General features: G+C 68.4%; 49 protein-coding genes, 2 tRNA genes and 1 pseudogene (1 of these 52 only partly in view). 21 read left to right on the top strand and 31 right to left on the bottom strand.

The features are described 5' to 3' along the window. From treZ to KY572_RS40690, 5 genes are all read left to right on the top strand, one after another. A protein-coding gene (gene treZ / locus KY572_RS40710; RefSeq protein ID WP_224249139.1) for a malto-oligosyltrehalose trehalohydrolase crosses the window boundary here: on the top strand, positions 1-245 show its 3' end. It extends 1,654 nt beyond the left edge of the window; 245 of the gene's 1,899 nt are visible here — the last part of the coding sequence; the start codon falls outside the window, past its left edge; it ends in the stop codon at positions 243-245. Further along, positions 232-2,271 carry an amylo-alpha-1,6-glucosidase gene (locus tag KY572_RS40705; protein WP_224249138.1) on the top strand — a complete coding sequence of 680 codons (2,040 nt, stop codon included), beginning with the start codon at positions 232-234 and terminating at the stop codon, positions 2,269-2,271. Before treZ ends, KY572_RS40705 begins: the two co-directional genes overlap by 14 nt. Positions 2,272-2,372: 101 nt before the next feature. Next, positions 2,373-3,071 carry a hypothetical protein gene (locus KY572_RS40700; RefSeq protein ID WP_224249137.1) on the top strand — a complete coding sequence of 233 codons (699 nt, stop codon included), beginning with the start codon at positions 2,373-2,375 and terminating at the stop codon, positions 3,069-3,071. Positions 3,072-3,350: 279 nt separating this feature from the next. After that, positions 3,351-3,779 carry an EVE domain-containing protein gene (locus tag KY572_RS40695; RefSeq protein ID WP_224249136.1) on the top strand — a complete coding sequence of 143 codons (429 nt, stop codon included), beginning with the start codon at positions 3,351-3,353 and terminating at the stop codon, positions 3,777-3,779. 58 nt (positions 3,780-3,837) lie between these two features. Continuing rightward, complete coding sequence (locus tag KY572_RS40690; protein ID WP_224249135.1) at positions 3,838-5,433, top strand: amino acid permease; 1,596 nt, start codon at positions 3,838-3,840, stop codon at positions 5,431-5,433. 7 nt (positions 5,434-5,440) lie between these two features. On the opposite strand, the gene KY572_RS40685 is transcribed toward KY572_RS40690, so the two are convergent. Continuing rightward, a complete protein-coding gene (locus KY572_RS40685; RefSeq protein WP_224249134.1) occupies positions 5,441-5,695 on the bottom strand; it encodes a hypothetical protein in 255 nt (84 codons plus the stop codon). Between the two features lie 128 nt (positions 5,696-5,823). Here KY572_RS40685 and KY572_RS40680 point away from each other — a divergent pair, with 128 nt between their 5' ends. Both KY572_RS40680 and pheA read left to right on the top strand, forming a co-directional pair. Then, positions 5,824-6,963 (top strand): bifunctional chorismate mutase/prephenate dehydratase, encoded by a 1,140-nt coding sequence (locus tag KY572_RS40680; protein WP_224249133.1) that lies wholly within the window; start codon positions 5,824-5,826, stop codon positions 6,961-6,963. Beyond that, positions 6,956-7,774 (top strand): prephenate dehydratase, encoded by an 819-nt coding sequence (pheA, locus tag KY572_RS40675; protein ID WP_224249132.1) that lies wholly within the window; start codon positions 6,956-6,958, stop codon positions 7,772-7,774. The genes KY572_RS40680 and pheA overlap by 8 nt, the downstream gene beginning before the upstream one ends. On the opposite strand, the gene KY572_RS40670 is transcribed toward pheA, so the two are convergent. The 6 genes from KY572_RS40670 to KY572_RS40645 form a co-directional block, all read right to left on the bottom strand. After that, complete coding sequence (locus KY572_RS40670; protein WP_224249131.1) at positions 7,756-8,880, bottom strand: 3-deoxy-7-phosphoheptulonate synthase; 1,125 nt, start codon at positions 8,878-8,880, stop codon at positions 7,756-7,758. The two genes, pheA and KY572_RS40670, sit on opposite strands and share 19 nt — an antisense overlap. Positions 8,881-8,943: 63 nt before the next feature. After that, positions 8,944-9,504 (bottom strand): tetratricopeptide repeat protein, encoded by a 561-nt coding sequence (locus tag KY572_RS40665; RefSeq protein WP_224249130.1) that lies wholly within the window; start codon positions 9,502-9,504, stop codon positions 8,944-8,946. A gap of 132 nt (positions 9,505-9,636) precedes the next feature. Beyond that, a complete protein-coding gene (locus KY572_RS40660) occupies positions 9,637-10,452 on the bottom strand; it encodes an NAD-dependent epimerase/dehydratase family protein (RefSeq protein WP_224249129.1) in 816 nt (271 codons plus the stop codon). 13 nt (positions 10,453-10,465) lie between these two features. Beyond that, positions 10,466-12,097 (bottom strand): sigma-54-dependent transcriptional regulator, encoded by a 1,632-nt coding sequence (locus KY572_RS40655; RefSeq protein WP_224249128.1) that lies wholly within the window; start codon positions 12,095-12,097, stop codon positions 10,466-10,468. 20 nt (positions 12,098-12,117) lie between these two features. Continuing rightward, positions 12,118-13,119, bottom strand: coding sequence for a GGDEF domain-containing protein (locus KY572_RS40650; RefSeq protein ID WP_224249127.1), 1,002 nt, complete (start codon positions 13,117-13,119; stop codon positions 12,118-12,120). 131 nt (positions 13,120-13,250) lie between these two features. Beyond that, the gene (locus KY572_RS40645) at positions 13,251-13,529 is read right to left on the bottom strand and encodes a glutaredoxin family protein (protein ID WP_224249126.1); all 279 of its coding nucleotides are present in this window, start codon (positions 13,527-13,529) and stop codon (positions 13,251-13,253) included. A gap of 21 nt (positions 13,530-13,550) precedes the next feature. Between KY572_RS40645 and KY572_RS40640 the strand changes: the two genes are divergently transcribed. The 4 genes and pseudogenes from KY572_RS40640 to KY572_RS48280 all read left to right on the top strand — a co-directional run bounded on the left by KY572_RS40640 (position 13,551) and on the right by KY572_RS48280 (position 16,693). Continuing rightward, positions 13,551-14,696 carry a DUF4388 domain-containing protein gene (locus KY572_RS40640; protein WP_224249125.1) on the top strand — a complete coding sequence of 382 codons (1,146 nt, stop codon included), beginning with the start codon at positions 13,551-13,553 and terminating at the stop codon, positions 14,694-14,696. Positions 14,697-14,705: 9 nt separating this feature from the next. Next, a complete protein-coding gene (locus KY572_RS40635) occupies positions 14,706-15,641 on the top strand; it encodes a trypsin-like serine protease (RefSeq protein WP_317987969.1) in 936 nt (311 codons plus the stop codon). After that, positions 15,638-16,000, top strand: a pseudogene (locus KY572_RS48285) (trypsin-like serine protease); the annotation flags it as partial. The gene KY572_RS40635 and the pseudogene KY572_RS48285, both read left to right, overlap by 4 nt. A 63-nt stretch (positions 16,001-16,063) precedes the next feature. Further along, a complete protein-coding gene (locus KY572_RS48280; protein WP_407660100.1) occupies positions 16,064-16,693 on the top strand; it encodes a trypsin-like serine protease in 630 nt (209 codons plus the stop codon). Here KY572_RS48280 and KY572_RS40625 read toward each other — a convergent pair. Next, a complete protein-coding gene (locus KY572_RS40625) occupies positions 16,690-18,363 on the bottom strand; it encodes a penicillin-binding transpeptidase domain-containing protein (RefSeq protein WP_224249122.1) in 1,674 nt (557 codons plus the stop codon). The genes KY572_RS48280 and KY572_RS40625 overlap by 4 nt on opposite strands. A gap of 117 nt (positions 18,364-18,480) precedes the next feature. Between KY572_RS40625 and KY572_RS40620 the strand changes: the two genes are divergently transcribed. Both KY572_RS40620 and KY572_RS40615 read left to right on the top strand, forming a co-directional pair. Beyond that, on the top strand, positions 18,481-19,266 hold the full coding sequence (locus KY572_RS40620) for an ABC transporter permease (RefSeq protein WP_407660099.1): 786 nt from the start codon (positions 18,481-18,483) through the stop codon (positions 19,264-19,266). Beyond that, complete coding sequence (locus KY572_RS40615; RefSeq protein ID WP_224249120.1) at positions 19,263-20,174, top strand: ABC transporter ATP-binding protein; 912 nt, start codon at positions 19,263-19,265, stop codon at positions 20,172-20,174. Before KY572_RS40620 ends, KY572_RS40615 begins: the two co-directional genes overlap by 4 nt. A gap of 22 nt (positions 20,175-20,196) precedes the next feature. Here KY572_RS40615 and KY572_RS40610 read toward each other — a convergent pair whose 3' ends face one another. Further along, entirely contained in the window at positions 20,197-20,451 is a 255-nt protein-coding gene (locus tag KY572_RS40610) for a sulfurtransferase TusA family protein (protein WP_224249119.1), read from the bottom strand. Positions 20,452-20,672: 221 nt separating this feature from the next. On the opposite strand from KY572_RS40610, the gene KY572_RS40605 reads away from it, so the two are divergent. Beyond that, on the top strand, positions 20,673-22,652 hold the full coding sequence (locus KY572_RS40605; RefSeq protein WP_224249118.1) for a DsbA family protein: 1,980 nt from the start codon (positions 20,673-20,675) through the stop codon (positions 22,650-22,652). Between the two features lie 77 nt (positions 22,653-22,729). On the opposite strand, the gene KY572_RS40600 is transcribed toward KY572_RS40605, so the two are convergent. Together KY572_RS40600 and KY572_RS40595 are read right to left on the bottom strand one after the other, a co-directional pair. Next, entirely contained in the window at positions 22,730-23,116 is a 387-nt protein-coding gene (locus KY572_RS40600; protein ID WP_224249117.1) for a RidA family protein, read from the bottom strand. Positions 23,117-23,197: 81 nt separating this feature from the next. After that, positions 23,198-25,408 carry a RelA/SpoT family protein gene (locus tag KY572_RS40595; RefSeq protein ID WP_224249116.1) on the bottom strand — a complete coding sequence of 737 codons (2,211 nt, stop codon included), beginning with the start codon at positions 25,406-25,408 and terminating at the stop codon, positions 23,198-23,200. 614 nt (positions 25,409-26,022) lie between these two features. On the opposite strand from KY572_RS40595, the gene KY572_RS47540 reads away from it, so the two are divergent. Further along, positions 26,023-26,796, top strand: a complete 774-nt coding sequence (locus tag KY572_RS47540; protein WP_263452385.1) for an FHA domain-containing protein — start codon at positions 26,023-26,025, stop codon at positions 26,794-26,796. Positions 26,797-26,811: 15 nt separating this feature from the next. On the opposite strand, the gene KY572_RS40585 is transcribed toward KY572_RS47540, so the two are convergent. Beyond that, positions 26,812-28,470, bottom strand: a complete 1,659-nt coding sequence (locus KY572_RS40585; protein ID WP_224249114.1) for a serine/threonine-protein kinase — start codon at positions 28,468-28,470, stop codon at positions 26,812-26,814. Between the two features lie 200 nt (positions 28,471-28,670). Between KY572_RS40585 and KY572_RS40580 the strand changes: the two genes are divergently transcribed. Beyond that, positions 28,671-29,426, top strand: a complete 756-nt coding sequence (locus tag KY572_RS40580) for an FHA domain-containing protein (RefSeq protein WP_224249113.1) — start codon at positions 28,671-28,673, stop codon at positions 29,424-29,426. A 54-nt stretch (positions 29,427-29,480) separates the two neighbouring features. Here KY572_RS40580 and KY572_RS40575 read toward each other — a convergent pair whose 3' ends face one another. Further along, a complete protein-coding gene (locus KY572_RS40575) occupies positions 29,481-29,843 on the bottom strand; it encodes a TraR/DksA family transcriptional regulator (protein ID WP_044191746.1) in 363 nt (120 codons plus the stop codon). Positions 29,844-29,972: 129 nt separating this feature from the next. Here KY572_RS40575 and KY572_RS40570 point away from each other — a divergent pair, with 129 nt between their 5' ends. Next, positions 29,973-30,854 (top strand): DNA integrity scanning protein DisA nucleotide-binding domain protein, encoded by an 882-nt coding sequence (locus tag KY572_RS40570; protein WP_224249112.1) that lies wholly within the window; start codon positions 29,973-29,975, stop codon positions 30,852-30,854. Between the two features lie 21 nt (positions 30,855-30,875). Here KY572_RS40570 and KY572_RS40565 read toward each other — a convergent pair whose 3' ends face one another. The 5 genes from KY572_RS40565 to dnaK all read right to left on the bottom strand — a co-directional run bounded on the left by KY572_RS40565 (position 30,876) and on the right by dnaK (position 38,889). After that, a complete protein-coding gene (locus KY572_RS40565; RefSeq protein WP_224249111.1) occupies positions 30,876-31,439 on the bottom strand; it encodes a PspA/IM30 family protein in 564 nt (187 codons plus the stop codon). Between the two features lie 15 nt (positions 31,440-31,454). After that, positions 31,455-33,755 carry a vWA domain-containing protein gene (locus KY572_RS40560; protein WP_224249110.1) on the bottom strand — a complete coding sequence of 767 codons (2,301 nt, stop codon included), beginning with the start codon at positions 33,753-33,755 and terminating at the stop codon, positions 31,455-31,457. Between the two features lie 58 nt (positions 33,756-33,813). Further along, positions 33,814-36,381: an AAA family ATPase gene (locus KY572_RS40555; RefSeq protein WP_224249109.1), complete on the bottom strand. Its 2,568-nt coding sequence runs from the start codon at positions 36,379-36,381 to the stop codon at positions 33,814-33,816. 51 nt (positions 36,382-36,432) lie between these two features. Further along, positions 36,433-36,840 (bottom strand): thiol-disulfide oxidoreductase DCC family protein, encoded by a 408-nt coding sequence (locus KY572_RS40550; protein ID WP_224249108.1) that lies wholly within the window; start codon positions 36,838-36,840, stop codon positions 36,433-36,435. Positions 36,841-36,981: 141 nt separating this feature from the next. Next, a complete protein-coding gene (gene dnaK / locus KY572_RS40545) occupies positions 36,982-38,889 on the bottom strand; it encodes a molecular chaperone DnaK (RefSeq protein WP_224249107.1) in 1,908 nt (635 codons plus the stop codon). Positions 38,890-39,320: 431 nt separating this feature from the next. On the opposite strand from dnaK, the gene KY572_RS40540 reads away from it, so the two are divergent. Then, positions 39,321-40,412 (top strand): diacylglycerol/lipid kinase family protein, encoded by a 1,092-nt coding sequence (locus tag KY572_RS40540; protein WP_224249106.1) that lies wholly within the window; start codon positions 39,321-39,323, stop codon positions 40,410-40,412. Positions 40,413-40,540: 128 nt separating this feature from the next. Here the strand turns inward: KY572_RS40540 and KY572_RS40535 are convergent, their stop codons facing one another. The 5 genes from KY572_RS40535 to greB all read right to left on the bottom strand — a co-directional run bounded on the left by KY572_RS40535 (position 40,541) and on the right by greB (position 44,838). Further along, the gene (locus tag KY572_RS40535) at positions 40,541-41,299 is read right to left on the bottom strand and encodes an SAM-dependent methyltransferase (protein ID WP_224249105.1); all 759 of its coding nucleotides are present in this window, start codon (positions 41,297-41,299) and stop codon (positions 40,541-40,543) included. 88 nt (positions 41,300-41,387) lie between these two features. Beyond that, positions 41,388-41,693, bottom strand: coding sequence for an HP0495 family protein (locus KY572_RS40530; RefSeq protein ID WP_224249104.1), 306 nt, complete (start codon positions 41,691-41,693; stop codon positions 41,388-41,390). Positions 41,694-41,722: 29 nt separating this feature from the next. Further along, entirely contained in the window at positions 41,723-43,042 is a 1,320-nt protein-coding gene (locus tag KY572_RS40525) for a PhoH family protein (RefSeq protein ID WP_224249103.1), read from the bottom strand. A gap of 305 nt (positions 43,043-43,347) precedes the next feature. After that, positions 43,348-44,289, bottom strand: coding sequence for a deacetylase (locus tag KY572_RS40520; RefSeq protein ID WP_224249102.1), 942 nt, complete (start codon positions 44,287-44,289; stop codon positions 43,348-43,350). A gap of 12 nt (positions 44,290-44,301) precedes the next feature. Then, the gene (greB, locus tag KY572_RS40515) at positions 44,302-44,838 is read right to left on the bottom strand and encodes a transcription elongation factor GreB (protein WP_224249101.1); all 537 of its coding nucleotides are present in this window, start codon (positions 44,836-44,838) and stop codon (positions 44,302-44,304) included. 181 nt (positions 44,839-45,019) lie between these two features. Between greB and KY572_RS40510 the strand changes: the two genes are divergently transcribed. After that, a tRNA-Lys gene (locus KY572_RS40510) sits at positions 45,020-45,092 on the top strand. A 5-nt stretch (positions 45,093-45,097) separates the two neighbouring features. Beyond that, positions 45,098-45,170 (top strand) — tRNA-Glu (locus KY572_RS40505). Between the two features lie 150 nt (positions 45,171-45,320). Here the strand turns inward: KY572_RS40505 and KY572_RS40500 are convergent. Both KY572_RS40500 and KY572_RS40495 read right to left on the bottom strand, forming a co-directional pair. Next, positions 45,321-45,659: a helix-turn-helix transcriptional regulator gene (locus tag KY572_RS40500; RefSeq protein WP_224249100.1), complete on the bottom strand. Its 339-nt coding sequence runs from the start codon at positions 45,657-45,659 to the stop codon at positions 45,321-45,323. 215 nt (positions 45,660-45,874) lie between these two features. Further along, the gene (locus tag KY572_RS40495) at positions 45,875-47,038 is read right to left on the bottom strand and encodes a serine/threonine protein kinase (RefSeq protein ID WP_224249099.1); all 1,164 of its coding nucleotides are present in this window, start codon (positions 47,036-47,038) and stop codon (positions 45,875-45,877) included. 542 nt (positions 47,039-47,580) lie between these two features. On the opposite strand from KY572_RS40495, the gene KY572_RS40490 reads away from it, so the two are divergent. Then, on the top strand, positions 47,581-48,537 hold the full coding sequence (locus KY572_RS40490) for a hypothetical protein (protein ID WP_224249098.1): 957 nt from the start codon (positions 47,581-47,583) through the stop codon (positions 48,535-48,537). A 326-nt stretch (positions 48,538-48,863) separates the two neighbouring features. Here the strand turns inward: KY572_RS40490 and KY572_RS40485 are convergent, their stop codons facing one another. The 6 genes from KY572_RS40485 to KY572_RS40460 form a co-directional block, all read right to left on the bottom strand. Next, the gene (locus KY572_RS40485; protein WP_224249097.1) at positions 48,864-50,705 is read right to left on the bottom strand and encodes a serine/threonine protein kinase; all 1,842 of its coding nucleotides are present in this window, start codon (positions 50,703-50,705) and stop codon (positions 48,864-48,866) included. Positions 50,706-50,727: 22 nt separating this feature from the next. Beyond that, positions 50,728-51,630, bottom strand: a complete 903-nt coding sequence (locus tag KY572_RS40480; protein WP_224249096.1) for a DUF2381 family protein — start codon at positions 51,628-51,630, stop codon at positions 50,728-50,730. Positions 51,631-51,701: 71 nt separating this feature from the next. Next, complete coding sequence (locus KY572_RS40475) at positions 51,702-51,926, bottom strand: hypothetical protein (protein WP_224249095.1); 225 nt, start codon at positions 51,924-51,926, stop codon at positions 51,702-51,704. A gap of 386 nt (positions 51,927-52,312) precedes the next feature. Next, positions 52,313-53,089 (bottom strand): DUF4145 domain-containing protein, encoded by a 777-nt coding sequence (locus tag KY572_RS40470; RefSeq protein ID WP_224249094.1) that lies wholly within the window; start codon positions 53,087-53,089, stop codon positions 52,313-52,315. Between the two features lie 374 nt (positions 53,090-53,463). Next, positions 53,464-54,027 carry a hypothetical protein gene (locus tag KY572_RS40465; RefSeq protein WP_224249093.1) on the bottom strand — a complete coding sequence of 188 codons (564 nt, stop codon included), beginning with the start codon at positions 54,025-54,027 and terminating at the stop codon, positions 53,464-53,466. A gap of 289 nt (positions 54,028-54,316) precedes the next feature. Beyond that, complete coding sequence (locus tag KY572_RS40460) at positions 54,317-56,839, bottom strand: phage/plasmid primase, P4 family (protein ID WP_224249195.1); 2,523 nt, start codon at positions 56,837-56,839, stop codon at positions 54,317-54,319. Positions 56,840-57,522 lie beyond the last annotated feature (683 nt).

The following is a 57,522-nucleotide window of genomic DNA, read 5'->3' as shown; positions in this document are numbered from 1 at the left end:
GCGGGCAGGAGGGCGACCGCCTGCTCCTGCTCAACCTGGGCACGGGGTTGGACCTGGAGCCGTGCCCGGAGCCGCTCCTGGCGCCGGAGCCGGGAAAAATCTGGCGGCTCCTTCTGTCTTCAGAGCACGTCCGCTTCGGCGGTATGGGCGCACCCGCACTCCCAGGGGAGGGCCGGCTGCGCGTTCCTGGACAGACAGCGCTGGTGCTCGCGAGCACCGAGGAGACCCCGCGTGAACCCCGTTGAGAATCCTGCCCCCGCCCTGCCCCGCCTGGGCTTTGACTGGACGAGTGGACCGGAGCTCTCGGACGTCATCAGCCGGGAATGGCTGGTGACGAACGGGAGAGGCGGCTATGCCTCCGGCACGGTGGCCGGCTGCAACACGCGCCGCTACCACGGCCTGTTCGTCCCCAGCCTGCCCAAGCGCGGCCGGGTGGTGCTGCTCGCTCGCCTGGTGGAGCAGGCGCAGGTGAGCGGCAAGCTGTACCTGCTCGGCGCCGAGGAGCACGCGGATGGGCATTCCGTCCAGGAGGGCGTGGCCACCCTGCGGAGCTTCCACCTGGACGGGCTCATCCCGGTCTGGGAGTACGAACTGGGCCCGTCGCGGCTGCGGCGGAAGCTGATGCTGGTGCACGGTGAGAACACCCTCTTCGTGCAGTGGGAGCACGTCTCGGGCCCCGAGGTGCACCTGCGGCTGCGGCCGTTTCCGGTGGCGCGGCCGCATGACGGGCCGATCGCCGGCACGGTGTCCGAACCCATAGTCCGCATCCAGGGGCAGCGCGTGGAGCTCCAGGCCACGGAGGACGCGCCTCGCATGCGGATGCGCCTGCACGCGAGCTGCGCGGTGCCCTTCGTGGCGCTGAGCCAGAGCTCGCACTCGCTGCTCTACCGGACGGAGCGGGCGCGCGGGTATGACCACACGGAGGTCCAGCACAGCCCTGGCTACTTCGAGTGCAGCGTGGCGCAGGGAGAGCCCCTGGCGCTGGGCGTCACGACGGAGGACTGGTGGGTGCTGGATCGCAACCCGCGGGAGACCTTCGAGCTGGAGCGGGAGCGCGAGCGCAAGCTGCTGGCGCGGGCTCCGGCGGAGGCCCACGCGGGAGTGCCCGCGCGGATGGTGCTGGCGGCGGACCAGTTCATCATCGACCCGATGCGCCCGGCGGATGATGCCTGGGCGCGCTCGATCGGCCAGGACGCGCGCAGCGTCATCGCCGGCTACCACTGGTTCACGGACTGGGGGCGGGACACGATGATCTCGCTCGAGGGGCTGGCGCTGTGCACGGGACGGTACCGGGAGGCGGCGGCCATCCTGCGCACCTTCCAGCACTACGTGAAGGACGGGCTGATCCCCAACTACTTCCCGGACGGAGAGAACGATGGCGTGTACCACACGGCGGACGCCACGCTCTGGTTCTTCCACGCGGTGGACCGCTACGTGGAGACCACACGAGACACGGAGCTGCTGAAGGACATGTTCCCCACGCTGGCCAGCATCGTGGAGCACCACCTGCGAGGCACGCGCTTCCGGATTGGCGTCGACCCGGCGGACGGGCTGCTGCGGCAGGGCGCGGAGGGCTACCAGCTCACGTGGATGGACGCCAAGGTGGACGGCTGGGTGGTGACGCCCCGGCGCGGCAAGGCGGTGGAGATCAACGCGCTCTGGTTCAACGCGCTGCGGCTGATGGCCACCTGGGCCGAGCGGCTGGGCAAGGACGCGACGCCCTACATGGGCGCGGCGGAGCGGGTGTACGGCAGCTTCAACAAGCGCTTCTGGAACCCGGCCGGCAACTGCCTGCTGGACGTGGTGGATGGCGAGGGCGGCAAGGACGATCCGGCCATCCGGCCCAACCAGGTGTTCGCGATCTCGCTGCGCCATCCAGTGCTGCGGCGCGAGCGGTGGGAGGCGGTGCTGGAGGTGGTGCGGCGGGATCTTCTGACCCCAGTGGGGCTACGCAGCCTGGCGCAGGGACACCCGGACTACAAGGCCAACTACGACGGGGACCTGCGGGCGCGAGACGCGGCCTACCACCAGGGAACGGTGTGGGGCTGGCTGATCGGGCACTACATCGACGCGACGCTGAAGGTGAACCCGGACATCAAGGCGGCGCGAGCGCTGCTGCAGGGGCTGGAGCACCACCTGGAGCACGCGGGCGTGGGGCAGATCAGCGAGATCTTCGACGCGACGGAGCCCTACCGGCCGCGCGGGTGCATCGCGCAGGCGTGGAGCGTGGCAGAGGCGCTCCGGGTGTTCCTGAAGACCCACGTCGCCTGAGGCCCCCCTCCTGTCTCTGACTGGCATCCGGTAGACTCCGGTGGTTCTCAGCCGGAGTCTCCTGGACCATGCAGCTCTCCTGTGAAGTCTGCCAGTCACCCTTGCGACCAGAGGATGTGCGCCTGGACCTGGCGGTGGCGAAGTGCCACTCGTGCAACGCGGTCTACGATCTGTCGGGCCGGAAGGCGCGAGGGCTCGCCCCTCAGACGCAGGACAAGCCCAAGCTGGTCCGGCCCAAGGCGCCGCTCCCGGAGAAGTTCAAGGTGGAGGAGGCGGCCGGCAGCACCGTCATCTCCTGGCGGTGGTTCAGCTTCGTCCACATCTTCCTGATCTTCTTCTGCATCGCGTGGGACTCGTTCCTGCTCATGTGGTACGGCATCGCGCTCACGGTCGACGATACGCCGATCATCATGGTGATCTTCCCCGTCGCCCACGTGGCGGTCGGCGTCGGGCTCACGTACTACACGCTGACGGGGCTGGTGAATCGCACGCGGATCGAGGTGGGCCGCAACCAGCTCAGCATCCGCCACGGTCCCCTGCCCTGGCCCGGCAATCGGGATGTTCCGGGGCGACAGTTCACCCAGCTCTACGGCGTGGAGAACGTCCGGACGAACAAAGGGAATCAGACGTACACGTACGAGCTCAAGGCGGTGGAGCGCTCGGGCAAGACGGTGACGCTGCTCAGCGGCCTCACCGAGAAGAACCAGATCCTCTATCTGGAGCAGACGCTGGAGCGCCGCCTGGGCATCGAGGACGAGCCCGTGGAGGGCGAGGTCGCTATCCGCACCACGGCCGCGTGAGCATGAACCTGAGCGAGGCACTCGATCAGCACGATCCTCTCATCCAAGGAAGCCGCGATCAGTGGAGCAGGCCTGAAGATCACTGACCATCACTCGCCCAACCCCTGAGGGGGCCATCAGCTCAAGCCCCCTGTCGGCCGGAGTGGTTGCGAACTGGTATGACAAGCATACCAGTCGGTGGCGTTCTCGCCCGACACGGGCACCGGGGCCAGGCTGAAGGGGCTTGAAGAGCCTACACAGGGCTCGCGTCTCCCTACCGTATGGGTAGAGTGCGCCGCCATGGCGAAGACCCAGTACTGGCTGATCAAGAGTGAGCCCTCCGTCTACCCGTACGCCCAGCTCGAGAAGGAGCGGAAGACCGACTGGACTGGCGTGCGCAACTACGAGGCTCGCAACAACCTCCGGGCCATGAAGCCCGGCGACCTCTGCCTCTACTACCACTCGAACGAGGACAAGGCCGTCGTCGCCGTGGCCCAGGTGCTCACCGCCGCCGGCCCGGACCCCACCGCTCCCGGCGAGGACTGGGCCTCCTTGGAGGTCGGCCCCGTGGTCGCCCTCCAGCAACCCGTGGAGCTGGCCACCATCAAGAAGACGGCTGCGCTGAAGGACATCCAGCTCATCACCCGCAGCCGGATCAGCGTGGTCCCCGTCAGCGCCCAGCACTTCAAGCTCATCCTCAAACTCGGGAAGACGACACTCCCGAAGTGAGTGGTAGAAATCGCTCCGCTGGACGGCGCGAGACATTCCGCCTGCGAGGAGGACTCCTGTGGCCGACGTCAACACTCCGCTCAACGAGGACGAGAGAAGGCTGGCCGAGCTCGGCTACAAGCAGGAGCTCAAGCGCACCTGGTCCGGGTTCTCGAACTTCGCCATCTCCTTCTCCATCATCTCGATCCTGGCCGGCTGCTTCACCACGTTCGCCCATGCCTGGAACAACGGCGGCCCGATCGCCATCTCGTGGGGCTGGCCGCTCATCTCCGTCTTCATCCTCATCATCGGACTGTGCATGTCCGAGCTGGTCTCGGCCTTCCCTACCGCTGGAGGGATCTACTGGTGGGCGGCCCGACTGGGCGGCCCGCGCGCCGGCTTCTACACGGGCTGGCTCAACCTGATCGGGCTCATCGCGGTCACCGCCTCGGTGGTCTACGCGTGCGCCACCTTCATGAACGTCACCCTCGGCTTGTTCTCTCCCATTTGGTCCACCACGCTCGGCGGAGACCCACTGAATCAGGCGTTCCTGCTGTTCGTGGTGCTGATGATCGTGGCGGCGCTGCTCAACATCTTCAGCTCGCACCTGCTGGCGGTGGTCAACAACATCTCCGCGTACTGGCACGTGTTCGGCTCGCTCGCGGTCGTGCTGATCCTCCTGCTGACCGCGAAGGAGTATCAGTCGCCCTCGTTCGTCTTCACCGAGCGCATCAACAACTCGGGCTTCTCCGACGGCATGTACTGGTGGTACGTGCTTCCGCTGGGCTTCCTGCTCACCCAGTACACGATCACCGGCTTCGATGCCTCGGCGCACCTGTCCGAGGAGACGCACGACGCGGCGATCACCTCGGCGAAGGGCATCTGGCAATCGATCTTCTATTCGGCGATCGGTGGCTGGATCCTGCTCCTGGCGTTCCTGTTCGTCGCCAAGGACACGAAGTTCATCAACGACCCGGGCAACGGCTATGGGGCCGGGCAGATCACCGCCGTCTTCGCCTCCGCGCTTCCGTCCGCGATGTTCAAGGTCGTCATGCTGATCTCCACGGTCGGCCAGGTCTTCTGTGCCATCGCCTGCATGACGAGCACCTCCCGGATGATGTTCGCCTTCAGCCGTGATGGCGCCGTGCCCGGCAGCCGGCTCTGGAGCAAGGTGCACCCCAGAACCCAGGTGCCGACCAACGCGGTGATTGCCTCCTCGGTCATCGGCGTCCTGATCACCCTGCCCGCGCTGTACAAGAGCCCCGCCGGAGTCCCCGTGGCGTTCTACGCGGTCGTTTCGATCGCGGTAATCGGGCTGTACCTGGCCTTCCTCATCCCCATCTACCTGCGGCTGAAGGCCGGCGACAGCTTCCGGCCGGGCCCGTGGACGCTCGGCCGGCACTACAAGTGGATGTGCACCGTGGCGGTGGCGGAGATCGCCGTCATCTCGGTCTACTTCTGCCTGCCGTTCCTGCCCTCCGCGGTGCCGGGTAGCCCCAGCTTCACCTGGTACGACGTGAACTACGCGCCGATCCTCGCGGGCGGAGTGCTGCTCGCCATCACGATCTGGTGGTACGCCTCGGCCCGGCGCTGGTTCAAGGGTCCCATCCGGACCATCGACGCTCCCCCCGAGGCCGCTCCGACAGCCCAGGTCATCGCGCGGCCCATCGACTGAGCCGCGACTACGGGCGCGCCGCCCGCCCTACCGCCTCCACCTGCTGCATCACGGCGCTGTCGTTCGGGTTCGCGGAGCGCAGCAGCTTGTCCAGCTCCAGCTGGGCGCGCTTGAGCTCGGCCTCCAGGGTGGGCAGGCTCCTGCGTGGGTGAAGGGTGAAGCGGCGCAAGCGCCGTCCGGAAGGGGCGGCCTGCTCTCCCTGCACGAGCGCGTCGAAGTCGAGCCCAGCGCGGGTGCGTGGCTCGATTGACAGCTCGTCCATGGCGGCGGTGCCCCTCAATCTTCCTCCGAATGCGCTTCCGGGAAAGAAGGACGCACGGGACCCGAAACTGGCATACAGGCCCCTTCGAAATGGCTGGAGCCGCTCGCCCGTCCCTATATTAGTGCCCTATGGCGGACCTTCCGGACCTCGACACCCTTCGAATCGGCATCGAGCGCATCGACTCGGAGATCCTGGACGCCCTGCGCCGGCGGATGGACCTCGCGGACGACATCGCCCGCGCCAAGCTCGCGGCGGCCTCTCCCCTGCGGGACCCGACACGGGAGGACCTCGTGCTCCGCAAGGTGCGTGAGGCGGCCACGTCCCACGGGCTGGATCCTCACGAGATCGAGCGCATCTTCCGGCTCATCATGGACATGTCCGTGGCGCGGCAGCAGGCGCTCATCCAGCGGCTGGACACCACCCCCCTGCGCGTGGGCTATCCGGGCATCGAGGGTTCCTACAGCCACATGGCGGCACGGGATCGCTACGCGGGCCGACAGGGAGGAGTCCTCCTCACCGGCTTCGAGACGGGCCGCGAGGCGATGGATGCCCTGCGCCGCGGCGAGCTGGATCTGGCACTGCTGCCCATCGAGAACACCTCGGCGGGGAGCATGAGCGAGACGTACGATCTGCTCGCCGCCGGGAGCGTGACGATCATCGGCGAGATGCTCAGCCAGGTGGATCACCGGCTGCTGGGTCTGCCGGGCGCGAGGCTGGAGGACATCCGCACCGTGCTGTCCCACCCGCAGGCGCTGGCGCAGTGCGAGCTGTTCCTGCGCAAGGTGCCGTGGATCCGTCCTCTCCCCGAGTTCGACACCAGCGGCGCGGCCCAGAAGGTGCGCGAGCGGAATGATCCCACGATCGCGGCGATCGCCAGCGAGTCCGCGGCCCAGCGCTTCGGGCTGCAGGTGCTGGCGAGGGATCTCCAGCCGGCCTCCGGGGACTACACGCGCTTCGTGGAGCTGGCCCGCGAGGCCGCGCCCGTGCCACCGGATGTGCCGTGCAAGACGACGCTCACGGTGGTGCTGGAGCACCGGCCAGGGACGCTCGGGCAGGTGCTGACGACGCTGGCGCAGCGCGGAGTCAACCTGTCCAAGCTGGAGTCCCGGCCGATCCCCGGCGAGCCGTGGCGCTACCGGTTCTACCTGGATGTGGAGGGGCACGCGGCCTCGGCGCCCCTCATCGCGGCGTTCGAGGATCTCCAGCCGCTCACCTCGTCGATGAAGGTGCTCGGGACGTATCCGCGCGCGGAGAACTGGCATGGGTAGTCCTCGGGTGGGCTTCCAGGGCGAGCGTGGCGCCTACAGCGAGGAGGCCACGCGAGCCCTCTTCGGTCCCGGTGTCGAGGCCGTGCCGTGCCCCAGCTTCCGCGCGGTGTTCGAGGCGGTGGCCTCGGGCCGGGTGGACGGTGGCGCGGTGCCGGTGGAGAACTCCCTGGCGGGCTCCGTCATCGAGAACGTGGACCTGCTGATGGAGTTCTCCCTGCCCATCACGGGCGAGCTGTCGCTGCGCATCCGGCACTGCCTCCTGGCGCCAGCGGGAGTCGAGCTGACCGATATCCGCCGCGTCGTCTCCCACCCCCAGGCCCTGGCCCAGTGCGCGGGCTTCCTACGCCAGCACGGCTTCGCCGCCGTCGCGGATGCGGACACGGCGGGCAGCGCCAAGCGGCTGGCGGAGCAGAAGCCTCCCCACACGGCGGCCATCGCCAGCCGGACCGCGGCGGAGCTCTACGGCCTGAACGTGCTCCTCGAAGGCGTGGCGGACTCACCGAACAACCTGACCCGCTTCGTCTCGCTGAGCGCTGTGCCCGTGCTCTCGGGCTCCAGGAGCAAGACGTCGGTGATGTTCACCCTGGAGAACAGCCCCGGCTCGCTCCAGAAGGTGCTCGGCGTCTTCTCCGAGCGCGGGCTCAACGTCATTCGCCTGGAGCCCCGACCGCTGCGCAAGCCCTGGGAGTACGTCTTCTGCCTGGATCTCGAGGGCTCACGGGAGGAGCCCCGCGTCGGCGAGGCGCTCGACTCCGCCGCCGGGCTGTGCGCCTCGTTCCGCGTGCTGGGCAGCTACCGCGTCGCCGACTGAGCGCGCAGCCCATCCCCGTTGCGTACGACCTGCTCGTACGCGTCGCGGACGATGCGCGTGTAGTTCTGGAGCGCCGGGAGCTGCTCCAGCCGCAGCGCCTGGGGCCCGTCGCACAGCGCCTGCTCCGGGTGCGGATGGAAGTCCACCAGCACCATGGAAGCCCCCGCGATCAGCCCCTGCCCGATGGCGTGGAAGATGTCCGGCAGCCCGTCCGGCCCCACCTCCGCGCGGCCGATCGCGTGTGACGGATCCACGCACACCGGCAGGCGGGTGAGCCGCCGCACCACGGACACGTGCGCGAAGTCCACCATGTTCCGGTGCGGATCCCCCAGGTGCGTCTTCACCCCGCGCAGGCAGAAGACGATCTTCGGGTTGCCCTCGCTCGCCACGTACTCGCAGGCGTTGAGCGACTCCTCCAGGGTGATGCCCATGCCGCGCTTGAACAGCACCGGGAACACCCGCTGCTGGCCGATCTGCTTGAGCAGCTCGAAGTTCTGCGCGTTGCGCGTGCCCACCTGCAGCATGACGCCCGTGGCGTTGCCCGAGGCCTCCAGCGCCTCGCGGATCTCATCGATGTGGCGCGGGTTGGTCACCTCCATCGCCACCACCTTCACGCCGTGCTTCCCCGCCAGCTCGAACACCCACGGCAGGCACGCCGCCCCCAAGCCCTGGAACTCGTACGGACTGGTGCGCGGCTTGTACGCCCCCATGCGCGTCGTGCGGATGCCGCACTTCGCCAGCGCCCCCATCATCGCGTCCACGCTCTCGCGCGTGTCCACCGCGCACAGGCCCGCGAAGAGGTTCACGCTCTTCTCGTCGAACGTCACCCCGTTGTACTCGAACCCCGCCGTCTCCCGCTTCCCTCCGTGCCGGCCGATCACCCGGTACTTCTCCGACACGCGCACCACCTGCCGCACGCCGGGGATCTGCTGGAAGGGCTCCATCGGCACCTGCGCCGTCGGGCCCAGCAGGTAGATCTCCGTGACGGTGTACTCGGCGCCCTCGATGACGTGCGTGCGCGGCGTGATCCCCTTGTACTGGGAGACGACCTGCAGCACCGCGTTCACCGTCTCAGGCGGCGAGTTCGGCTCGAGCATCACGATCATTCAAAGGCTCCGAAGCGAGAGGTGGGGCACCACCTCAGAGGTAACAACCTCGACTCCCACCGCTCAGCCCGCGGGACGCAGGCGAGCCGCCAGGTGCGCGTAGTGGCTGCTGCGCTCCGCATCCCCCAGGTGCGTCCAGACGTCCGCCAGCGCCCTCGCCGCATCGACGAAGGCGGGGTGGTACTCGAGCGCCAGCTCGAAGGCATGGCGCGCGTGCCGGTAGCGCTCCTTGCTCGGCCGGCGGCCTCCGGTCAGCAGCGACTCTCCCAGGGTGAAGAGCTCGACCGCGGCCGCCTCGCGGTAATGCGGCTCGGGGTTGAGCTGAAAGGCGCGCTCCAGCAGGGTGGCGGCGTCCTCCGGCTCGTCCAGCTCGAGCTGGCAGATCCCGGCATTGCGGTAGTTGTCCGCCACCGAGGAGTCCAGCTCGATGGCGCGCAGGAAGCACTTCAGCGCCTCCGCCGGTCGACCCAGCCTCGAGAGCGAGAAGCCCTTGGCGCTCAGCGCCGGGGTGTGGCGAGCGTCCTCGGCCAGCACCTTGTCGAATGCCCGGATCGCGGCCGAGTGATCACCGGCCATCGAGCGATTCACACCCTCGTTGAACGCAGCGAGCAGCTTGTGTGACATCCCTTCCCTCTCAAACCACCGGCCGCGCGCATCACGGCCACGCGGCTAGCCTGACAGGCAGGAAGCGGGCTGAAAAGACGCTCCCCCCGGGTCTCCCTCCCGGGCAGCAAGCCCCGCTAATGAGTCACTCCATCACTTCGTGGACTGAGGGATCCCCTCAGCCTCCAGGACGGCGGCAAAGCCCGACGGAAAATCCGGATATCGAGGAACCCACCCGAGCCCTCGGAGCCGCCTGTTCTGGATGCAACGGTCCCCTCGGGCCGTCTCGTGCATGCTGGCCAGCGGCACGGTGGGAGGCAGCGGCAGCCCCAGGCGCTCGCAGAGCCAGGGCACCGTCTCGCCCTGCGCCGCGGCCCGATCATCGGCCACGCAGTAGAGGCCGCCCGGCGTGCCTCGCGCCAGGGCCACCCGGATGGCCTCCACGAGATCGTCCACGTGGACGCGCGAGATGCGGCCGCCTCCGCCCTCGGGCAGCCGGAGCGTCCCGGCCAGCAGCCGCGAGTGCAGCCCGCGCCCCGGGCCATAGATGCCCGCCACGCGGAGCACCACCGCACCGAGCGGGCGGAAGCGCGCCTCCGCCTCGAGACGGGGCTGGGAGGAAGGCCAGGAGGGATCCACCGGCGTGGCCTCGTCCACCTCCCCCCGAGCCGAGCCGTACACGCCGGTCGAGGACAGGTACACCCACCGGGCAGGCGGGTGACGGGAGAGCGCCTCCGTGATCCGCGCATCCAGCCCGGCCTCCGGCGGCACGGAGCAGACGGCGTGAGCGCCCTCGGTCTGCGCGAGGGCTTCCTCCAAAAGACAGACGCGGGCGCCCGCGCGCTCCAGCTCGGAGCGGCGCGAGGCATCCCGCGTCGAAGCGATCACCGTCCGGCCCTCACGCGCCTCGAGCAACGCGAGCCGCGTGAGCGTATAGCCGGACCCCAGCAGCACGAGGGGCGGAGCCATGCCCCCCGGCATATCAGAACTCCGCGCTGGCTCGCGGATCGACGATGCCGCACTCCTTGATCTTGTAGAGCAGCGCCTTGTAGCTGATGCGCAGCTTGCCCGCGGCCTTGCGCTTGTTCCACGCGGTGCGCTGGAGCATCGCCAGGATGGCCTCGCGCTCGGCCAGCATCGCCGCCCGCTTGCCGATGTCCTTGAGGGACATCTCCCCCACCGGCACGCTCGGAGGCGGAGGCGGAGGCTGCGGGATGTCGAACGGGTTGTTGTAGCGCGGCGCCACCTGGTTGAAGGAGAGCTCCGTCACGGGCGGAGGCACCGGCGCCCCACCCCGCGGCGGCATCTCCAGCACCTGCAGGCTGGAGCCCGGCGGCGGACGCACCGGCTCCGGCTCCGGAGCCCGCGCCGGCGGCGGCAGGCCGTCGTCCCCGGCGTACGCGGTGGGCAGCGACGGAGCGCTGGCGGGCGTGCGGCCATCCTTGAGCTCGTCCAGCACCAGCGTCGGATCCTTCAGCACGCACAGCCGGCGCACCATGTTCTCCAGCTCGCGCACGTTGCCCGGCCAGTCGTACTCGGTGAAGGCCTTGAGCACCTCGGAGGGCAGCTCCGACACGCCGTGGATGTAGTGCTTGCCGTACTTCTTGAGGAAGTGGTCCGTCAGCGGCACCACGTCCTCCATGCGCTCGCGCAGCGGCGGCAGGCGGATGGCCACCACGTTCAGGCGGTAGTAGAGATCCTCGCGGAAGTTGCCCAGCGCGATCTCCTTCTCGAGATCGCGGTTGGTGGCCACCACCACGCGGCTGTCCACCCGGACGCTCTTCTTGCCGCCCACGCGGAAGAACTCCTCGTCCTGCAGCACCTGGAGGAGCTTGGCCTGCAGCCGGATGGCCATCTCGCCGATCTCGTCCAGGAAGATGGTGCCCTGGTCGGCCAGCTCGAACTTGCCCGGCTTCTCCGCCGTCGCCCCCGTGAAGGCGCCGCGCTCGTGGCCGAAGAGCTCGCTCTCCAGCAGCTCGCCCGGCAGCGCCGCGCAGTTCACCTTGATGAACGGCTTGTTGCGCCGCTGGCTGCGAGCGTGGATCTCCCGGGCGATCACCTCCTTGCCCGTTCCGGACTCGCCCAGCAGCAGCACCGGCACGTCCGTGTCGGCGATGCGCTCCACCAGCGCGCGCGCCCGGCGCATCGCCGGCGAGGTGGAGATGAGCACCCGGGCCTCGTTGAGCTCCAGCACCGACGGAGCCTCCGCCCGAGCCAGCGCCGGCACCGAGGCCTGACGGGCCGGAGCCCGCGTCCCCAGCGCGCGCGCCAGCACGTCCTCCAGCTCGTCATTGCCGAACGGCTTGGCGAGGTAGTCGCTGGCTCCCATCTTCATGGCCCGCACCGCGTCATCCGCGCCGGCCAGGGCCGACAGGACGATGACGGGCGCCGTGCCGCCGGAGCTCCGGTACTGCCGCAGCACCTCCAGGCCGCTCATCTCCGGCATCACCACGTCCAGCAGCACCGCGTCGAAAGAGCCTCCTCCCAGCATCTCCAGGGCCTGCGCCCCGCTCGAGGCGCACCGCACCTGGTATCCAGCGTTCCCGAGCAGCTCGGCCAGGAACGTCCGCACCGACTCCTCGTCGTCCACTACCAGCACCGCGATCCGATCCATCCCCTCGTCTCCCCTCGCCCTCACGAAGAAAGTGTGACCGCCAGTGCTTCCTGGCCACCCTCTTCATTCCTCACCCCGACAGCCGGCTCCTGCCTGCTGCCCGCCGGCGCCCCCCGCGCACGGCGCATCTCTTGAATCGCTCCACTGAGCAGCTGCGTGGGCGCTCCCACCATGTCCGGGAAGCTCACCGCTCCCAGGCTCAGTGACGCCCGCAGCTGCTTTCCTTCCACCTGGAAGCGGGCCAGCGCGAAGCGCGCGGAGATCCGCCCCAGCAGATCCGGCAGGCACTCCTCCGTCGCCCCCGGGAACAGCACCGCGAACTCGTCGTCGGACACGCGCGCCACCACATCCGACTCGCGCACCGTCTGCCCCAGCACCACGGCCGTGTACACCAGCAGCCGCTCCGCCATGGCCCGCCCGTACTGCTTGCGGAAGGCCCTCAGGCTCTGCGGCGCGCAGGCCGCCACGGCGAAGACGCCGCCGTAGCGCTCCGCGCGCCGGGCCTCCAGGCCGATCTGCGCCAGCAGGAAGGCGCGGTTGTAGAGGCCGGTGAGCGGATCATGCAGCACCAGCGCGGTGCCGGTGTCCGCCCCTTCCGCGGCGCGCAGCACCGAGTCCCTCAGCCGGATCTGCGAGTGCAGCCGGTGGGCCAGCTCCGAGCCGGGCCCCGTGCGCGGCACGATGTCCACGCACAGCCCCTTCTCCACGCAGAAGCGCCAGGCCTGGGGGTCCTGCGGATCCACCAGGTAGAACAGCGGCACCGTGCCCCCGCAGATCTGCCGCAGCCGGCGCACCGTCGCCACCGCCGAGAAGTCCGGAGGGTGGGCGGCCAGCACCACGGCATCGGGGCGGACCACCTCGAAGAGGGGCGCCGCCGCGTCGAACCGCGTGAGCGGAACCACCCGGAACCCCGCCTCCGTCAGGTGGGCCCGCGTCGCCTCGAGATCTTCCGGCCGCGGCTCCACGAGGAGCACGGTCGGCTGACCTCCCGCCTTCCCTCCGTGCTTGCGCTTCAGCGCCACCGCGACAACCTCCTGCCCCCACCCAGAACTTTCTTACCCACCGCGCCCCTCGCCGTCGCACCCAGATTTACAGTCCTGCGCCCCGACCTGCCCTACCCATCCCCTTGAACTTCCTGGAGAAGGGCACCGCGTTACTCATCTTGGGCGCGGAGAGGAGCAACCTCTGTGCCACCCTGGGCCTTTCGCAGCCAGGCCTCGAAGGCGGCCTCGTCCACCCGGTGCTTGAAGGCCACCTGCCCGTCGATGAGGACCACGGGGATGTCGTAGCGCCAGGCCAACATGCCCGCAGGATCCTCCAGGATGCTGATGACCCGTAGCTCGAAGGGGATACGGGCACGCACCCGCTCCACGACGGTGATCGCCTCGTCACAGAGCGAGCAGGAGGGTTTCGAGTAGATATCCACCTTCATGGCGATGCAGGATGCGCAGCGATGCACGGCCTGTCAGGAGACTTTTCGACGATGCCCCTCAAGGACGTCGTCAACTACCTGGGCAACCGTCGGGTTTCCGGCAAGCTCCTGGTCCAGCGCGGGGGTGTGTTCAAGGAGCTGACGTTGAGCGAGGGCGCGGTGATCAGCGCCAGCTCGAACCAGCCCCGAGAATACCTGGGTCAGTTCCTCATCAACATGGGGCACCTGACGGAGGACCAGCTCGGCCGGGCCTTCGAGGCCCAGCGGGAGACGGACTTCCGGCTGGGGAAGATCCTGGTCATCAAGGGGATCGTCGCGGAGGCGACGGTGCTCAGCATGCTGAGCCTGAAGTTCCGGGAGATGCTGCTGGACGCCTTCCAGTGGCCGGAGGGGGAGTTCCAGTTCGAGGTGGTGGAGGTGTCCAACCGGCTGGAGGGGTTGGATGTGCGGGTGGACCTGCTGGACATCCACCGCGAGGGGGAGTTCCGGGAGACGGCGTGGGAGGCCATCCGGGCGGCGTTCCCGTCGGGCAAGGCGCGGCTGACGGTGGACGAGAAGCGGCTGGCCGAGCCGCGGCAGCCGGGCAGCATGGACGAGCGCCTGGTGCAGCTCATCAAGGACGGGCTGACGATCGACGAGATGGCGCTGGCGCTGCACGCCTCGGACTTCTACCTGTACCAGCGGCTGTACGCGCTGTACCGGCGGGACGCGGTGAAGGTGCGCGAGGAGGCCACGCCCCCGCCGGTGGCCGAGGAGCCGGCGCCGCAGATCATCGGCTCGGAGTCCTCGGTGGACGAGGTGGTCCAGGCGGCGCGCATGTTCCTGGACGGGCTGAACTTCCGGGACGGCGAGGTGCTGGCGCGCCGGGCGCACGAGATGGCGCCCTCGCCGGAGACGGCGGAGCTGCTGAAGGAAGCGGAGACGGGGCTGCTGGAGGCGCTGCGGCTGGTGCTGATGGATCCGCCGCAGGTGCCGGCGCTGCAGGTGCCGCAGGCGCAGCTGAAGACGATGGCGCTGAGCGCGCCGGAGCGCTACCTGCTGTCGCGCATCGACGGTAAGCGGGACGTGGCGGCGATCGTCCGCGTCTCGCCGCTGCACGAGCTGGACGCGCTGAAGTACTTCCAGGGCTTCGTGGACAGCGGCTTCGTGAAGCTCAACCCGCGCTGAAGCGAACACGTGCATCGCTCTCGAGCCCTGCTGGCACTGGTGACAGCTCTCTCCCTGGCTTCACCAGGTTGTCGTGGGTGCTCGACGCCCAAGGAGCCTCAAATCGAGAGCACGACCGCAAAGAGCTCTCCCCCACTCCCGCCTCGAGAGCTGCGGCCCAGCCTCCAAGGGGACGTGTTGATCGGCGAAGCAGATGACACCAACCGCTATCCCTCGACGGTGGCCGTCTATGCTCTCTCCCCTCCGGGCCAATCCCGCTACAGAGGATGTGCGGGCGTGCTCCTCACCCCACAGCTCGTGCTCACGGCGGGCCAATGCGTGTGCAGACCGCACCAGGACTCTCGAGCAGGTCTCGAGAGAGCCATCCGGATGGATGCTTCGGACTGCGCGAGCAGAGCCGCGGTCGTCACTCACATGTATGAACCGCTGACGCACCGAAAGGGCGTGGAGTCCTGGTTCGTGGAGTACCAAGGAGACGTCCGTCCCCATCCACGGTTCGAGGTCCAGCTGGATGAATGGGGGCGTGCCGCAGTCCATCACGCCGACCTGGCCATCATTCGGCTGGACGACCCCGTGCAGAAGAACATTCTGCCCGTCCGATTGGCGGACGCCGAAGCCACGGTCGGCGAGTTCCTGGCCGTGGTGGGCTATGGGTACATCGAAGAACTCTCGAGTGGGGATGGAACGCGACGCTTCAGCCGAGAGGAAGTTCGAGAGTTGCTGGAGCCAGACAGGAAGAACGTCTTGTTCGGATCACCCGACTCCTCTTCTTACAAAGGGGACACGGGAGGCCCTTGCCTGCGAGAGACCGACCAAGGATCTGAGCTGCTGGGCATCTCGAATCGGGGACTCGGGCAGGCTCCAACGTTCACGAGCATTCCTCACTATCGAGAGTGGCTCGTAGAGGAGATCCGTCTGGCGGGACAGAGAGCACCCACGCCATGACCTGGGCAAATCGACGCGGAGGGGCGCCCATCTACCTGGTGATCGCACTGACGTGGGTGACGCAGGCTGCATGCCTAGCGAGTGCGCCTCCGACAACGGAGCCATCCTTCGATTCTGTCCCACCAGATGACCTGTTCCCGCAGGGCATCTTGCTCGTGGCACCAGGGGCAACGGACACGACCAACCGGTTCCTACCGGCGGTGAAGATCTCGACGGTCTTCACCACCCCGAAAGGAGCCATCTCCTACAAGCCCTGCACCGGCTTGCTCATCCACCCGCGTCTCGTACTCACCGCGGGACACTGCGTCTGCTGGTCACGCCCTCCCACGCCTGGAGATCAGCAGCCGCAGGCCTCCTCCAACACGCGCCCCCGTCGGCGCGGCACCCAAAGGAGCCGATCACGAGCCGAGGAGCTCCGTGGGGTGACTCTCACTGAAATCATCGACAAGCACTCGCCGTGCGCACAGAGCACGATCGTGACAACGGTGGCTTACGGCTCATCCCCCAAGGGACGACCGAGCGCCCAGACCTTGGAGTACGCGGGCAATGAAATCGTCGCGCATCCGGACCTGGAAGTGCTCACGGGGCTCAGAGCAGGAAGAACAGAAACCGTCTGGAGCAACGCGGATCTCGCGGCTATTTTCTTGAACGAGCCCGTGGAACTCGATTTTCAGCCCCTCTTGCTTCCTACATCCGAAGTCCAGGTTGGGGATGCCATCACCATGGCCGGTTTTGGGACTGGGGAGGCCTACCTGCTCTACGGGCACCGCCGATACGGCGACAACAAGGTGACGCGGGTCTTCACACTGGAAACAGGAAGCGTCGTCTTCAGAGCAGAGGAACAGCGCCGCGCCGATGGCACGGCGGCCTCGCATACGGGCACTGGGGATAGCGGTGGAGCATGCGTCAAGCAGTCCGCGCCCGGAGTCCTCGTCGGCATCGTCTCCATCGGTGCGCAGACACGGGACGGGGGAAGGATGTCCGTGTTCACGAGCATCTTCTCCCACAGAGCCTGGCTGGAGCAGGCGCTCCAGCGCGCCAACGACAGCTAATGGGTGATTGGCCCGGCGTTCCCGGCGGGCGCCGTCATCTCCACGGTCCCCTCTTCCAGCGCTTCGTCGCCCTCATCCTGGCCCTCGGGTGACGGAGGCGTGGGCCTGGCCACCGCGGGCTGAATGGACGACGGCGTCGCCTTTCCCGCCACAGCCGGCTGAACAGACGACGGCGTCGCCTCCCGAGCCACCGCGGGCTCGACGGACAACGAAGCTGCCTTCTCGGCCACGACCGGCTCCGCGGAAGTCGACACCGACTTGCCAGCAACGACCTCACCAGCGGAAGTCGCAGGCACCTTCTCGGCCACGGCAGGCGCGGCAGCCGCCGGAGACGCGCTCTCGGCCACCGCCGGCTCCACGCTCGGGGGCGCCGTCTTCGCCGCCACGGCCTTCGGCGGCGCGGGCAGCCGCTCCAGCGCCAGACGCATCGCCTCGCGCCCGAGCCAGGTACCGCGAATCCGCCAGAGCGGATCATTGGCGACGATCGCCGCCACCGCTACACGCGGGTTGTCCTTCGGCGCGTAGCCGACGAACCACGAGTAGTCGCGGAACGGATTCTTGTCCGCCAGCGTGCCCGTCTTGCCCACCGCTCCCGGCACCCGGAAGGCCCGCTCGCGGAAGATGCGCCGCGCCGTTCCGTTCGTGACGGTCTGCTCCAGCATCTCCTCCAGGGCACTCTGAACCTCGGGCGTGAGCACCTGCTCACCCTCGGGAGGAGCCACGCCCGGCCCGGGCTCGAAGAGGACCGGGTCCCGCCACACGCCCGTGGCCGAGGCCGCCGCCAGCGCCGCTCCATGCAGCGGAGAGAGGTACACGTCCCCGAAGCCCGCCCCGGTGTTGGCCAGCTCGAACTCATCGTCCGGGATGGAAGCCAGCGAGACGTCGGTGGGGATGGGGAAAGGAATGGGCCGGTTGAACCGCAGCCGAGCCGCCATCCGCCGCAGCGTGTCCGCCGCCAGGTACTTCTTGGTCATCTTCGCGAAGACGACGTTGGCGCTCTTCCCCATGGCCGCCGCCAGCGAGTAGCACGCCCCGTCCCGCTCGCTGTCCTCCAGCAGCCGCTCGTTCAGCCGCCGCTTGCCGCCGTGGAAGCAGGCCTCCTCGTCCGGAGACACCCCCGCCTCCAGCAGCGCGCCGCCCGTGACGATCTTGAAGATGCTCGCCGCGGGGAACACCGCGCGCGTCGTGAGCCCCCGCACATCCGGCTGGGCCTCCGAGTGCTCCGCCAGCGCCAGCACCTTCCCCGTGGACGGCTCCATCACCACCGCCGCCCCATAGGGCACCTGGTAGTCCTTCATGATGCGCGTCAGCTGCTCCTGCAGCGAGGCATCGATGGTGAGCGTCGCCTCGCCCTCGGGCCCCGGCACGACGAGCCGCCCGTCCCGACGGAGCTTCGCCCGCGACAGCAGATCCTCCTTGCGGTTCAGCGAGCGCAACCTGGTAATGGGCGGGGCATCCTTGCGCGAAGGCACCGGCTGGGGCGGCACCAGGCCCAGCTCCACGACACCGGCATCCGGCGCCCCCACCCCGGCATCCGCCGTCCCGGCGTCCAATGAGCCCCCCTCGGGGGCCTGCGGAGCCTCGGCGGCCCCCGTGGCAGTCCCCATCGCCCCGAGCACCAGGGCGAGAGGAAGAAGCAACGCGGCGAGAAGGTGGCGGGAGTCCGGCATGAGCTGGGCCCGATCCTAGATCTCTGGCGGAGCCTGTCCACGTCCGCCTCCTCGGCTGCTCTCGGAGTAGCGGAAACTGGCCTGGACACTGAAGATTTGACTAGGGTGCCCGGCACCTTGGACGGATTGAAAGAAATCGCGGTGGTCTGGAGCGCCGAGACCCTTCGGGCCGTGCGCAGCGCCCGCACGCTCGTGCTGCTCGGCCTCTACGGCATGTTCTCCCTGGTGGTCCTGCTCGCGGCGAGCTTCGTGGCCAACCAGACCCGGATGAACATGGAGGGCATGGAGGCGCTGGAGCAGATGCCCCCGGACGTGGCGTGGATCTTCAAGATCACGCTCTGGTTCCTGCCCGTGTACGTGGCCCTCATGGGCTTCGATCAGATCAGCGGAGAGGTGGGCTCGCGCTCCATCCGCTACCTCACCGTGCGCGCGCGGGTGTCCTCCGTGCTGCTGGGCAAGTTCCTCGTCCAGTCCTCCCTGCTGGTGGGCCTGGTGTTCGTCATCGACGTGGGCCTCTTCATCTACGCCCGCTTCGCCCACCCCAACTTCACCTTCGCCGCCATGGTGCTGAGCCTCCTCAAGGTGTGGCTGGCCACCCTGGTGTTCGCGCTGGCCTACGTGGCGATCACCATCTTCTGCTCGAGCCTCTTCCGCACCTCGGGCGTGAGCCTCGTCTTCAACTTCATGCTCGTCATGTCCTTCCTGCTGATGGAGTTCATCGGCTGGTACTCCGAGGGCAAGTCGTTCCTCGTGAACATCCGCTACCTGGCTCCCTCGTACTACTCGGGGAACCTGCTGAGCCCGGTGGCCAGTGAGTTCGGCCTCAGCGCCCTGGCCTACGCCTGCTTCACCGTCATCTTCCTGGGCGGCTCCTACGCCGTCCTGCGCGCGAGGGACCTGTGAGCGATCCCGCCATCGAGCTCTCCCACGTCACCAAGCGCTTCGGCCCCAAGGTGGCCGTCAACGCCGTCACCCTCTCCATCCCCCAGGGGCAGGTGTACGGCCTCATCGGCCCCAACGGCGCCGGCAAGACGACCGCCTTCTCGATGATGTGCGGCTTCCTCCACCCCTCCGAGGGCACCCTCAAGGTCATGGGCGTGAACCCCGCGTCCCCAGGTGCCCTGAAGGGAAAGCTCGGCGCCCTGCCTCAGGACGCCATCCTCCCGGCGGGCTGGAAGATCGGCGCGCTCCTGACGTACTGGGCGCGCCTGTCCGGCCTGCCCCAGCCCGAGCGCGAGGCCCGCGAGGCGCTCGAGCGGGTGGGCCTGGCCGAGTCCTGGATGACGGCCACCGAGGCCCTCTCCCACGGCATGGCCAAGCGCACCGCCATGGCCCAGGCGCTCATGGGACAGCCCCCGCTGGTGCTCCTGGACGAGCCCACCGCCGGCCTGGACCCGCGCGTCGCCGGCCAGGTGCGCCAGATCATCCGCGACATGAAGGGCAAGCAGACGGTGGTCGTCTCCAGCCACAACCTCCAGGAGCTGGAGGAGCTGTGCGACGCGGCGGCCATCCTCGACCGGGGCACCGTCGCCAAGGCCGGGACCATGTCCGAGCTGACCGGCCAGGGCGCCGAGTTCCGGGTGCAGATCGCCCGCGGGGAGATCATCCCTCCGGAGCTCACCCAGCTGCCCGGCGTCCTCTCCGCGAAGCTGGAGTCCCCCGGCGTGCTCCTGGTCCGCTTCGACGGCCAGGCCCACAAGCCCGAGGAGGTGATCAGCCGCACCGTCGGCCACCTGCTCCAGACAGGGGTCCTCATCCTGGGCGTACATCGGGGCCAGCGGCTCGAAGAGCGCGTCCTGCAAATTCTTTGAAACTCCCGGCGGCCTGGCGTCACTACGGCCCGTGGATTCCTGGAACCTCCCCCGCCTTGCGCACCCACCCGACGTAGCTCGCTCCCCGGCGCTCCATGCGCAGGAGCGTGTGTCCGGTGGCCTCGCACCAGGCGGGCAGATCCGCCTCCAGGCCCCGGTCGGTGGAGATCAACTCCACCACGGTGCCCGCCGGCACCCGCCGGATGGCCTTGGCGATCTCCAGGATGGGTACCGGGCAGGCGGCCCCGGAGGTGTCCACGCGTACGGCCGCTTCCATGATCGCGACTCTGGCATGCGCCAGGGGTGGCGCGTCATCGAGGAATTTACCGGAAAAGCATCGTGTTTCCGGCACCCTAGGAGAGGTGGGAAAGCTGCCGGCGGAATGGCGGCTCGGCTTGCGTGGCCGGATTTCCCTCTGTTATCTAGCCCGCCTTCCTTTCCCCGCCCGGGGCCGCCACGCACAGTACGGACCTGAGACGGAAGGAGCAGAACCAAAAAATGAAAGCCAATGTAATCGTGGCCCTGGTCGTGGGGCTGGTGCTCGGGTTCTTTGGTGGCAAGGCTGCCACCGGCCCTGGTAAGAGCAGTGACAGCGGCAGCGTGCAGGCGGCCGCCGCGCCCTCGGCGCCCAGTCAGGCCGCGAAGCCCTCGCGCCAGGCCGATCCCACCGTGTTCAAGGTTCCTCTCGAGGACTCCGCCCGCCTGGGCAGCGACGACGCCCTGGTGACGCTCGTCGAGTTCTCCGACTATCAGTGCCCCTTCTGCTCCCGCGCCCACGCCACCGTGGAGAAGCTGCGCGAGGAGTACGGCAACAAGCTCCGCGTGGTGATGAAGCAGAACCCGCTGTCCTTCCACCCCCGCGCCAAGCCCGCCGCCATCGCGGCCATGGCCGCCGGTGAGCAGGGCAAGTACTGGGAGATGCACGGCAAGCTGTTCGCCAACAGCCGCGCGCTCGAGGACGCTGACCTCGAGAAGTATGCCCAGGAGATCGGCCTGGACATGGCCCGCTGGAAGAAGGACATCACCAACCCCAAGTACCAGCAGATCATCGACCGGGATCAGGCCCTGGCCGGCCAGCTGGGCGCCAACGGCACCCCGGCCTTCTTCATCAACGGCCGCCTGCTCTCCGGCGCGCAGCCCATCGACAACTTCAAGGCCATCATCAACGAGGAGCTGACCAAGGCCGAGGGCATGGTCAAGAGCGGCATCAAGCCCGGTCAGGTCTACGCCGCCATCATCGAGAAGGGCCAGACGCGCGCCGCCCCGCCGCAGCCGGCCGCCCGTGAGCAGCCCTCCGGCCCGCGCAAGGTCGAGGCCCCCGTCGACGCCCCCAGCCATGGCGAGAAGGCCGCCAAGGTGACGATCGTCATGTGGTCCGACTTCGAGTGCCCCTTCTGCAGCCGCGTGGAGCCCACGCTGACGAAGGTCCGCGAGACGTACGGCAAGGACGTGCGCATCGTGTGGCGCAACCAGCCGCTGCCCTTCCACCAGAACGCCAAGCCGGCCGCCGAGGCCGCCCTCGCCGCCCACGAGCAGGGCAAGTTCTGGGAGATGCACGCCAAGCTCTTCGCCAACCAGAAGGCCCTGGATCGCGCCTCGCTCGACAAGTACGCCCAGGAGATCAAGCTGGACATGGGCAAGTACAAGCAGGCCATGGACAGCGGCAAGTTCCGCGCGAAGATCGACGCGGACTCCGCCGCCGGTAGCGCGGTGGGCGCCAACGGCACCCCCACCTTCTTCATCAACGGCCGCCAGCTCGTGGGCGCCCAGCCCTTCGAGAGCTTCAAGCAGGTCATCGACGAGGAGATCGGCAAGGCCGACAAGCTGCTCTCCAGCGGCGTGAAGCTGGAGAACCTCTACGCGAAGATCATGGAGTCGGCGTCCAACGCTCCGGCTCCGTCCGAGCCGGCCGCCCCGGCCGAGCCCCCGGTGCAGAAGATCGAGGTGGGCCAGGCCCCGTCGAAGGGCCCCGCCAACGCCCCGGTCACCATCGTCGAGTGGTCCGACTTCGAGTGCCCCTTCTGCGGCCGCGTCGGTCCGACGCTCAAGCAGATCGAGGAGCAGTACAAGGGTAAGGTCCGCATCGCCTTCAAGCACCAGCCGCTGCCCTTCCACGCCAACGCGCGCCTGGCGGCCGCCGCCTCCATGGCCGCTCACGAGCAGGGCAAGTTCTGGGAGATGCACGACAAGCTGTTCGCCAACCAGCGGGCCCTGGATCGCGCCTCGCTCGAGAAGTACGCCGAGGAGCTCAAGCTGGACATGGGCAAGTTCAAGCAGGCCCTGGACAGCGACAAGTTCAAGGCGCTGATCGACGCGGACTCCGCCGAGGGCACCCGCGTGGGCGCCAACGGCACCCCCACCTTCTTCATCAACGGCCGCACCTTCGTGGGCGCCCAGCCCTTCGAGAACTTCAAGCGGGTCATCGATGAGGAGCTGAAGAAGGCCGAGGGCGGCGCGGTGGCCAAGGACGCGAAGTAGTCCTCACCGCCGTCCTGAAGTCTCCGAGGCCGTCGGACCCGCGAGGTCCGGCGGCCTCTGTGCTTGCGGGCGCCCGCTCAGGACACGGCGATGGCGTCGATCTCCACCTTGGCGCCGCGAGGCAGCGCGGACACCTGCACCGTGGCGCGGGCCGGCGGGGCCGAGGGGAAGTAGCGGCCATACACCTCGTTCACCTTGGCGAAGTCGCCCAGGTCCGTGAGGAAGATGGTGCAGCGCACCACGTGGGAGAAGTCGAGCCCGGAGGCGGCCAGCACGGCCTTCAGGTTCTGCATCACCTGCTCGGCCTGGGTGGCCGCGTCACCCTGCACCATCTCCATCGTCTTCGGGTTCAGGGGGATCTGCCCGGACAGGAACGTCATCTTCCCGGCCTCCACCTGGATGGCCTGCGAGTAGGGGCCGATGGCCTGGGGGGCGTTGTCGGAGTGGATGGCTCTGCGTGCCATGGAGACACCTCGGGGTAAGGCGGCCGTCCGCCGGCCGCGGTCCGAGGGTGGCTCTAACACGAATCCCCGAGCGCCCGGCGCTCAGATGCGCTCGACGGAGTGCACGCCGTTGAGACGTTCAATGGCGCGCATCAACTCGGTGAGCTGCTTGAGGTCCGAGATCGTCACCTCGAAGGTGTTCACCGCGCGATCATCCCCCGTGGCCCGGCAGTTGGCCTGGGAGATGTTGACGCCCTTCTTGGAGAAGGTGTTGGAGATGTCGGCCAGCAGGCCCGGCCGGTCCGCGGTGAGCACGCGCAGGGTGACGGGGCGCTTGAAGTCGCCGCGCACGTCCCAGGAGACATCGACGCGGCGCTCCGGATCGGTGGCGAGCGCCTTCTCGCACTTGTCCGTGTGGACGGTGACGCCGCGCCCGCGGGTGATGAAGCCAGCAATGGGATCGCCAGGCACGGGGTTGCAACAGCGCCCGAAGCGCACGAGCACGTCGTCCACGCCGCCAATCTGCACGCCGCTGCGGCTGGTGCGCCCCACCAGGCGCTTGGCCAGGTCCGTCACCTTGGACAGGCCCGGCAGCATGGAGGAGCCGCTGCCGTCCCCGTTGGTGCCGTTGTTGCTCGGCGAGGGCCGCTCCTCGGAGGCCAGCTTCTCCTGCGGCACCAGGCGCTGGGCCAGCTGCTGAGGCGTCACCTTGCCGTAGCCGATGGCCACCAGCAGATCGTCCTCGATGCGGTAGCCCAGCTCCTCGGCGGCCTTCTTCAGCTCGCCGTTCTTCGTCAGCTTGTTGAGGTTGAACTGGTAGCGCTTGAGCTCGCGCTCGGCCAGCTCGCGCCCCAGCTGCAGGCTCTTGTCGCGCTGCTGCTGCTTGATGAAGTTGCGGATGCGCTGCTGGGCGCGGCTCGTCTTGACGAAGGTGAGCCAGTCCTTGGACGGGTGCGCCTGGGGGCTGGTGAGCACCTCCACCATGTCCCCGTTCTTCAGCTTGTAGCGCAGCGGGACGATCTTCCCGTTCACCTTGGCGCCCACGCACCGCCCGCCCACGTCCGAGTGGATGGCGTAGGCGAAGTCCACCGGCGTGGCCCCGCGCGGCAGGCTCTTCACGTCGCCCTTGGGGGTGAAGACGAAGACTTCGTCGGTGAAGAGGTCGACCTTGACGGTTTCGAGGAACTCCTTGGGGTCCTTCAGGTCCTGCTGCCACTCCATGAGCTGGCGCAGCCAGGCGAACTTCTCGTCGTCCTTGGAGATGAGGACCTTGCCCTCCTTGTAGGCCCAGTGCGCCGCGATGCCCTCCTCGGCGATCTTGTGCATCTCCGGGGTGCGGATCTGCACCTCCACGCGCTCGCTCAGCGGGCCGATCACCGTGGTGTGCAGCGACTGGTACATGTTGGGCTTGGGGATCGCGATGAAGTCCTTGAAGCGCCCCGGCACCGGCTTCCACAGCTGGTGCACCAGCCCCAGCGCCTCGTAGCACGAGGGCAGCGTGGGCATGAGGATCCGGAACGCGATGATGTCGTGGATCTGATCGAAGTCGATGCCCTGCTGCTTGATCTTCTTGTAGATGCTGTAGACGTGCTTGAAGCGGCCGGAGACATCGCCCTTCAGCCCGCGCTCCTCCAGCTTGGTGCGGATGATGGCGGCGGTGTCGTCGATGTACTTCTCGCGCTCCTTCTTGCGCTTGTTCAGCTTCTCCTGGAGGTTGAAGAACTCCTGGGGCTTCACGTAGCGGAAGGACAAGTCCTCCAGCTCGATCTTGATCCAGCTGATGCCCAGGCGGTTGGCCAGGGGGGCGTAGATGTCCAGCGTCTCCTGGGCGATGCGGGCCTGCTTCTCCTCGGACATGTGGTCCAGGGTCCGCATGTTGTGCGTGCGGTCGGCCAGCTTCACCAGGATGACGCGGATGTCCTGCGCCATCGCGATGATCATCTTCCGGAAGTTCTCCGCCTGCTTCTCCTCCTGGGAGAGGGTGGCGGAGGCCGAGAACTTGGAGAGCTTGGTGACGCCGTCCACGAGCTGGGCCACTTCCGGGCCGAACAGCTCGGTGAGCTCCTCGGCGGTCGCCAGGGTGTCCTCGATGGTGTCATGGAGCAGACCCGTGACGATCGAGGCCTCGTCGAGCTTGAGCTCGGCCAGGATGCCGGCGACCTCGAGCGGGTGGATCAGGTAGGGCTCCCCAGACTTACGGAGCTGGCCCTGATGCACCTTGGCCGAGTAGACGTACGCCTTCTTGATGATGTCCAGGTCGGGGTCCGGGTGATAGGAGGCAACCCGCTGGAGGATGTCGTTGAGGCGAATCATGAAGATGCAGAAGCCAATCGTAACTTTCGCAGTCAGAGGGGGCAACGTCGCAGGTTCTCTCTGTTGAGCTTGCACCCCTTCTTTACGCACCCCTAAAGTCGCCCTCGCCCATGTCACAGCTCCTGCTGTCCGCTCTCGCCGTGGTCTGCCCGAACTGTGACGGCTACAATCCGTCCCGTTCGACGGTGTGTGCGCAGTGTGGGGCCTCCGTGAGCGAGGCGCCGGGCCCTCGAGCCGCGCCTCCCCGCCCGGCCACCGGGCAGCGGCCCGCCATTCCCCCCGGGGCGACGCCTCGGCCCGCTCCCGCTCCCGCGCGCGGTCCCGACAGTGGCCCCCCGGTGCCCCGCCCGGGCGAGGCCGTGCCGCCCGGGCTCCGGCCCTCCGCCCGGACGCCTCCTCCCAGTGGGGCCGGGGGCATCCCCGTGGAGGGAGCCCGGCCGGGTCCGCCCGTGCCGAACATGTCCCCTGTAGGTACGGCCCGGCCTGCCCCCCACCCGCCCTCCGGGGTGCGTCCCCAGCTCGCGGACGCTCCGCCGCCCAGGAGCGGGCCAGCGCCACGCCCGGCTCCTCCCGTGCCAGGCGAGCGGCCCCCTCCCCCCGTTCCCGACGCTCCCATGCCCCGAGCGGCCCCCATGCCGGTGGCCGCGCCCGCTGCCCAGCCCGTGGCGGCCCCGGCCGCGCCGCCCGTGGGTGCACCTGCTCCCGCGGGCGCTCCCGCCGCCGGTCGCCAGCCTCCCGCCGCCTCCCGGTTCGGGCTCACCGTCGTGGCCGGAGCCACCCGGGGACAGCGCTACAAGCTCCCCGTCACCGGCTGCGTGGTGGGCCGCAGCCGCGGCGCCATCCTCCTGCAGGAGGATGTGTTCGTCTCCGCCCTGCACGCGACCTTCCTGGTGAAGGACGGCGCCCTCTTCGTCCGGGACGAGAACAGCGCCTCGGGCGTCTTCGTCACCATCCCGGGCACCGAGGCCATCACGCCCCGGACGCACTTCAGCGCCGGTGCGCGGCTGTTCCGCTTCAGCGGCCGCATCGAGATCCCCATCGCCCAGTCCGGGCAGCCGGTCATCTATGGCGCTCCGGTGCCGCTCGGCCAGGCCATCTACGCGGTGGAGGAGATCCTCGTGGGCGGGCGTGCGGGCCGAGCCGTGGTGGCGGCCACCGCGCTGCTCACCATCGGCCAGGCGCACTGTGACTTCAGCTTCCCGCAGGACGAGGGGCTCGCCGGCCGGCACTGCGAGCTCAGCCCGACCGCCACCGGCGCCATGCTGAGGGATCTGTCGGGCGGCCTGGGCACCTACGTGCGCATCGCCCCGGGCACCGAGCGCCCGCTGCGCTCGGGAGACCGCGTCCGCATCGGGAACCACGTGTTCCAGGTGGAGCTGCTGGGCTGAGGCCGGGCCCGCGGCTCACTCCGGCGGCGGCATGGGCATGGCCGCCGCGCTCTTGAGCGTCTGCGTGATGTAGTCCTTGGCCTTGGAGGCAGGCAGATCCCTCAGGTGGCGATCCCACCAGCGGCGCGCCTCCTCGGGCTCCTTGCGCAGCCAGTAGATCTCACCAAGCTTGAGGGCCAGATCCGGCCTCGGATCGGCCTGGAAGGCCTTGCGGTACTGGGTGGCCGCCATGAAGAGCAGGCCGCGAGAGACCTGCCGGTCCCCCTCCTGCTCCGCGACGCGCGCCTCCGCCGCGTTCCGCTTCTGGACGGGGATCTCCTGCTCGTAGAGCGGGGTGAGATCGGGCCCGGCGGTCTGCACCTTGTTGCTCTGGTTCGGCACCGGAGCGTTGTCCGGAAGCGGAGCGAACGCCCCGGCCGGAGCCCCCGCTCCGAAGTTGGTGTAGTAGTAGTACGCGGCGATCGCCAGCGCGGCCAGCAGCAGGGTGATGGTGAGCGCCTTGAAGAAGCCGAACCCGCCCTCGTCCTCCCGGGCGGTCGGCACGACGGCCTCCGTCCTGTCGCTGGTGGTGGGCATCGGGTTCTGCATCGTCTGCATCAGCTCGGGCACCGCGCGGACGGTGGCCTCCACCGTGGGCTCGTTGGCGCCCCAGCCGGGATCGGTGCGCGGCTGCGTGGACAGGTGGCTGCCCCCCGTCGCCCGGCGCGGAATGGGCGCGAGCACGGGCGAGGACATCGGCGCGGGCGCCTGGGCGGCCGCGACCCGACGGGCGGTCTGCTCCACGCGCCTGCGCTCGCGATCCAGCACCGCGAGCAGCTCCGCCTTGAAGGCCTCCGCGTTGGCCGGCCGATCGTTGGGGTCCTTGGAGAGCGCGCGGAGGATGAGCCGCTCCATGGCCGGGGAGATGCGAGCGTCCGGACGGCGCCGGCTGGGCGGCGGCGGCTCCTCGGTGAGGTGCTTGGTGGCGAAGCCCACTGCGGAGTCGGACTCGAAGGGCAGCAGCCCCGTCGTGAGCTGGTAGAGGATGACGCCCACCGCGTACAGGTCCGAGCGGTGATCGAGCTGCGCGCCACGCGCCTGCTCCGGAGACATGTACTCGGGGGTGCCGCACACGAAGCCCGCGCGCGTGAGCGCCGGCACGTCCTCGCCCGAGGAGTCGGTGATCTTCGCGATGCCGAAGTCCAGCACCTTCACGAAGTCCGGCTCGTTGCGGCGCTGCTCCACCATGATGTTCTCGGGCTTGAGATCGCGGTGGATGACGCCGGCGCCGTGGGCGTCCGAGAGCGCGGAGAGCACCTGGCTGACGATGCGCACCACGCGCGACTCGGGCAGCGGCCACTCCCGGCTGAGCACCTGGTGCAGGTCCTGCCCGGGGACGAACTCCATGGCGATGAAGAGCGCGCCGTCCTCGGCCTGGCCGAAGTCCAGGATGCTGATGGAGTTGGGGTGGTTGAGGCGGCTGGCGGCCTTGGCCTCGCGCTGGAAGCGGGCCACGGTGCGCTCGTCCGACAGCAGCGACTGCCGCAGCACCTTGAGCACCACCTGCTTGTCCAGGGCGAGCTGGCGGGCGCGGTACACCTTGCCCATGCCGCCCTCGCCAATCAGGGCTTCCACCCGGTACTTCTTCGCGAGCGTCTGGCCGATGTACTCATCACCATCCGACGCGGAGCGCACGAGGGTCGACCCGCAAGAAGGGCAGTACCTCGAAGTTTCTCCAGCGTCTGTGCCACAGGTGGGGCAGCGCAAGGCGTGTTCCGTCTCAGGGTCGTACGAAGTGGAATCCCGAGTTCAACACGTTGCTCGGGTCTGCATCAAGCCGTGCTCGCAGAGCGAGCAACCTCGCCCGGGCCTTGATATGAGGGGGGAGCCTGGCCATGACCTTCTGCCCTCGCTGCGACGCAGAGAACCCCGACGACGCCTCCATCTGCCAGTCCTGTGGCGCTCCCATGCGCTCGGGGACGCTGGTGATGGCGGTGTCCCAGATTGCTCCGCGCCCCCAGGTCTCCTTGAGGGTCGTCCGGGCCGACGGCGGCCCGGAGTCCGTGGTCCGGATGACGCGGGACACGCTCACCTGCGGCCAGCAGGGGGACCTGCGGCTGCCGGATGACCCCTTCGTCATGCCCGAGCAGGCCCGGTTCTTCTTCTCCGGCGTCCGGCTGGCGGTGGAGGACGTGGGAGGGGCCAACGGCGTCTTCGTGCGCCTGCGCCAGGAGCGGGAGCTGACCACCGGCGGCGAGCTGCGGCTGGGCCGGCAGCGGCTGGTGCTCGAGCCCATCCCCGCGGCGTCCATGGGGCCGGGCGGCGCGCAGATCTGGGGCTCGCCCGACGCGGGCTACCGGCTGCGTCTGGTGCAGTTCCTCGAGGGCGGCATGCGCGGCGCGGCCTTCCCGCTCAAGGAGGGGGACAACCTGCTGGGTCGGGAGCATGGCGACATCACCTTCCCGACCGATGGCTTCGTGTCCGGGCGCCACGCCGTCCTCACGGTCCGCAAGGATCAGCTCATGGTGCGGGACGTCGGCTCGTCCAACGGCACGTTCATCCGCCTGGCGGGCCCCACCTTCGTGGACAACGGCGACCACTTCCTCATCGGCCGCCAGCTGCTGCGAGTGGAGATCCAGGCGATGGTGTGAGGCTCGGGCGGGCCGCGCGGCGCGAGGCGTCACGCGGCCCGGAGCTCCCGGGGCTCAGCCGTAGGAGCGCTCCTTCTTCTCCTGCTCTTCCTTGCAGCGGATGCAGAGCGTGGTGACGGGCCGGGCCTCCAGGCGCTTGGGAGAGATGTCCTCCTCGCAGCGCTCGCAGATGCCGAAGGTGCCGTCCTCGATGCGCTGGAGCGCCTTCTCGATCTTCTGGAGCAGGAACTTTTCGCGGTCGCGGAGCCGGAACACCATCGACTGGGCGTACTCGGAGGAAGCCTGGTCAATCTCGTCCGGAAGGTCATCCGTATCGAAGCTGGACTCCTCCACCAGGGTCTTCTTCGCACTCTCGAGCAGCGCGGTCTTGCTGTCCTCGAGCATCTTCTTGTACCGCTTGAGATCTTTCTGGTTCACGGCCTTCGCTCCGATGGGCGAGAAAAACGACCCCGTCCCCCTAAAAAAAAGGCCCGAAAGCTTTATTCACATGGACCGTAGTGTCAAGGTGCCCATTCGTCATAGAGGTGGGGAGAGAGGAGCAACACGGTGAGCGAGAGTTCGAAGTTCGACCGGGAGTTCCTGCGCTCGGCCCTCTCCCTGGCGGCCAGGAATGACGTCGATCACTTCCTCTACATCTGCGACGTGCCCATTGCCCCGGAGGACCTCCGGGGGCGGCCGGCGCGCAAGAAGCTGATCTACGCGGTGACGCTGGACAAGCTCGCGCAGGAGTTCATGGCCCGGAAGATGCGCGCGCTGGTGATTCCCGCGTACGACTACTCGCGGACGGAGCGCGTGAAGGTAGCCCTCGTCTCGGCGCTCTCCCAGGGAGCGTTCAAGGAGGGGGACCTGGTGCTGTGCATGACGGGCAAGGTAGGCCGGGCGCCGGACACGCTGATGCAGATGCGCATCGGCGGCTCGCTGGACGACCGGGTGGCCATCGAGGGCGTGAAGCTGGGCGAGGAGTTCAACTCGCAGGTGGTGGACGCGCTCATCCAATTGGCGCTGCAGATCGGCCAGGAGGGTTTCGAGGGACACCCCATCGGGACGATCATCACCATCGGCGACCACACGAGCGTGCTGGAGAAGAGCCGGCAGCTGACGATCAACCCGTTCCAGGGGCTGTCCGAGGCCGAGCGCAACGTGCTGGATCCGAAGATCCGCGAGGCCATCAAGAACTTCTCCGTGCTGGACGGGGCGTTCGTCATCCGCGAGGACGGCGTGGTGCTGGCCGCGGGCCGCTACCTGTCCGCGGGGGACGAGAACCTGAAGATCCCGCTGGGGCTCGGAGCCCGGCACGCGGCGGCGGCCGGCATCACCTCCACCACGCACTGCATCTCGCTGGTGGTGAGCCAGACGTCGGGCGCGGTGCGCCTCTTCAAGGGCGGCAACATCGTCCTGGAGCTGCACCAGACGGCGCGCCGGACCTAGCGACCTGGCCTGGGGCGTGGGCTACTCCGCCTTCTCCCCTGCCCCGCGCTCCTCGCGGTAGATCTCCGCGAGCTGGTGGGCCCGCTCGATCTCGTCCCGGGCCGCGTCCACCGCGAGCACCTTCTCGATGCGCTCCACCTGCTCGCGCATGGTGCCGCTGACGAGCGTGCCCGCCACCAGCCGCGCCGAGGCGCTCTGGCGCTCGGTGCGCAGCTCCTGGACGCGCGAGCCCACCTCGTTGGCGGCCTCCAGCAGCAGGCGCGCGTCCGGCTCCACGCGCTCCAGGGAGTCCTGGGTGGTCTTGAGCAGGGTCTCCGCCTGCTCCCGATCGCGCTTGAGCACCTGCATGGCCTTCACGTCGCTGCGGGAGCTGGCCACCTCGTAGCGCTCGGTGATGTCCGCGATCCGGCGCGAGTAGCGCTCCACCGAGCGCGTCAGCTCGCCCTTGAGCGCCAGCAGCGTGGCGGCGGACTTGCGGACCTCGGCCCCCTGGCGCTCCAGGTCCTCGATCAGCTGATCGAAGGCCGCCAGCGGATCCGCGGGCTTCTTGCTCTCCTTCTTCTTGCGCCAGAACCAGAAGGGCATGTCCGGGGCCGAAGCCTACCCGAACGGACGGCAGAGGAGGCGAAGCCTCGCGAGATTCTCCTGGAGGGACTTTCCTCCCGCGGCCAGGGCCGCCAGGTACTTCGCGGGTGTCAGCTGGTAGACGCCCAGCAGGTGCTGGAGCAGCACCACGCTCTCGGTGGCGCGGCGGTCGGCGGGCGCCAGCGAGGCGGCCTCGGAGATGGCGTCCAGGATGTCCGCCACCCGCGCCAGCACGTCCTTGCCGATGGGCTCGCGAGCGGGGGCCTGCGGGGGCTCCTCCGGGAAGAGCGCGTCGAAGGAGGCCTCCACCGCCACCGTCGCGGTGACCGCCCGGCTCTTGGAGGCCAGGGCCTCCAGGGCCTCCAGGTGCGGCCAGAGCGCCTCCAGGTTCTCGGGCGTCTCGGGCGCGTCATGGGGGAGCAGCGTGCGCCAGGGCGCGTCGAACTCGGTGCGCGCCCACAGGATCTCCTCGTCGGAGAGGTGGTGGTAGAAGGCTCGGCCGCCCTGGGAGCGCTGCTCCTGCACCAGGGACTTGAGGTCCGAGTTCTCCTCGCCCAGCGAGATGAAGCTCAGCGCGATGGTGAGCGAGTCCACCGGAGCGCGGGTGCGGCGGATGAGCTCCATGTCCACCCGATCCTCGCCGTCGGTGATGAGCACCACGGTGGCCCGGGCGAGGTACGGGTCCCTGCCCTGCGCCGCTCGGATGGAGTCGAACGCCGCCATGAGCGCCAGGGTGATGTCCGTCTGGCCCTCGGCGGGCGAGTGGCGGAAGAGCTTCTCGATCTGCCGGGTGGCCTCGGCGGCGGTGTCCACGCGGGACAGCTCGGTGGGCGAGTCGTTGAAGAAGGAGAAGTACAACGGATCGAAGGGCAGCCCCTGGCGGGCCTTGGCGCGCAGGTTGTTGAGCTCGGCGATGATGATGGCGTCGCGGAAGCGGGCCCGGGCGCCGTGCATGGAGCCCGAGGCATCCAGCACGTAGACGCGCACGGCGGTGCGCTTCATCTTCTTGGGCCTGGGTGGCGGCTCCTCCTCCATGTAGGCGCGCACCATCTGCCGGTTGGCGGCCAGATCGTAGACGAGCATCCGGGGATCGGTGACGACGAACTCGTGCACCTCGTGGAGGCTGCCCGTCGTCTCGAAGTTCATCATCTGCGTGGGGTACGGCACGCGCTTGCGGATGGGCCTGAGCGCCTGGGTGTCCGCCTGGACGATCTCCTCGGAGAGCGTGTCCTCCACGTCGAAGTAGCGGGCGCACCCCGCCGCCAGCTCGAAGGCCGCGAGCTGCTCGGGATCGAGCGAGAAGGCCAGGTCCGCCAGGATGTCGTCCGCGTGGGACTTCTTCGCGTCCTTCTCCTGGAGCCCCTGCTCCACCTCTCCCTGCTCCATCGCGCGGGGCTTCTCGCCAAACCAGCGGGACAGCTCCTGGCGCTCGGCCTGCTCGAGCATGGCCCGCATCCGCCCCTCCGAGGGCAGCATGGGCTCCAGCGCCGAGCGGGCCGTCGCGGCCAGCCGCGCATCCCCGGCCTCCAGGGCGCGCTCATAGAGCCCCTTGAGGGACTTGTAGGCCTCCCCCGGCGAGCGGCGGGCGGTATGGCGTACGTGCTTCACCAGCTCTTGCAGCGAGCGCACGTTCGGGGTGGCCCGGGTGCGCTCGCGCGCCTCCACCACCTCGCGGCGGAGCACCACGCCTCGATCCCGATCATGGTCCGAGCCCAGCCGCAGCAGCATCTCGTGGGCCAGGTCGAGATCGCGCCGCTTCTGGACCACATCGTCCACGTTCTCGCGCGCCCGCTCCGCGAGGAACTCGGCGATGGCCATGCGCGCGCTGTTGGGCGCTCGCCCCTGCCAGGAGTAGCCGCTGCGCGGGAGGATCTCGAAGGGCGGCGGCTGGGCTCGCGGCGAGGCGGCGAACACGTCCGCCACCTTCACCACGCGCGCCAGCTGCACGAAGGCCCGCTCCAGCGTCGTCCTCGCTCCGGCGGGCATCTCGCCGGCACGACGCGCGCGCTCCACCAGGCGCAGGCGGGCCTCGAACTCCTCCAGCGCCTCGCTCGCCCGGGCCTCCAGCGCCTCGGCGAGCTGGCCCGCCCTGCCCTTGCTCACCCCGAGCGAGCGCAGCAGGTGCGCGTCCGCCAGGGTGTGGACGCCCACCCGATCCAGCTCGCGATCCAGCGCCGCGATCGTGGGGAACGCGAGGTCCACCTCGCCGGGAGCCATCAGCCCGAGCGCCCAGCCCACCATGCCCGTGGGGCGGGCGGCGTCCTGCTGGAGCGCATCCAGCCGCGAGCGCAGCTCCGTGAGCCGAGAGGCCAGCATGCTCAGGGCCTCCCTGCAGCCGCCTCACGCGGCACACCGAGCTGGCGGGACCGGGCTCTCACAGTGTCGACCGCATCTCCAGGACGCGCTTGCTGAAGCGCCCGAAGTCCTCATCGATGCCCTTCAGCTGGAGCGAGAGCTTCTTCGCGGCCTCGCCCAGCTCTCCCTGCATGGCGCCCAACGTTCCCAGCACGCTGCGCAGGCGCACCAGCTCGCCCTCCTTCAGCGCGAGCAGCGGGAAGCGGCTGCGGACCAGGCGCTCGAAGGTGCGCTCCGCCTCCGCCTTTCCCTTGAGCGCCTCGAGCTCCGGCGTCAGCGCGGTCAACAGCTGGGTGAGCCAGCTGCGCAGGTACTTGATGCGGGTGTGCGCGAAGATGAGCTCGGCCTGCGCCACGGCCTGGCGGACGCCATCCGACAGGAACGAGGCCGCCGGCTGGGGCCGCGCGAAGGCCAGCTGCGTGTCCAGCCCGAGCAGCGCGGCCAGTTCCCCGTCCGGTGCGCGGACGGAGAAGCTGTTGCGGTAGAACGAATAGGCATCGCCGTTGACGACGGCGGAGGGAGCCGGAGGCGGGCTCGCCACGTCCCGCGCCAGGGTGCGGGCGTGCTCCACGAGCCGCTGCTCGATGATCTCCCGGCACTCGGTGATGACGCCCTCGGGGGGCACGCCCTCCTGCCGGAGGTTCTCCGCCACCATCTGCGCGGCGCGGGCGAACTGCTCGATGCGATCGAACGGCGTGGTGGACAGCACCTGCTTCGCGTACGCCAGCCCGAGCGGCTGGAGCAGCTCCTGCTTCAGGCCGGGCTGAGCCGGGTCCAGCGCATGGAGCGAGTTCTCCAGCTGGGTGAGCCGCCGCGAGTCCGTGGAGAGCGTCTCGAACGGATCGCGCTTGCCCGCGGGCCTCGGCGACTGGAAGGCGGCCGCCGCGCGACGCCGCAGCGAGGCGACCACCCGCCGCCGCACCGCCACGTCCGCCGCCCGGAGCCGCTCCATCGCCGCCGGCGCGCCCTCGGCCAGCAGGCCCGACAGCGCGGACACCTGGGAGATCTCCTCCTCCAGGTTGTCGGCCAGCGCGACCAGCCCTTCGATCTTGAGCCCGTCCTCGAACTCCACACCCTCGGCCGAGAGGGCGATCATCTCGAGCATCTGCTCCAGCAAGCGCGCGGAGGACTCGCACAGCCGGGCGAAGGACGGGCGCAGCTCGGGGACGGAGCGGCACAGCTCCAGCGTGTCCTTGAAGGACGACAGGAGCTGGAGCCCGCCACGACCCTCGGGGGTGTTGACGCCGCCCGCGGCGCCGCCGTCGGCCTGCTGGGACGTCATGCCGCGCGCCAGCCGCTGCTCCACGGCGGTGATGAGCCCGCGAGCCGCCCCCAGGAGCGGCGCCCGGTTGTCCTGGTGCCGAGGCCCCGGGACGAGCTTCATCAGCAGCCGCTGGGCGGTGATGGAGGCCAGGCCTGGCTGGAAGCTGCGCGCCAGCGCCTCGGCGGCCGACACGTCCTCCGCCGCCGACAGCGAGCTGGCCTCGCGCTCCACGCCGGAGACGAGCTCGTTGCGCACCTTCGCGAGCGTCTCGTCGAAGGTCCGCTGCTCCAGCCGGACGATCTCCAGCTGCGCCCGCTCGCGGGGATCCACCGCGACCTTGAGGAGCGCCTCGGCCTCGGCCGCCTGCGGCCCTCCGAGCAGGAAGAACCAGCGCAGGGCGTCCAGATCGTCGATCGTCGCCTCGAGCTGCCGGTCCGGGTGCTGGTAGATCTGGTCGCGCACCACGGCGGCCTTGAGCGCCCACAGCGCCTTCACCACCGAGCGCTGCGAGAAGTACTTGGTGGGCACGTAGTCGGGCAGCTTGGCCACCTGCGCCGACAGCGAGCGCTCCAGGCCATCCGCCAGCAGCTCCACGCCCTCGAGCACCTGGCTGGAGACCTTCACCTTCTCCACCGCCTCCTGGAGCAGATCGAGCTGTTGCAGGGTGAGCACGGCGCGCAGGTCCGGCCGGGCCCCGTGCATGAAGCGATGGAGCATGGCCGCGCGGCTGGCGCGGCGGGCGAACGACTTGGGCACGAAGGCGATGAAGCTGAGCCGGTCCGCGAAGGCGAGCAGCAGCTCCGGCGAGCGCGCCAGCACCTCCGAGAGGTACCGGTTGCTCGTCATGATGGCGCACTCGATGCGCCCGCTCGTCACGCGCCTGCCGTGCTTGAGCTCACGCTCGTGCAGCACGTTGAGGATGGAGCGCAGCAGCATGTCGCGCCCGTCGAACACCTCGTCGAGGAACGCGTGCACGGCGCCCAGCATGCCGTCGTCGGTGATGTACTCGGTGCGACCCGTCTCGGTGAGCACCTTGAAGTCCACCGGACCGATCAGGTCGGTCTGCACGGTGGACTCGGCGATCTGCTTGGCGAAGAGCGAGGAGGTCCCGGTCTTCTCGTCCAGGATGCGCCCGAGCACCGCGCTGGCGATGGCGCTCTTGGCCGTGCCGGGAGGCCCCACCACCAGCACGTGCTCCCTGCACAGGAGCGCCAGCTCGATCTGGGTGAAGAGCGTCTCTCGCTCGAGGTACGTCTCGCGCAGCTCTCCGAAGAAGCGTCGGAAGGCCTGCGTGGCTTGGGGATAGGACGTTGGATGGGTCACGGGTAGGCGGGCGAGAACGAGAGGGCGGACATGTTAGTCCTGCCCTCCTGCCTATTTGAAGTGCACCGCACAGGCTCCATCCGGGCACTCGCGTCCGGCGATGCGGAAGCGGTTCCGAGCGACGATGCCGTACACCCAGTCCACCAGCTGCCTCAGTCCGGGGACATAGTAGACATAGAGCAGCCTGCCCCAGGCCCTGCGGCCGAGCGCCCGGACGATGGCCTCGGCGCCCTCGACGACGCGGCCGTCCGCCTGGACGAGCTGCATGGCGTTCTCACACCGCTCGTACGAGACACCCGGGAAGGCCGCCAGCCCGCCCTCCTCCCGAAACGAGCGCAGCTCCGTCCCCTTGCCGCCCAGCAGCCGCTCGAGCTTCCGGGCGCCCGCGCTGCACAGCCGGCAGTGCCCGTCGAACAGGATCACGTCATGCCCCGGGGGCGTGGTCATCAGCGTCGTCACGGCTCACCTCTCGCACGCTCAGTATGCCACCCGGGCTTCGCGTTCTCATGACACACGGAGTGCTGGAGCCCGCAATGAAGAAGGGCCGGTGCCCCAAGAGGTACCGGCCCTTCTCACTTCACTGGCCTCGAGCCGCGTCCGTTAGGACTGGCGGAACTCGGCGTCCACCACGTCGTCCTTCGGCGTGGCCTGGCTGCCCGGCGCCGCGGAAGGCCCGCCCGCGCCCGGAGGCGGCGGTCCACCGGCCTGGCCGGTGGCGCGGTACATCTCCTCCGCGAGCTTGTAGCTGACCTGCTGCAGCGCCTCGAGCGCGGACTTGATGGCGTCCTTGTCCTGGCCCTCGCGCACCTTGTTGAGGTTGGCCACGGCCTCCTCGAGCGACTTGGCGGCGTCCCCGGAGATCTTGTCCTTGTTCTCCTTGAGCATCTTCTCCGCGGCGTACGCCTGGCTCTCGGCCTGGTTCTTCAGCTCCACCAGCTCGCGGCGGGCCTTGTCGGCGGCCTCGTTCTCCCGCGCCTGATTGACCATCTTCTCCACCTCCTCCTTCGCGAGACCGGAGGAGTGGGTGATCTGGACCTTCTGCTCCTTGCCCGTGGCCTTGTCCTTGGCGCTCACGTTCAGGATGCCGTTGGCGTCGATGTCGAACGTCACCTCGATCTGAGGCACGCCGCGCGGCGCCGGGGGCATGCCCGTCAGGTGGAAGCGGCCCAGGCTGCGGTTGTCGCCGGCCATGTCGCGCTCACCCTGCAGCACGTGGATCTCCACCTGCGTCTGGCCGTCGGCGGCCGTGGAGAACGTCTCCGACTTGCGGGTGGGGATGGTGGTGTTGCGCTCGATGAGCTTGGTCATCACGCCGCCCAGCGTCTCCACGCCGAGCGACAGCGGGGTGACGTCCAGCAGCAGGATGTCCTTCACCTCGCCGGAGAGCACGCCGGCCTGCACCGCCGCACCGACGGCGACGACCTCGTCCGGGTTCACGCTCTCGTTCGGCTTCTTGCCGAACAGCCGCTGCACCGCCTCCTTCACCTTGGGGATGCGCGTGCTGCCGCCCACGAGCACCACCTCGTTGAGATCCTTGGCCTCCAGGCCCGAGTCCTTCAGGCACTTGCGGCACGGCTCCAGCGAGCGCTCGATGAGATCGTCGATCATCGCCTCGAACTTGGCGCGCGACAGCTTCACGTTGAGGTGCTTCGGGCCGGACGCGTCCGCGGTGAGGAACGGCAGGTTGATCTCCGTCTCCATCGCGCTGGACAGCTCGATCTTGGCCTTCTCCGCGGCCTCCTTCAGGCGCTGGAGCACCATCTTGTCCTTGCTGACGTCGAGCCCGTTGTCCTTCTTGAACTCGGTGATCAGCCAGTCCATGATCCGCTGGTCGATGTTGTCGCCGCCCAGGTGCGTGTCACCGTTGGTGGCCAGCACGTCCACCACGTTCTCGCCCACCTCGAGGATGGAGATGTCGAACGTGCCGCCGCCGAAGTCGTAGACGGCGATCTTCTCGTCCTTCTTCTTGTCCAGGCCGTACGCGAGCGCGGCGGCCGTCGGCTCGTTCACGATGCGGCGCACCGTGAGGCCGGCGATCTCACCGGCGTCCTTGGTGGCCTGGCGCTGGGCGTCGTTGAAGTACGCCGGGACGGTGATGACCGCCTCGGTCACCTTCTCGCCCAGGTAGTTCTCCGCGGCGCGCTTCAGCTTGAGCAGCACCTGCGCCGAGATCTCCGGCGGGCTGAACTGCTTGCCGTCGATCTCCACGCGCGCGTCGCCGTGCGGCCCACGCACCACCTTGTAGGGAACCAGCTTGGCCTCGTCGCCCGTCTCCTCGAAGCGCCGCCCCATGAAGCGCTTGATGGAGTAGACGGTGCGCTCCGGGTTGGTGATGGACTGGCGCTTGGCGACCTGCCCCACCAGCCGCTCCCCGTCCTTCGTGAACGCGACGACCGAGGGCGTGATGCGGCTGCCTTCCTCGTTGACGATGACCTTGGGCTCGCGACCCTCCATGATCGCCACCACGCTGTTGGTGGTGCCCAGGTCGATTCCAATGATCTTGCCCACGGTATCCTCCGGAAACTACTGAGTTTTTTCTGCAAATCCCTTTGTACCGCCAACGTAACCACCCCAGGGGGGGTGTCAAACTCCGACCCCTCCGGTGTTTACGCGTAAAAGCCCGAGCCCTCCCCCCATCCCTCGGAGAGCGGGGAGCAGGCGGGCGCTGGCAGGGCCCATGGAGGCCGAGCGGAGGACGACCGAGCGCGTCACACGTTCGCCACCGAGCCGTCAAAGGTGCGTAACCGGCTCTACACCGCCGTCACCGTCCGGTAGCGATCATTCCCCCTGGGCAGCGGTACGTGCCGAGCCAACCCCTTGAAATCACTTTCTCGGCTTCCAGCTGACGCCTCGCGTCAGCCGTTGGCGAGGAATGTGCACTGGTGGGCAGCCGGCGCTGCATCGCGCAATGACAGTTCCTGCCTAGGAGCCTGCCCCCCATGCTGGTTCAGCCCCTGCGTTCCCCGGATCTCCGCCAGGCCGCCGCGACGTCCGTCGCCGCCGAGCCCAAGGTCGCCGTCCTGTTGAACGCCAACGCCCGCAAGGTGGATGCGAGGGTGGTGAAGTCGCTCTCGCACGTCGTCCCGGAGGAGGATCTCTTCCTCTCGCGCTCGCCGCTGGATGCGCGGCGGATTGCGCAGACGGTGCTGGAGCGGGGCTACCCGCTCGTGTTCACCGGCGGTGGCGACGGCACCTTCATGGGCTTCGTGAACGAGTTCCTCCGCCAGACGGAGACCCGCGGCCGCTTCGCCGGCCATCCGCTGCCGCGCTTCGGCGTACTGAAGCTGGGCACGGGCAACGGGCTGGCCAACTTCGTCAACGCCTCGAACCCCGGCGGCGACGGCATCCTCCAGGACGTGGTGCGCGCCCTCTCGGGTGACGTGGCCGGCCTGCGCCGCATGAACATGGTGATGGTGGACGGGCAGCGCACGCCGTTCGCCGGCCTGGGCGTGGATGGCAAGCTGCTCAACGACTACATCTGGGTGAAGGAGAACCTGGGCAAGGGCGTCTTCAAGAAGGTGCTCACCGGCAGCGGCGGCTACTTCTCCGCGGTGGCCTTCAAGACGGTGCCCCACTACCTGACGAACTCCACGTGGGTGGAGTGCGAGGTGATCAACGGCTCCAGCGAGGCGTACCGCCTGGGTCCGGACGGCAGCCCGGTGGGCGAGCCCATCGCCCCGGGCGAGGCGCTCTTCCGCGGCGAGCTGATGATGGCGGGCGCGGCGACGATGCCCTTCTACGGCTACGGCTTCCGGATGTTCCCCTTCGCCCACCAGCGCCGCGGGATGATGCACGTGCGGCTGGGCCAGGTGCACGCCGCGAACGTCCTGGCCAACCTGCCCAAGCTGTGGAATGGCCGCTGGTTCCCCGAGGGCATCCACGACTTCCACGCGAAGGACGTGACGATCCGCTTCGCCCGGCCGATGCCGCTGCAGATCGGCGGCGACGCGGCGGGCTACCGCGACGAGGTGAAGCTCTCCATCGCGCCCGAGACCGTGGACCTGCTGGACTTCCACGGCGCGGTGAACTGAGCCGCGCAGGGCGTCACGCACCCACGCGAAGTCCCGAGAGGCCGGCGGCGAGTCCCCGGCCTCTCGTCGTTTCTGGCTACGGGTTCGAGGGGCCGCAAGGGTGTCCCCTCCCCGGCGCGTGGACGTGACTAGCCGCGGTCGCGAGAGGCCGGCGGCTTCTCACCCGGCTCCTTGCGGCGGCCGACGATGAAGGCGTAGCTCACACCGGCCTTGCCATTCTGCTCGCGGTGGACGGCGATCTCCTGCCGCATCACCTCGGCATCCGCGGCGGGAGCTCCCTCCAGGCGCCCCTCGACGTCGCGGTAGAGGGCATCCAGCTCCAGGTCCGTGAGCGACTCCACGGACTCGGGCTCGTAGCCATGGGCCTCCAGCTCCAGGAGCAGCTCGCGGGGCAGCAGGGGCGCCGTCCCGAGCCGCTTCTCCCAGAACTCGAGCGCCGACTTCGCCGTGAAGCGCCCCACGCGGGCCGGGAACGTCAGACCGATGCGCCCGCGCCGGGCCAGCAGGCGTCGGAGCGTCGTCAGGGTGGTGCCCAGCGGATAGAAGACCCGGCCCTGGACGAGGATGGCGTCGAACTCCCCGTCCGGGAAGCCGAGCCGCTCCAGGTCCACGCGCCGCGTCTCCACGCGGTCGCCCAGGCCGAGCGCCCTCACCCGCTCGCGGACCAGGGTGAGCAGCGAGTCCTCGGTGTCCGCCGCCACGACCGAGCAGCCGAGATCGCGGGCCAGCAGCACCGGCGCGGAGATGGGGCCGCAGCCGAGCACCAGGATGCGGGAGCCGGGCTCGAGCTGCGCTACCCGAGCGAAGCGGCGCGTCGCCTCATCGGAGCCGAAGGCACGCCGAGCATCACCAGGGAAGTAGAGCGGGAAGGGCCCGGCCGGACTCATGCAATCTCGTCTTATACCCCACCGTGGAGGGACTTCCAGTTGGGGGTGGAAACTCTTTGGCCCTGGGGGTGCCCGGGGGGCCGGGCGCTCACAGGTAGTAGATGACCCGCTTCTCCTGGTGAAGCTGGGCGTAGATGGAGCGGCGGTGCTCCTCGGAGAGCAGGTACACCGAGACGCTCACGGACACGTACTTGCCCTTGCTGCTGGGCTGCTCGTGGATGGAGTCCGGGGAGATCTCCGTCCCCATCAGCCGCTTGAAGAGCTGACGCACGTACTCGCCGAAGCCGTGCTCCTGCACCCCCATCACCTTGAAGGTGTAGATGGAGGGGTAGTCGATGAGCGGCTTCTTCTCCTCTCCTTCGCCGGGGGTGGCTGTGGGACTGTCGTTCTTCATGGCACGTCTCGTCGTCTGGCGCGCAGCACTCAGAGCAAGTTCGCCGCGAGCTCGGCCAGGGCGCTGCGCTCACCCTTGGCCATGGTGATGTGTCCGGCGATCTTCTCGTTCTTGAAGCGGTTGACCACGTGGACGAGGCCGTTGTTGGTCGCGTCCACGTAGGGGTTGTCGATCTGGAAGGGGTCGCCCGTCAGGACGATCTTCGTGTTGTCCCCCACGCGGGTGATGATGGTCTTCACCTCGTGGGGGGTGAGGTTCTGCGCCTCGTCCACGATGATGAACTGGTTGGGGATGCTGCGGCCGCGGATGTACGTGAGCGGCTCGATCTCGATGAGCCCCAGGTCGACCAGCTCGTGGTAGCCGCGGCCGGCCTTCTTGTCGGCGCGGCTGAGGTTCATGAGGAACTCCACGTTGTCGAAGATGGGCTGCATCCAGGGGTTGAGCTTCTCCTCCACGCTGCCCGGCAGGTAGCCGATGTCCCGACCGAGCGGGAAGATGGGCCGGCTCACCAGCAGCTTGTGGTACAGGCTCTCCTCGGTCACCTTGTGGAGCCCGGCGGCGATGGCCATCAGCGTCTTGCCGGTGCCCGCCTTGCCCACGATGGTGATGAGCTTGATGTCGTCGTTGAGCAGCAGGTCCAGCACGAAGGCCTGCTCCATGTTGCGCGGACGGACCCCCCAGATGCCCTCCTTGATGATGCGCAGCAGGGGGACGATCCGGCCCTTGGTGGCATTGAAGCGCCCCATGGCGGTGTGCGAGGGGTTGGTCTCGTCCTTGAGCAGGATGCACTGGTTGGGGAAGAGCTTGTCCTGCCCGGACACCTCCACCTCGGCGCCGGGCTTGTACATCTGATCGACCGCCTCGCGCGGGACGAGCAGCTCGGTGAAGCCGGTGTACAGCTCGGTGATCTCGACGCGCTCGGTGTCGTAGTCCTCGGCGTTGAGGCCCAGCGCGTCCGCGCGGATGCGCAGGTTGGTGTCCTTGGTGATGAAGACGGCCTCGGTGTCCGGCTCCTTCTTCATCAGGTCGATGGCCACCCCGAGGATGCGGTTGTCCATCAGGTCGCCGTCGGCCAGCTCCGGCGGCAGATGCTTGTCGGCGAAGCCCACCCGGAGAAAGCCGCCGTGCGGCAGGGGGACGCCCTCTCGGAGCGAGCCCTCGGCGCGGAAGGAGTCCAGGTAGCGCGTGACGAGGCGCGCGTTGCGACCCAGCTCGGAGAGATCGCGCTTGAACTGATCGATCTCCTCGATCACGTAGATCGGGATGATGACGTTGTTTTCCTTGAAGCCGTAGATGCTGCGCGGATCGTGGAGGAGGACGTTGGTGTCGAGGATGAAGTTCTTCGGCATCGTGGTGGTGGCGACCTCGGAAGACGGGTGCGACCGCGTGGACGCTGCTGGTAGGAGAGACCTTCCAGTAGCCAATATAGACACCGCCTCCCAGGGAAACAGCCGCTTTGCTACGGGGGTACACCTCTTTCGAGGAGAAATTCCCCTACCCGTCTGGTCGCAGGGCCGGGCTGCCAGGGTCTCCAGCTACCCCTGAGGACGAGGGTGTCGATTGGTGAACCCTCGGACGGCGGGCACAAGTCCCTGCCCCCCTCTGGGGAGGACCCTGGGCTGCCCTGGATCGCCGGGACGCCCGGCCCGGCCGCTCAGGCAGGCACGAGCGGATCATAGGCGAGCACCTCCGCGATGGGCTCTGGGGGGGATCCCCGAGGCATGCGCTCCCACGGGAAGCGGTCCTGCAGCGCCTGAAGGTCCAGCGTCAGGGGCACTTCGGCCTGCGCCTTCGCCGCGCTGCGCCACCCCTTGTCCTCGAAGAGGCGCTCGAAGCGCCGGGAGAAGGACGTGAGCATGGGCGAGGGGCTGAAGCGCACCGGTGCGCCGGCGGGGCCACGGATGCAGTCCAGCTCCACGGCCCACGCCAGCAGCCAGCGGGGCCACTCGCGCCCTGCCCTTCGGAGCGCCACGAAGCGCCCCTGGGCGGCGCCGTCGATGAAGCGGAGGCTGCTGGCGTAGACCCACGCGGCGGCGAACGTGGAGGGCGTGAGCGCCAGGCCCTCCGCGCCCACGCGGCGGGCCATGAGCAGCATCAGCTCGAGGACCTCCGCCGAGAGCGCCAGCCCCGGGTGGACCTGGCCGGGCATCGGCGGGCGCTTCCAGTCGAAGGACCGGCCCGGATGCTGGAGGACCAGGGACTCCACGAAGAGCAGCGCGCGAGCTTCCTGCGGCGGCGGCACCCCCACGTCGGCGCCCGACACCTTGCGCAGGGCGATGTCCACCACCGCCGCCTGGTAGCGCTGGCTCCAGAGGACGATGCGCGGCCGGAACGTGTCCTCGAACGTCAGCTGGATCTCGAGCGGGCCCACGCCCCGCTCCTCCAGGCGCTGGAGCAGCCCATACTCGCGCATGACGTTCTCCAGGCCCCGGCGGCTGTAGACGCCCAGGGCCAGCGCCTCACGCTCTCCGCGAGTCTCCAGCCCCAGATCGTCGAGGCTGAGCGCCTCGTCCTGTTCGGCCGCGGACAGCTCCGCCTGGCTCAGACGCTGGTAGATGCGACGGAGGCGCGAGAGCGACGGCTGCGTCCGTGGCATCTGGGGGCCCTCCTACACGTACTTGATGGAGACGATGGTGAGCTCGATCTCCCCGCGAGGCCGCATGACCTCGACCGTGTCACCCACGGCCTTGCGCAGCAGGGCCTTGCCGATGGGGGACTCCACGCTGATGCGCCCGCCCTGGGTGTCGATCTCGTCCGAGCCGACGATCTGGTAGGTGGTCTTCGCGCCGTCCTCGTCCTCGAGGGTGACGGTGGCGCCGAAGTAGACGCGGCCCTGGTCGGCCTGCTCGGAGGGGGTGACGATGGTGGCGGTGTCCAGGCGCTTCTGGAGGAAACGGATGCGGCGGTCGATCTCGCGCAGGCGCTTCTTGCCGTAGATGTACTCGGCATTCTCGGAGCGATCGCCCTGGGCGGCGGCGGCGGAGACCTCGGCCGTCACCTTGGGGCGCTCCTCGTTGAGCAGGCGGAGCAGCTCGCGGTGCATGCGCTCGGCGCCGGCGCGGGTGAGGTAGCGGCGGTGGGCGCCACCTTCCTGCTCGGCCTCCTCGTCCTGGTCGTCATGCTCTGGGGGTACGTCTTGACGCATGCCCCCTTGTATAGCGCCCCGGGGGCCCTGGTGGGGGGAGGAGGCCCTGGAGACGTTCACCGGCGGTCGTGTCGGGGCTGTCAGGATGTCCCGGAAGTGCGCGCCAGTGGAAGTCGACAGGGACTGCTGGTAGAGAGCCCAGCGGTTGTTCACCATGACCCGGTGCAAAAAAGAATAGTGCGAGTCGCTAGCTCAGCTGGTAGAGCACCGGCCTTTTAAGCCGAGGGTCGGGGGTTCGAGCCCCCCGCGACTCACAGTCGTCCCCGTCGTCTAGAGGCCCAGGACGCTGGCCTTTCAAGCCGGTAACACGGGTTCGAATCCCGTCGGGGACATAGAAGTTCTCAGTAGTTTCGAGAACTTAGGTGCGCACAGCCGTGCAGGGATGTGCGGCTGTGCGCACCGCGACGGCGCCAAGTTGGCGCCAAACCGACCCCCTCCCCTTCCCCTTCTCGCGCGCCCCTGCGGCCCGCTCCCGTTGCGCTTCAGTGGCCCGGGAGAAGCAAGGCGGCCAGGCGCGACAGGACCTTGATCCTCGGACTGTCGAGGCGAGCGAGGCGGCGCAGCAGCCGCCGTTTCTCGGGCGTGTCGTTCAGGCCGGGCGGCACCGTGCCTGCCCCGGATGCCTCCTGCCACGAAGCCACCGGAGAGAACCCCATCAGCTCATGGGGCCCGCTTCCGAGAATCAGGCACAGGCGCAGCAGCGTGGAAACGCTCGGGAGCGCTCCCCCCCGCTCCATGCGCCCGTACACCTCGACGGCGCTGCCGATACCTTCGGCAACTTCTGCCTGAGTCATGCCCGCGCGCTGGCGTGCCTGTTTCAACGCCGCTCCAAGGGTGGCCGGTAGCCTGTCCTGTCGGATCTCGATGTGGCGAGGAAGAGAGGACCGCTTGCGGCGCGTCGTGGAGGGCCTGGAGCGTCCAGCGGCGGGAGTGTTCGCGGGGGTTTTCTCCATGCGGAACCTGCGGGCGTTGCCCGGTCGGACGAGTTGAGGCCCCGACGGAGCCAGCGACAGACGGTCACGGTCAGAGAGGGCGGCTAGTTGCCCCCGCCCGGCGCGGTGATGATGTCTTCTTCCGCCTCTATGACTGGGGGTAACCCGTTCCCGTTCGTAGGCCCGGCGACGCGCCGATTCATGCTGGCCCCGTCCCGTGAGTTGCGGCCCTCCTCCAGCGCCTCAGCGGCTCCGTAGGCGGTCGCGAGCGACGCGAGGCCCGCCCGCAGATCCGACTCCAGGGCAGCCGCCGATGGATAACGGTCCTCCGGCTTCCGCTGGAGCAACCTGCGGATGATGGAGCGCAGCGGGGGCTGAAGCGGCTCGGTGAGTTCCTCCACGTCCTGCGGGGCGAACGTGGCAGCCCGCAGGATGCAGTCCTCCGCATGGGCCGGAAGGTCTGCCTCCGCTGCCGTAATTGCGGCGTCGAGAACCTGATCCTTGACCGCTGGTGTTAGGGCCGCCTCCAAGTCTTCGGATCGTGCATTGCCCGTGCTGTAGAGGTGGCGCAAGGTGGCCAGTTCCAGCAGCACCAGCCCGAGCGCGAACAGATCCGAGCGTGGATCCGTCTCTTCGCCGAGAAGCGCCTCTGGTGAGCAGTAGGCGACGTCACCTTGAGGGCGCGGGAGCGTCGTTTCCACCCGGCCCGGGAGCAGGGAACGCGCACGGGCGAAGTCCGTCAGCACGACTTCACCCTCTGGCCCCAGGTAGAGGCGAGCGGGGTTCACGTCTCGATGAACGATACCCAGCGGAGCGCCGCTCTCGTCCTTGCAGGTGTGCGCGTAATGCAGGGTGCTGGCCACCTCGGCGCCCACGTACATGCAGAACGCGGGGGAAAAGGGTGCTTCGCGCATGATCGAATAGCTGATCAGGGTGTTGATCGAAGTGCCCTCTACAACTTCGGACACCACGTAGAGAACGCCCTGGACCTCATGGATCCCGAAGATTCGGGCGATCCTCGGGTGTTGCAGGTAAGTGGCCAGACGTGCTTCCTCGCGGAGCCGTGCGCGCACCCTGTCGAGCGCTTCCAGATCTCCTGATGACGTAGGGGGCAAGCTGCGGACGATGACCGGGCGGATTCGCTGCGCGGTCGTGCGCTCCCACGCAAGGAAGGTCCGCTCCCCCAACTTCGAGTGTGCCAAGTCCTCGACCACCCCCCGCGACAGATCGACCTCATACGCGAGATCGCCCTGGGAGAAGAGAATCACGCCCGGGACGCTCCAGGGGAGCCTTGCAGTGGCCATGCGGGATCGACTCCTCGCAGCGCGCAAGAGGGCGCCGCGCAACGGAGCGAAACACTACCCGGCATGTGCTGGGAGGTTGAACGACGCCGGGGGTTGGGAGCGGCGCGAGCCTGAGCTACAGCGTCAGCAGAACGCCCCAGCAGGCCCCCTCGACGCGGGAGGGCTCCACCGGGCACAGCTTCGCCGATCCGGCGCGCGGGGCTCCACCGGATATTCCAAAGGCGGTGGCATCAGCCTACGTTCGCTCAATGGCGAAAAAACGTGACTTGGTGCCGCAGGTTGGACCGGCAGGCCATGAGAATTGGCGGACGGCGAATAGCGGCGCGCCAGCGCTCGTGGCATACGAGGTGGCGCTGTACACGGATGCGTGGATCGTCGACGAGGTCACGAGTGGGTGTGGGCCGTATACCCTGCTCAATACAATTGCTCTTCCGGAGGACGAGCAGGCTCGACCTCGGGTGATCCTCCGATACGAACAGCACGTCGCTACTGGTCGGTGGACTCCGATGAGGGCGACCGATGACAGCCGCTACTTTGGTGGCACGCTTCCCGATGAACTCGCGGCGCTTCTTTCGCTCGCTCTCGGCGCACGCTTCCAGGCCGGGCCCTGCTCGCGAATGTTCGAATCAGGCAAGGACCCTCGCGGGCGACCTGTCGGCTGGGACGAGCGCCGCCCCACGCCCCAACTGCCACCACGAACAACTGCGCCGATCGTGCCGTCACTCAGAGGGCAGCGGTCCTTGACGCCGTCGACGCTCGCTGGGTACGACCTACTTCCCCCAGAGGGTGCGGTAGCGCTCGCACGAGCTGCACGGGCGTACCAGAACGCCGTGTGGATCGCGGATGCTGAGCCGAACCTCGCGTGGTTGCTGCTTGTGTCGGCGCTTGAGACCGCCGCGACCCATTGGCGCTCCGCAGATGGTTCGCCGGTCGATGTGCTCCGCACGGTGAAACCAGACTGGGCGACACAACTGGAGGCCGGTGGCGCGTCATTGCTCGAGAGCATGGCGACCCAACTCGTTCCACTCTTGGGCGCAACGCGACGATTCCGGGACTTCGTGATCGAACACCTTCCTCCGCCACCTGCCGAGCGTCCGACAGAGGACTGGGCGCGCCTGGATTGGGACGAGGCCAAGATGCGCAAGACGATTGAACGTGTTTATGAGCTTCGGTCGCACGCACTCCACGGCGGCAAGCCGTTCCCCGTCCCAATGTGCCAGCCACCTCGTTCGGCCTCCAAGTCGCCTATTGAGGTCCCGCTCGGGTTGGCGACCGCGTCCCAGGATGCAGTCTGGATGCGCAAGGACACGCCGCTCTTGCTTCACACGTTCGCGTACATCGCTCGTGGCGCGCTGCTCCGGTGGCGTGACAACATGATCACGCAGGCGAGGCAAGAGGCATCGCATGTGTCCACCGACGACAAGGCTGGCGAAAAAGGTAACGGATCGCCGAGCCCCGTCTGAGACGAGAAAAGAGAGCGACCTGCCGAGCTTGTGGAGCACGTCATACGGACACCGCGTTAGAGTTCTCCGCGCGTCGTTCCCCACTCCTCTTGGAACGCAGTTGCCCGTCTGGTTGCTCCACCACGGGGCAGGGCGAACATTTACTCCACCGGGCTCAGCTTCACCTCTCCGGCGCATGCACATTGACCGTCCGGCGTGCGCGGGGCTCCACCGGCCCAGCAGGCGAGCCTCGACGCTCGCGCGCTCTACCAGGCCCAGCGTCACTTGTCCGACACGCGGCGCCCTAGCAGGCCCGCCTGGACGCGGGATGCGCCCCCAGGCCCAGCTCACCTCCACCGCTCAACCGCATGCGAACTGGATACCTTGGACCCCACAGGGGCGCCGGGCTTCGAGCCCTCGCGCTTGTCCATGCCCAGATCGCCCCCGTCTGTCAGTTCGACGCAGATCGGCACGGTGCGCCCGCCTGAAAGGTGGGCGCGGAGGTAGCGGCCATAGATGCGATCTCCCGTCGTCCACAGGTGCCCATCCAGTCGCGTCCCCGCAGGCGCCTTTCCTTCTGCCCTGATCAGCGCCCCCGTAACGGGCCCGTCCTTCCACACGGTCCTGTTTTGCTCGCGCGCCTCTTCAACGCTCCCCTTGGTCACGTCAACGAGGATGAAGGGCTGTGTTCCCCCTTGTGTGCTCCACCCCATCTCCTTCATCGCCCTAACGGCTTCCTCGGGGCAATCCTCGGGATCGGGGCGCGTCTGCACACCGGAGCAGCCCGCTTTAATCCACGCGACGGAGGCCACGAGTAGCGCGCACCTCTCAGCCTTCGAGAGCACGCGCCGGGGGCTGGCCTTCTGCGGGTTCGGTACCCCGCTGGTGAGCGTTGGGGAGTTGTCGGGTTGTTTCACGGAAGGACTCGCCTTCTCTTGGGTAGGGAGAGGCGAGGCTAACTGAGCGGGACGGCTTGTCGGCTTTTCGGCCAGCGGGCTGGGCGTTGGGGGCTGATCCGCTCGTGCGCTCCTGGCCACGGGAGGCGGCGCCGGGTGCGCGGGCCTTTGCAGCACGAAGGCGGCGACGGCTGCCGCGAGCACTACAAGCACCAGCGGCGCGACGAATGCCGGACGGAGCCACCCACGGCGCAGACGGTTCAGCGCACCAGCCCCCGCGCCCGGCACCGCGGACGGATGGGAGGGGATGGGCACTGGCGGGACCTCGACCTGCCCGGGTGCAATTTCGGCGGGTGCTGGCGGTAGCTGCGCGGCTACCGGGTGAACGCGGGTGCTGCGCCACTCCGGGCCTTCAAATTGCGCGAACTCCTCCAGAGGGCTCCGCGCATCCTTCGCCGTCGCGGGCCGCCCCTCTGGCTTGTCGTGGATCAGCATCAGCGCATAGCTGCTCAGCACTTCTGGAACGCGCCCCTGGGTTACCTTGAACGGGGAAGGAGGCGGCACCGCGTCACCGAGCGGGGGTCGCACCTTGCTGCTCTGGGGCGTGGGGTCCGTCAGCACGTCGTAGAGGTCGGCTCCGAGCGCAAAAATGTCATCGGTCGCCTTGAAGGGGTAACGGGCCTCCGGGTTGAGCCGGTTTTCATTCCAGAAGCGCTGAGCCTCAGGGCTGCGGTTGCGCGGCGTGCATGGGGGCAACGGTGCATCCGTCAATTCCTCGGCTGCCGCGTAGTCCGCCGCTCCAAAGTCGATGATCACCGGCTCGCCTTCTTTGGTGACCATGATGTTTCGCAGGCTCAAGTCCCGATGGAACACGCCCCGCGCGTGCATGTGCTCCAGCGCGTCAAACAGCTTGCGGAACAGGACGACCACTTCATGCACCGTCGGGTACGTCCGCCGCACCCACTCCCCCAGCGTGTAGCCGTCCACCAAGTCCAGGACGACGTAGAGGAAGCCCGAGCGCGGATCCCCACAACGCCCCTGAGCCCACATGCGGATGATGTGGCGGTGGTCGAGCTTCCCGAGGCAGACCGCCTCGCGCCGCGCGCGTGCATCCGTCTGCCGTGGATCACCGCTCTGCTCCCGGTGGCAGGCCACCTTGAGCGCGAAGCGCTGGCCGTCCTTCTCCACCTCGTAGACAACGCCGTAGGTGCCCGCCCCGATCTTCCGGACGATGCGCCAGCCGTCCACCATCTGGCCGGGTCTGAGGTCCCTTGGATCCACTTGAGCCACCATGCCGAGCACCTCTCGCCTGTTGCTACAGCTTCACCTGGGGAACGGACAGACAGCGGCTCCCGTCACCGTTGCACACCCGCAGCGCGTGCACCGCCCGCAGCCATTCCCCCGGCTCTCGCGCGGGCATTTCCACCTCAACGGCCACGCTCACCGAGCCCCCTGGGGGAATAGTGGCCTGCCCGGAGAGCACTGCGCGGGCGCGGCGCGGCTCCCCTCCCGCTGCGGGCGTCAGCTCTGCCCACGCGGGCACCCACGGAGCCGCCCCGGTATTGCTCACCTCGAGCACAACCACGGTCCACGTTGACGCTCCGAGCCCCCTGCATTGTACGGGGCGAAGCTCGCCGCGAACCTCGAAGCACGCCAGCCCGAAGTCCTCCCCCCTCATGCCCTTCAAGTCCACGACCCCCGCGAGTGCCACGGCTGCCGGGCTCACGGCTGGGGGCCGCGCTTTCAACTCCTCCAGTTCCTTGCTCTGCGCCTCGCACCGCTCGCGCGTGGCGGACAGTTCCACGCGGCATGCCTCCACCGTCTGCTGAGGGCGGCTCACGTTCACCACGGCATCCACCGTGCCGGGCTGACTGGTGAGCAGGAACACGACGCTTTGAGGCGAGCCCTCGCGGTAGGTGAAACGCAGCGCCAGCCGTTCCTTGGGCCCGAGCGGCACGGCAAGAACCAGCGTGATGCCCTGATCTGCTGGATCCACCCGGGCGAAGCGGGCGCGGCCCTCCACCTCGACGGACTCACGCACGATCGGAGCGTCCAAGAGGATGAACGTAGGGGCGTCAGGCGCCAGGTAGATCAACGGGGACTCGCCAGCCTTGCCCATGAGAATGACGGAGCGCCCAGCGGGCGCGGCCTGTGCCGTAGCGGCAAGGCCCACCAGCAGGGAGGCGAGCGCGAAAGGCGGGACGCAGGGTCGGAGCAAGACGAGGAACCTCACAGGTAGGCCCCCAGAGTAGCAGACGGGAGCGGCCCCTCGCGTCGGAGTCAGGCGCCTCAGACCATTCGCGCCGCCGTTCCGGTGTCGGGCGCCGCCCCTGCCTTCATCGCGCGCTTCACGGGCCGGGCTGCCCCCGTCCGCCGCTCGCGCTTCACGGGCCGGGCTGCCCCCGTCCGCCGCTCGCGCTCCACGGGCCGGGCTGCCCCCGTCCGCCGCTCGCGCTCCACGGGCCCGGCTGCACCCGTCCGACGCGGGAGCGCGCCACTGGGCCGCGCTGCCATGTGCTCCGCCGTTCCGGTGGGGCACCGGGCGCCGGGGCTGATTCGCGGGAGAAGCAGCGGCCAGCAGAGCATGTGGAACCCGCCCGACGGACACCGCGTCAGCGGTCTCCGCACCACGTTCCCACTCCGGGTGGAATGCTGCTGCCCGGCTGGCTGCTCCATCCCGGGGCGGGGCGAGCACTTACCCCTTTCGCGCGCCCGCTCGCGCGCGGCGTCGGAGCAAATCCAGTCCCAACCGCTGGCGCGGCATCGGCGCGAATCCACCCGCCGAGAGGCGCGCGGCGTCGGCGCGAATCCTCTGGTTCGGCAGGCCACTCCCGCCAAGTGCAGCGACCCATGGACCTCAAAGTGCGGCGGGCTCCCTGTGGCAGGCCTGACCCTTCCACCTAAGATCGTTTCGGTCGCCCTTTCCTCTTAACGATCTGCTTCCCCATCCGCGCCAACCGCTTTGACCGCTGCTCGAACACCTCAACAAGCACATGCTCTAGCAGTTCAAGCCCGTTCAGGATGTCCTCCCTTCCCACCCCGCCTGCCCCTCCCTCGTGGCTCCCGATGTTCCCGATCCACTTTACGGCCATGAGCGCCTGCGCCAGTTCAGCGTTTCGTTGCTTGAAGAGTTCAATCCGGTCGTGGAGCTTCAGCCTTATCTTCCGATTCTTTTGGGACCTTGTGGAGCGCGGGATCCTGAGGTGTGTGAGTACGAGTTCCACACAGGTTCGAACCCGGTTGGCGCAAGAGGCCGAGTCGGACCAATAGAGCGCCCAGGCCCGCTTGAGTTCGGCCCGAATTTCCTCTGTGCACTTAGGCGGTACACGAAAGAGCGGCAGGGCTGGGTGGAAGAAGACAGGATGAAACGCGGTCGTGTACGTTGGCCCCCCCGTTTCTGGATCAACGTCGTCTACGACGCCACGCGTGTCGCCACACACGACGACTGGCTCAGTGCATTCCGTACGCGTACAGACCAAGCGCCCCGCGAAGCGACCCCTGTCCCACTCCGGCTCCCAAGCTTGGTGCGCATAAGCTTGACGCGACTCGGCAGTAAGCTTCTCTGTGAACGACTCTTTCACAGGTACTAGGGTGCCCTCCTCGCACCGGGGACAAGGCCACGAGGGCACCCTGTCCTTGGTGAAGGGCACAGTCCATCTTGTGCGGTCGAAGGTCATATGTCCAAGTCTGCCAGAAGACTCTTGCAGCTACAGCCTTCCTACGCCTCCAACCCGTCACGCAACAGCACGTACCGACTCTGCGCCATCATCCCCGGCACCAGCGCGGGACGAGCACACGGGTGGGCGTCCGCCTTGGACCCCGCCCGTCGGGCCGGGCAGCCCGAGCAGGGCGCCAGCTGTCTGACGCGCGGGCGCCACCGGGCCGAGCTGCGCGCCGCCTTTGGCTCACCGGGGAGCAGGGCGAACATTTGCAGAGCTTCGACTGACGCTTGCTCGCTCCTAGCGAGCAGCTCAGTCCATCCCTGTCCCCCACGGGGTACAGCGAACTGTTACGATTCGCGGGGGGCAGAACACGCAAAAATCACTCCGGTTCAGACCTGACCGGCGGCTAGGTCCTCGAGCGACTCGCGGATCAGGTCCTCGAACTTCGCGATCTGCGCCGTCGTCAGCTCTGGCATCGCCTGCTTGGCTCGCGACGGGACACCTAAGAGCTTCGTGCGGCAGGCACGGAACACGGACTCTAGCTCGGCGCGGACGCCGGCCGCCGGCACGACTTCGCCGGCCGCCTTCAGGTATTCGAGCTTCGCCGTCTTCGCCTGCCAGACCGCTTTGATCGCATTGGCCTCCGACAAGGACAGCCCCTCATGCGGCTCGGGAACCTCGCCAGAGAGGGAGGGAACGGCGCCTGACAACGCCGGTTGTCGGTTGTCGGGGAGCGTGTCACCTGCTGAGCCAGCCGCGACCACGGACGCGGGCGCCTTGCTCAAGTCCGTATTGGCCGCCCAGTCGCGGTCAGCTCGGGCGGGATCGATCGTGCCGTCGGGCTCGAGGTGAATGCGGCCCTTCTCCAGTGCACGCTGCACAGCCTGAAGGGAGCCCCCGGAGAGGCCCCTGTCCTTCCGATGCTCGGCGTATTTGCGCCGCGACAGCCCCATGTGACTCCCTCGCTGCTTAGTGTCCTGACAACACATAGACGCCGTTTTCACTACCGCAGTCCTGCGGATCTACGCTCCCGCAGGGGGTGGGACGCCGGAAGGACCCAAGCCTATGGGGGGGTGTAGAGTTCCCTCCCCTGAGTATCTGAGCGCGCCTGAGTACGGTGCTCAGCCATTGCGTTCCTATAGGGATCGGGGGTGTGCTTTCCCTCTGAGGGGTCCTTTCCTCTTGAGGGATCCGGATACGGTTGCAATTGTTGAGATGGATACTCACGCGAACTCAGCGTACTCAGGGAGCCGACAAGCGGAGGTCCTCGACGCGGAGCCGCAGCCCGCTGTAGTGCTTCACTTGCTGCCCTTGGATCCGGGGGCGGGTGACCGTCACCTCTGGGAAGGCGCTGGTCAGGTTCCGGGTGAAGATCGGCTGTGTCCCGGGTTTCTCCCTGCCCTGTGCTTCCGTCCAGCGGACCCACGCCGCATAGAGTGACGCGCATTCCGTAGCCGCCCCAGGCAAGAGATCGCAGCGCTCGGAGACGAACGCCTTGATCGGGGAGCCGAGCATTTCCAGCTGAGCGACAGTCTCCTCAGCGCTCATGGGCTGGCGGAGGTAGCCACGCGAGCGGAGCCGGTCCAGACCTTCCAGGCTCCAGTTCAGGATCCCGGGCAGTTCCCTCAGGAGACGTTCAGCGAGCCCGCGATCCTCACGTCCGAAGAAAGAGCGGGTCATTTGCAGTACCCGGAACCGGCTTGCGAACGCCCCCGAGGAATCCAACAGGGCCGGAAGTTCGTTTGTCATGATCAGAAAGCGCACGCTGAGCTTGGCGGTCCATGAGGATCGGTGCTTGCGATCGATAGTCTGGGCATCCTCGCCGCTGATCGATAGGAGCCGTTCAGCCACCGCGCTAGGGTCAACGCGGGTGCCCAACCGGGCATCCGTGATCACAGCCAGGCGCTTCCCGATCAACGGCTCGGATCCGAACTGCGCACCCAGCCCGCTGAGGGTCGGAGAGCAATAGTTCCCCTCCCCTACGAGCTTCTGTAGGACACGATTGATCGTGCCCTTGCCCGAGCGCGGGGGGCCGATCAGGAGCATGATTTTTTGATGGGACGTGTCCGGAGTCAGAGCAAGGCCCATGAACTCCTGGAGCGTCTCGATTGACTCCGCGTCAACGGGCCAGACGTCAGCGAGGAAGCGGGTCCAGTGCGCTGGGGGCGGAGCATCGGGATCGTAGGGGAACCCCACCGCGTTGACGTTGAAGAATCGCCGGGACGGCTCGAGGAACTGGCGCGGGTGCGTCAGCGTCAGCAGACCGTTGGGGAAGGCGATCACGTCCTGCGGCCCGGGGTCTCCCGGCATGGGGCTGAGCCACGCGGGCGCGGACAGCACAGCCTGATCAATGCTCGCCGCTGCCTGTAGAGCGTGGCGGAGTTCCTCGACGAACGCCCGATCAGGCTTCACCGGAGCGCCGGTCTTGACGTCGCGCTTCGTGTCCGCGAACCCGTAGAGCGCTGCGTTGATCGTCTCGTCGCTGATCACCTCGTAGTGAGTGCTGCGGGCGATCAGGAAGTCACCATTCCACCGCACGATCTCTGGGAGCTTCTCAGCGTTCGCGCGGTGGGCCAGGAAGCGCCGGGCGACGTCGAGGGGCTCCGAGGTGTCCAGCAGGTCACTCGCTGCGCCTGCATCAAACGCGCGCTGTCTCGCCTCCCGTTCCGCGAGCGCCTGGAGGTCGACGGCTGGGGGCAGGTTGAGATCCCGCTGAGGGATCCCCGTTGCGCGGTGTAGATCCTTCAGAATCAGTGCCCGCTTTGCCGGGTCATCCCACTGGAGTTGACGCACGACCGCGACCATCGGGGAGGGATCGTCGGAGCCGGACGCCTGCCAGTCAGCGATCATCTTCCGGGCGGCTGCCACGGTGTCCAGCGTGCGACGGCAACCGTATGGACGCTTACCGTACTTCCGGCCGCGCTCCAGGCGCACCTTGAGCCCGTCAGGCCCCTCGATCTCCCAGGGAGGCTGGCAGGTCTCATTCCATTCCAGGAGCAGCCCCAGTGCCTCCCCATCGGTCAACGCGAAGTCGTGCGTGAGGATCGCTGCGGCGTGGACGGTATGCAGTCCGCCACCGTCCCCGTCTATGGCTGGCCCGTGCTGCGCCAAGGCGTCACGGGCAGCCGCCAGGACCTCAGCAGACGCGGGCGGGAAGTATCCGCGAGCGCCGTCAGGGACCGGGCCCTTGGGGGCTGGCGCACGACCGAGCCGAGCGACAAGCCACGGAGGGCACTCCACCGGGGGCGTCTCCCAGGGAGCGCAGCCGGGCGCCCAGTTGTATGGGCCCTTGTCCGAGCGGGACGGGGCAACCACTACAAGCCCGCCGTCCCCTCTCACGTCGAGACCGCGACCGAGCTTCCCGGCGGAGTTCGTTACGGACATGCCCGGTGGAGCCTTGAAGTACCAATGCTCCCCACCGCTGCCCGTGATCTGGCGCGTGGTCGCGGGCATCGGACCATGCTTGGCGATCAGCTCGGCCAGGGAATCGGGCCCCCCGTTCTTGGGGTCCACGTCTAACGCGATGATCCCTGAGAAGGTCCCCGTAGCGATCCCCAGGTTGGCGCCCGGGTAACGTGCTGCCCACGCTGCGATCTGCTCGGGATCGGTGGTGGCCATGTCCGGCCAGTCCGACACCCAGGGGTGTTTGCCGCGCGCCCTGCACTCCTTCCCATCGCGGCGCGGCTCGCACGTACAGGAGCCATCCGGACAGATGGAATGCAGGGGGACAACTGCCCAGCCGTGCCGAGCTAGGGTGGGTCCCATCGTCGCGAGCGGCCCAGTTGGAGCGGGGGTCTCAAGGTTCGTGTAATGCGCGTGCATTCGCTCGACCGGGAATCGGGAATCGGATCAGGCGACTGATCTAGAGGGCCGCTTTTTCCACTCAGTGCGCTGCCGCTCGGCCAGTTCGTCGAGCTCCGCCTTGAACGACCTGGGCGAGCGGACGCGGCGGGGCTCTGAAGTGGGGGGCGGCGGGTGGTACTCCGCTTCAAGTGCAGCGAACACGGACTCGGCGAGGACCACCGTTTGCCGACCATACTTGGGGCCACGGACGAGCGTACCAGTAGCGAGCAACTCGAATACGCGGCGGCGGGAGCAGCGCAGCGTCTGAGAGACCTCGTCGATGGTAAGGAGCGCGACCGCCGCGCGCATCGCGACCGCTGCCTCAAGAGCGCGCTTCACAGCGGCCCCCGAGTAGAATCAGGAATCGGGGCGCACCACGCGTCTAGAGCGACCCTGACAAGCGCGACGGTGCCAGGGTAGACGCCGAGCCCAGCGAGCGAGCGGGCGAAGGCTCCGCGACTCAGCCCTACGATGCGCCGGGCTTCGGGCTCTCCGACCTGTTCGACCAGCACCGCGAGCCTGGACCTAAGAACCTATTTCGGTAGGCGCAGAAAGCGAAGGAGCGCCGTGTTGTCGAACCGTCGAGCCTCGGGGCCTACGAGGTT

This window comes from Hyalangium gracile (assembly GCF_020103725.1).
Taxonomy (GTDB): Bacteria; Myxococcota; Myxococcia; order Myxococcales; family Myxococcaceae; genus Hyalangium; species Hyalangium gracile.
The sequence above is the reverse complement of the archived record's forward strand: the minus strand, read 5'-3'. Positions and strand labels throughout refer to the sequence as shown.

Bases quoted from the DNA above. Each gene is read 5' to 3' on its own strand.
- KY572_RS40535 (WP_224249105.1), bottom strand. From the start codon at position 41,299: ATGAGTCCGGCCGGGCCCTTCCCGCTCTACTTCCCTGGTGATGCTCGG.
- KY572_RS40540 (WP_224249106.1), top strand. From the start codon at position 39,321: ATGCTGGTTCAGCCCCTGCGTTCCCCGGATCTCCGCCAGGCCGCCGCG.
- KY572_RS40580 (WP_224249113.1), top strand. From the start codon at position 28,671: ATGACCTTCTGCCCTCGCTGCGACGCAGAGAACCCCGACGACGCCTCC.
- KY572_RS40695 (WP_224249136.1), top strand. From the start codon at position 3,351: ATGGCGAAGACCCAGTACTGGCTGATCAAGAGTGAGCCCTCCGTCTAC.
- KY572_RS40660 (WP_224249129.1), bottom strand. From the start codon at position 10,452: ATGGCTCCGCCCCTCGTGCTGCTGGGGTCCGGCTATACGCTCACGCGG.
- KY572_RS40465 (WP_224249093.1), bottom strand. From the start codon at position 54,027: ATGGGGCTGTCGCGGCGCAAATACGCCGAGCATCGGAAGGACAGGGGC.
- KY572_RS40605 (WP_224249118.1), top strand. From the start codon at position 20,673: ATGAAAGCCAATGTAATCGTGGCCCTGGTCGTGGGGCTGGTGCTCGGG.
- KY572_RS40560 (WP_224249110.1), bottom strand. From the start codon at position 33,755: ATGCTGGCCTCTCGGCTCACGGAGCTGCGCTCGCGGCTGGATGCGCTC.
- KY572_RS40460 (WP_224249195.1), bottom strand. From the start codon at position 56,839: ATGGGACCCACCCTAGCTCGGCACGGCTGGGCAGTTGTCCCCCTGCAT.
- KY572_RS40640 (WP_224249125.1), top strand. From the start codon at position 13,551: ATGCACGGCCTGTCAGGAGACTTTTCGACGATGCCCCTCAAGGACGTC.
- KY572_RS40625 (WP_224249122.1), bottom strand. From the start codon at position 18,363: ATGCCGGACTCCCGCCACCTTCTCGCCGCGTTGCTTCTTCCTCTCGCC.
- KY572_RS40665 (WP_224249130.1), bottom strand. From the start codon at position 9,504: ATGTCACACAAGCTGCTCGCTGCGTTCAACGAGGGTGTGAATCGCTCG.
- KY572_RS40670 (WP_224249131.1), bottom strand. From the start codon at position 8,880: ATGATCGTGATGCTCGAGCCGAACTCGCCGCCTGAGACGGTGAACGCG.
- KY572_RS40565 (WP_224249111.1), bottom strand. From the start codon at position 31,439: ATGCCCTTCTGGTTCTGGCGCAAGAAGAAGGAGAGCAAGAAGCCCGCG.
- KY572_RS40485 (WP_224249097.1), bottom strand. From the start codon at position 50,705: ATGGTGGCTCAAGTGGATCCAAGGGACCTCAGACCCGGCCAGATGGTG.
- KY572_RS40470 (WP_224249094.1), bottom strand. From the start codon at position 53,089: ATGACCTTCGACCGCACAAGATGGACTGTGCCCTTCACCAAGGACAGG.
- KY572_RS40655 (WP_224249128.1), bottom strand. From the start codon at position 12,097: ATGGATCGGATCGCGGTGCTGGTAGTGGACGACGAGGAGTCGGTGCGG.
- KY572_RS47540 (WP_263452385.1), top strand. From the start codon at position 26,023: ATGCCCCGAGCGGCCCCCATGCCGGTGGCCGCGCCCGCTGCCCAGCCC.
- KY572_RS40610 (WP_224249119.1), bottom strand. From the start codon at position 20,451: ATGGAAGCGGCCGTACGCGTGGACACCTCCGGGGCCGCCTGCCCGGTA.
- KY572_RS40520 (WP_224249102.1), bottom strand. From the start codon at position 44,289: ATGCCACGGACGCAGCCGTCGCTCTCGCGCCTCCGTCGCATCTACCAG.
- KY572_RS40645 (WP_224249126.1), bottom strand. From the start codon at position 13,529: ATGAAGGTGGATATCTACTCGAAACCCTCCTGCTCGCTCTGTGACGAG.
- KY572_RS40595 (WP_224249116.1), bottom strand. From the start codon at position 25,408: ATGATTCGCCTCAACGACATCCTCCAGCGGGTTGCCTCCTATCACCCG.
- KY572_RS40525 (WP_224249103.1), bottom strand. From the start codon at position 43,042: ATGCCGAAGAACTTCATCCTCGACACCAACGTCCTCCTCCACGATCCG.
- KY572_RS40680 (WP_224249133.1), top strand. From the start codon at position 5,824: ATGGCGGACCTTCCGGACCTCGACACCCTTCGAATCGGCATCGAGCGC.
- KY572_RS40530 (WP_224249104.1), bottom strand. From the start codon at position 41,693: ATGAAGAACGACAGTCCCACAGCCACCCCCGGCGAAGGAGAGGAGAAG.
- KY572_RS40475 (WP_224249095.1), bottom strand. From the start codon at position 51,926: ATGGCAGCGCGGCCCAGTGGCGCGCTCCCGCGTCGGACGGGTGCAGCC.
- pheA (WP_224249132.1), top strand. From the start codon at position 6,956: ATGGGTAGTCCTCGGGTGGGCTTCCAGGGCGAGCGTGGCGCCTACAGC.
- greB (WP_224249101.1), bottom strand. From the start codon at position 44,838: ATGCGTCAAGACGTACCCCCAGAGCATGACGACCAGGACGAGGAGGCC.
- KY572_RS40685 (WP_224249134.1), bottom strand. From the start codon at position 5,695: ATGGACGAGCTGTCAATCGAGCCACGCACCCGCGCTGGGCTCGACTTC.
- KY572_RS40490 (WP_224249098.1), top strand. From the start codon at position 47,581: ATGAGGGCGACCGATGACAGCCGCTACTTTGGTGGCACGCTTCCCGAT.
- KY572_RS40600 (WP_224249117.1), bottom strand. From the start codon at position 23,116: ATGGCACGCAGAGCCATCCACTCCGACAACGCCCCCCAGGCCATCGGC.